Origin of the sequence: Flavobacterium piscisymbiosum, assembly GCF_020905295.1 — a bacterium.
GTDB lineage: Bacteria > Bacteroidota > Bacteroidia > Flavobacteriales > Flavobacteriaceae > Flavobacterium > Flavobacterium piscisymbiosum.
This window is the reverse complement of record NZ_JAJJMM010000001.1, coordinates 5,420,515-5,478,185: the sequence shown is the minus strand read 5'-3', so window position 1 is coordinate 5,478,185 and position 57,671 is coordinate 5,420,515. Positions and strand designations below refer to the sequence as shown.

The following is a 57,671-nucleotide window of genomic DNA, read 5'->3' as shown; positions in this document are numbered from 1 at the left end:
AGCCCAACCAGCTCACGGCAAAAAGGTAGTGGGGTATTATGCGCAATGGTCTATCTATGCCCGGGATTTTAATATCCCCAAGATCGACGGAAGTAAATTGACGCATTTGAATTATTCTTTTTATGGGACAACTTATGATCCGGCCCATCCTGAGAACACCAAATTATTATGTTTGGACAGCTATGCCGATTTTGAGCATATTGAAGGCGGAATCCCTTGGGATGCTCCAGTAAAAGGAAACTTTTATGACTTGAAAAAGTTGAAAGAAAAGTACCCGCATTTAAAAGTTTTAATCTCTGTAGGAGGATGGACAAAAGGTCAGGATCTTTCTCCAATTGCAGCAAGTCCTGTTGCAAGAGCCGCTTTGGCAGCAGACATGGCAAAATTCATTACCACTTATCCTTTTATTGATGGCTTCGACATCGACTGGGAATATCCTCTTTCCGGCGGAACAGATGGTACTGAAGTAATCAACGGAGCACCAATTCCTCCGCAAAAGTACAGCCCGGACGACAACAAAAACTTAGTTTATTTATTGAAAGCAATGCGTCAGGCAATGCCAAATAAATTAGTGACAATTGCGGCTGGAAACAATGTTCGAAATGTATCCAAACAATACTTAGGGCCAAACAACAGATCGCAATACGGAATGACAGAAGACATTTCGACTTATTGTGATTATATCACCTATTTTGGATATGATTTTGGAGGAAACTGGTACGATAAAACGTGCTACAATGCTCCTTTATACGGAAGTGGAAACGCAAATGATCCGCTATATGGTGCAGCACAATCAGAATCTCTGGATGAATTAACCAATCAATATTTGAATGTAGTTGGTTTTCCTGCCAATAAATTAATCATGGGATTGCCTTTCTACGGAAAGAAATTTGATCATGTGGCCAATAACGGAACCAATCCTAATTTACCGGGATTATTCGTTTCAGCACCAAGAGATATCGTTCCTGGTTGCACGAATCCGCAAAACCCTATCGGAACCTGGGACGGAGCAGCAGCCTGCGAACGTTCAGGAAGCATCGAAATTTGTGATCTGGTAGGAAATCCGGTTACGAATTCACATGCTTATTTAGATCCAAATACCATGTTGGTTACTCCAAGTGCAGCTTCGGCAGGATGGGTACGTTATTTTGATAATACAACAAAAGTTCCTTATTTATACAATGCTACTTTAAAACAGTTTATCTCGTATGAAGATAAACAATCAATGGATTTAAAAGTGCAATATATTAAATCGAAAAATCTTGCCGGAGGTATGGTTTGGGAATTGTCTCAGGATACAAGAGGTTCAATTCCAAACTCATTATTAACTCAGGTTGATACCTCATTCGGGAGCGTAGTTCCGGGAACAGTAAGTATTGCAGGTTCTGTAAAAAACGGATCGGCTTTGGTTCCGGATGTTACTGTTGAATTACGTAATGCAAGCAATGTAGTATTGCAAACGGTAGTTTCTACAGGTGGCAATTTTACATTCAATAACTTAACTTCAGGACAAAATTATACACTAACAGCTTTAAAAGCGTCTTATACATTTGTTCCGGTTACTTTAAACAACGTTACAGTAAATCAAACTGCTGTAGTGATCAACGGAACACAACCTACTTATACCGTTGGCGGAACAGTTCTTAACGGAACAACTCCGGTTTCTGGCGTAACAGTTTCGGCTACTTCAGGAACAATAGTTTTAACTGCAGTTTCGAATGCAAGCGGAGTTTACAGCGTTGCGGGTTTAACAGCGGGACTTAATTTTACAGTTACAGCTGCAAAATCAGGATTCTCATACACACCAGCTTCTACAGTTTATAATGCAATTGATGCAAACAAAACTTTGAATTTTATTCAGGGAGCACCAATTGTTAATTATACCGTAAGCGGAACTGTTGTAAACAATACCACTCCGGTTTCGGGCGTAACAGTTACAGCCACTTCTACAACCGGAAATTTCACAGCAGTTACAAATACAAGTGGTGCTTATTCGCTTAGTTTGCCTTCTGGAGGAAATTATACCGTAACAGCAGCTTTAACAGGGCAAACGTTTACACCGGCTTCAACAGTTTACACCAATTTAGTGGCCAATAAAACACTAAACTATGCTCAGGATGTTATTGTAACTCCTTCAGGTAAAATTAGCGGAACGGTTAAAAACGGAGCAAATTTTGTTTCTGGTGCCAAAGTAGAAATACTTTTACCATGGACAGATAATACACATCCCTGGAAAAGTGTTATCGCCACCACAGATGCTCAGGGAAAATATAGTTTTGACAATGCAGTTGTAGCAGGATATACCACAATTACAAGTTTAAAATTAAACACTTGGGAAAACGGAGAAGTAGTTTACCTACCTAATAATCTGGCCAATTTTGCCGTTCCTGCAAACCCAACAGTTTACAACTTCAGTACAGGTTCTACTGCAAGAGCAGCACTTGTAAGTACTAACTTAATTAGCGGAACTGTTAAAAATGGGACAACTCCTGTTGCAGGAGCTAAAGTAGAATTAGTAGTGCCCTGGACAGATAATACGCATAACTGGAAAAGTGTCCTTGCAACAACAGATGCATCAGGAAATTATACTTTTGATAATACAGTTACAGCAGGTTATACACAAGTTTTAAGTTTAAAACTGAATGGTTGGGAGAACAATAATACCGCATATTTCCCTAATAATCTGGTAAATTTTGCGATGCCAACAACGCCTCAGGTTTACAACTTCAATACCAATACAGTTACAATTACGCCACCTCAGGTAACTATTACAAGTCCGTCATTGGCAACTGTAGCCATTGCTCCGGGAACTGCAATTCAGCTTAAAGCAACTGCAAGTGTAGATGCTACTTTAACTATTTCGTCAGTAGTATTCAATATCAACGGACAAAATATTACAGCAACACTTTCAGGAACAGAATATGTGGCAAACTGGACACCGGTTGCAGCAGATTTCAACAAAAATTATACGTTGAAAGCAACAGTAACCTCTTCAAGTGGTACAACAGCCGAAAACACTAAAGCATTCTCTTTACAATGTTCAGGATCAACTTGTCCTAATTCATTGCCTGTAATTACTTGGAATTCACCATCGGGTACTGTAAACCAAAGTTCTTTTCAGGTTGTACCAATTTCAGTTACAGCTGTAGATAGTGACGGATCGGTTTCAGGTGTTACTATTACAATAAATGGAGGTACATTCAACATGACAGCAGGTACAAATAATACCTATACGTATAATTTTACACCATCTGCTTATCAGGATTATCCGGTTGTAATCAAAGCAACAGATAATAAAGCTGCTGTAACTACATTAAACAATACAATAAAAATTGCTCCGGTGAGCACGAATAGATTTATCCCACTTCCATCCAAAATTATTTTAGGATACGCACATTCGTGGGAAAATGCTGGTGCTCCGTTTTTATACTTCTCTCAAATGGTGGGAAGTAAATTTAATGTAGTCGATTATTCTTTTGTAGAAACCGTTAATCGCGATGGTTATACACCAGTGTTAACTACAAATGACACCCGATATTTGACAAATGGTGTTTTCAATAAACAATTGTTGAAAAACGATATAAAATCCCTAAGAGATAGCGGCGTTCCTGTTATTGTCTCTATTGGAGGTCAAAATGGTCATGTTGTTTTAGACAATGTAACTCAAAAGAATATTTTTGTTAATGGTCTAAAGGCCATTATCGATGAGTATCAATTTGATGGAGTCGATATTGATTTTGAAGGCGGATCGATGAATTTTAATGCAGGAGGTTTAAGAGATATTTCGTATGCGGGTATTTCTGCTTATCCTAGATTAAAAAACGTAGTAGATGCTTTCAAAGAATTAAAAGCGTACTATGGTCCTGGATTTCTATTAACTGCAGCTCCGGAAACCCAATACGTACAAGGAGGATATTCTACCTACACAGATACTTTTGGTTCTTTCTTGCCAATCATTCAAAACTTACGTAATGAATTAGATTTGTTAGCGGTACAATTGTATAATACAGGAGGAGAAAACGGATTAGATGGTCAATATTATGGTTCTGCTAAGAAAGCAAACATGGTAACAGCCCTAACCGATATGGTCATAAAAGGGTATAATATTGGTACGACAGGAATGCGTTTTGATGGTTTACCGGCCTCAAAAGTTCTTATTGCATTACCAGCTTGTCCAAGTGCAGCAGGCAGCGGTTATTTAACGCCTGCAGAAGGAATTAATGCTATGGATTATTTAAGAAACGGAACCACGTTTTCAGGAAGAACATACACTATGCAGCCAGGCGGACCTTATCCTTCTTTGCGAGGTTTAATGACCTGGTCTGTAAATTGGGACGCATCTTCTTGTGGTAATTCATCTGAATTATCTAAAGCCTATGCCGCGTATTTTGCATCGCAGTCAACAGCAAAAAAACTGTCAGTAGATACCATCGAAGCAAATAACACAACCGTGGCTTATTTCAAAAACGATGCATTATCAGTTACAAATGAAACCCAGGATATCGCTCAGGTAGAGGTTTTCAATACCATTGGACAATTATTGGTGAGTCATAAAAACATTCAGAATAATAAAGAAATACTGCTTCAAAATTACAGTTTCTCAACAAAACAAATATTTGTAGTGATCGTAACAGACAGAGCAGGACACAAAAAATCACTGAAAGTAATGAACTTTTTAAATTAATTAAATGAATGAAAATTTAGAAATAAAAAAATTAGGACGGTTAAAATTGAGTTTGGTTATTTATTTTTTAATCTAGTTTTTATTTCGAATAAATGCATCAAATTTAGGTGATTTGTTATTTGGTTTTCACCCGGAGGCGAGCATTATGAACCTGGCAATTATATTGTCAGGTTTTTTTATGCTTTAAAGTGAAGTAAAATTAATAGTGATTTTTTTTAGGAGCTATTTCCTGCTATTCACTTGTATCTTTTATTTTTTTAAAGGAAAAAAATAAAAGGATACCGCTTCTATCAGGGCTAGGGCATTTGTTTTAATAAGAAATTATATTTTCAAATTATGTATTAGAGTATCATTTTTAACACAAAGTAACCCCAGTATTGTCATCCTGACGAAGGAAGGATCACATTAGAAATTCCGCATAGAAATTCGCCAATCTTTGTCGATCAACTAGTGTGATCCTTCTTTCGTCAGGATTGACAAAAATGAGAATAAAAATCCGCATAATCCGTGTTTTCGCATAGCGAATCCGTGTCATCCGCGTGCCATTAAAAGCAAAGTAACCCCAATATTGTCATCCTGACGAAGGAAGGATCACACTAGAAACTCCGCGTAGAAATTCGCCAATCTTTATCGATCAACTAGTGTGATCCTTCCTGCGTCAGGATGACAAAAATGAGAATAAAAAATCCGCATAATCCGCGTTTTCGCATAGCGAATCTGTGTCATCCGTGAGCCATTAAAAGCAAAAGCAACTCCGCTGATTTTTATTTTTTAACTCAAAAAAGTTAAAGATTGCTCACGATTACTACACAGGTTCCAAAACCTATCACAGCAATAATTATTGGAATTAACAATAGTCTTAAGTAAAGTTTTTTATTGTCTTTGGCGAAAATTAAACCAAAAAAGCCAATTAAAAACATCATTACCAGAATGAAACCAAAAAACATTAAACCTTCCATATTTTAAAAAGTTGTATTAAACATTTAATTTTTCTCTTATTTTTTCAATTTTATTATCCCTGTAAAATAAATTCATAGTTTCAAACGGAATAATTTTCATTTTATCACTGACAATATGCACACATGATTTTTTAACTGCCCTAACATCAAAATCATGAGCATCCATAAAATTCATAATAAGAATACGGAATAAATTATTGTAATTCAGTGTGTCAGATTGTACTCTTGGTAAACAGCACATCAGTTCACTAAATTCACCTTCGGCACAATCTACAGATATTCCCGTACTAAATAAATTGAGCATATGTGTTTTTAGTTTTTCGTCGTGCTCAAAAACTATAGTATTTTTTGAGTTATTCAGCAAATCTTCAGGATTGATCAAATGTGTCATAGGAAATACTTCTCCGTCAATTTTTAGCGCATACGCCATGCACAAAGCATCTGGATTACAGGGAACCGGAATTAAATCTTGTGGAGTAAAAACAGGATATTGTTCATAGATTTTTCTACGCACTTCGGTCAATGTTATTCTTCCTGAAATATCATCATAATTGTCATTTCGTCCTGCAACTTGTGTAGGCTGAAAAGTAACGCCGCGCACACATTTTTGTTGTAATGCATACTCGATTATCTGACCAATTTCATCATCGTTTTCTCCTTTTTGAAGTGTGATTACTAATGTGGTTGAAATATTAAATTGATTCAAATGTTCGATTGCTTTTTTGCGAACTTCTGTTAAATCCTCACCTCTTAATTTTTCCAAGACTTCAGGTTTAAAACTATCAAACTGAAGATAGATTTCGAAATCAGGCATATAAGTAGCCAGTTTTTCTACAAAATTGATGTCTTTTGCAATACGAATACCATTTGTATTTAGCATTAAATGTTTAATAGGCTTGCTTTTGGCAATATCTAAAATTTTAAAAAATTCCGGATGCACAGTTGGTTCTCCTCCCGAAATCTGAACCACATCCGGTTCTCCTTCGTTTGCCACAACCGTATCAAACATTTTTTCGATTTCCTCTAAAGTTCGATGCCTGCCATAATTAGGAGCCGAACTTGCATAACAAGTAGGGCAGGCGAGATTGCATCGGTCTGTAACTTCTACAATTGTTAAACAAGAATGTTGTTCATGATCGGTACATAATCCACAATCATAAGGACATCCGTAATGCACTTTTGTATTGAATTTTAATGGCATTTCAGATTGCTTGTTGTAATTACGAAGCTGCTTATAATAGTTGACATCATCAGCAATCATAGATTTCATTTCGCCATGCGTTTTACAATGTTTCAGCATCCAGACTTTGTCATCCTGAAATACAATTTTAGTATCTACAAGAGCCAGACAATGGTGGCACAAACTTTTGGTATAATCGTAAAATATATAATCGCGCGTTTTCATCAAATTAATTTTATATGGTAAATTAAAATTTTAATTGTTTTTAAAGGCAAATATTCGGCAAAGAAACTTCCAGTAATATCCAAAAATAAATATAGAACTCCATTGAATACTGCTTAAATGAAGAAATAAAGGTTCGTAAGGTTTTATGAATTCGACTAAAAATCGAAAGAGGAAATATAAAACCATAAAAAGCTTAAATCGGTCACCATTAATCAGGTTTTTAGTTTTTATCTTTTCAAAAAAAATAAAAAGCAAAATCATAAATACCATTTCGTATAAAGCAATCGGATGTCTTTTTAATCCGTCACCTAAATTCATTCCAGTAAAAAATGTCGTTTCGTTACCAAAGGTAGGTTCAGCAATTCCCATTGAAAAACAGCCAATTCGGCCAATAAATAATGCCACGATAATTGGGATTACATATAAATCTCCCGAAGCAATTTTTACACCAATGCATTTTTTAATTAATTCAACACCCAATAATCCTCCTAAAAATCCTCCGGCCACAGTTTTATTTTGATATAAACTTAAAAAAGTCTGATGAGCAATTTGTGATGGATTTTCGAGTAAAGCAATTACTCTTGAACCTATTAAGGCTCCAATCATGGCACCAATCATAATGATCAAACGATTCGTGTCTGATATGGGATCCTGAATTCTTTTTTTTAGAAAATAATAGATTCTGATGCCAACAAAAAAAGCCAAAGTTTCAAATATAAAATGCCAGTAAAATGTTTTTTCAAAGATTTCAAATTGAAAGGGGAATGTCATTTTTAGTCAGAATTTTTAGCGAATATAGGCAAATCTAATCAAAAATGTTTAAGATTAATTTTTTACTTTTGAAACCCAATTGTATCTTAAAAATTCCATGCAAAAATCAATTAACCTTATTCTTTTATTTCTGATTTTCAATGTTTCTTTTGCTCAAAGCAAATACGAAACCCCTGAAGTAGACCCAATTCAAATTCAAAAAACATATACAGAGTGGTCTGCGTACCAAAGCAAAAATATCATACTTTCGAGAGATTTTATAGCATTAGATTCAAATTCAAAAGAAATTTCAAAAGAATCCTTCCTAAATCAATTGGCAAACGAAAACTTCATCCCAATCCGATTAAAATCAGAAGATTCAAAATATTATTATCAGCTATTCCAAATTCAGCCCAATTCAGATACCAGTATAAAAGCCACCATCAATCAAATTGGTTTCGATGCCCACAAAAATTTCGAAATGGAAGGAACTCCCTTTCCAAAATTCTCTTTCAAAGATTTAAACGGGAATCTGATAACAAATGAATCCATGAAAGGGAAAATAATTGTCATAAAATGCTGGTACATTCACTGTACGCCCTGCATCAAAGAATTTCCTCAGGTAAATAAACTAGCAGACGAATACAAAGACCGAAAAGATATCCTGTTTATAAGTCTCGCCGAAGATTCACCGGAAAAATTAAAGGCTTTTTTAACGAAACGACCTTTAAAATATTCGGTAGTTCCAAACCTGAAAGTATATATGAATGAAGCTCTGCAGCTCAATTCATTCCCAACACATTTTATTCTGAACAAAGACGGTATGATCGCAAAAGTACTGCCTAATTTTGAGAGTTTAGAAGTGGCTTTGGAGAAAGAAAGTAAATTGTAGTTGGGGTTAAACCATATAAGTGATATAAGGTATTATAAGTTTAGTGAAATTTGCACGCAAAGTCACAAAGACGCAAAGTTTTTCATCTTTTTTAGGTTAGTAAGTTTTTGTTTAAATGAACTTATATAACTTATATGGTGAAATTTTTTGAGAAAGAAAGCAATAATTATTTCTTGTTTAACTTTATTACCTCTTTATCAAAGTCAGACAAATACTCCCTGTCCTGAATAATTCTATATTTATTAAATTCCATTTCAGCTTTGATTTTAGCTTCTAAGTGAGAAATTTTGCCCTTATCATTTAGAATTGGATAACTTGAAAGTTGTAGAAAGTTGTTCAGGAAAACACTCCAGTCTTCCATTTGCATAATTATTTGTCTTTTTGCATAATTCTCAGCCAAATCTAAATAAGCAGAAACAATTCGGTTAAGCTCTTGAAGATGTGCGTCGTTTAAATAATTTTTAGCAACACTTACATCACTTTTCTGAATTTTTCCGTCGGGAGCATCTTTCCATGTCGAAAGTCCCATGTAAATTTTAGTAGCGTCAGCTTCTGTATAAATAATTTCAGCAGCAGTTTTTCCGGTTATAGCCCAATGTAGTTTATTTTGTACCGTTGCAAAAAATGTTTTAGTTTCGGCACTTTCTTTTTCATAATTTGCTGAAAGAGAATATATGTCAGTTATTTTTTGATAAAATCGTCTTTCAGAGGAACGAATTTCTCTAATACGCTCCAGTAATCCTTCAAAATAATCTTTACCAAAAGCTTTTCCATTTTTAAGCATTTCATCATTTAGAACAAATCCTTTGATGATGAATTCCTTTAGTGTTTTAGTTGCCCAAATTCTAAATTGTGTAGCTTGGCTAGAATTTACTCTGTAACCAACCGCAATAATTGCATCGAGATTATAAAATAAAGTATTATAATTTTTGCCATCCAAAGCAGTTGCTCGAATTTTTCGAGTAACTGAATCTTTGTCTAATTCTTTAGATTGAAATATTTTTCCTAAATGATATGTTATCGTATGTGATTCAATTCCAAACAACTGAGCCATTGCCTTTTGTGAGAGCCAAAAACTTTCGTCAAGATAAGTTACTTCAACTTCTATATTAGATTGAGAAGTTTGATATAATAAAATAGGAGCCTGCATAATTTTAATAAAAAGTGAAGATAAGCAAAATTGTAATTTTAAACCATTTAAGTTATATAAGAAAATATAAGTTTAACTTATTTATATAAAAGCGAATAAAGTATAGCAGTTTTGATAGCGTGAAGTCTATAAATATAGTTTAAATGTACTTATATAAATTATATGGTAGAAAAAACAACCTCTACAATAAAAAAAACTTAGAACCTTAGCACCTTTGCAACTTAGAACCTTTTTCGTACTTTTGCACCAAATTAATTAAAAAGACATTCATGTTAACAGTCAATAATTTATCAGTTCAATTTGGCAAACGAATTTTGTTTGACGAAGTAAATACCACATTCACACACGGAAATATTTATGGAGTTATTGGAGCCAATGGTGCTGGAAAATCTACTTTTCTAAAAATCATTTCGGGCGATATCGATCCAACTTCTGGCCACATTCATTTAGAACCGGGAAAACGTATGTCGGTTTTAAACCAAAATCACAACATGTTCGACGAGCATACGGTTTTGGAAACTGTTTTGATGGGAAATAAAGTTTTGTACGCTGTTAAAAAAGAAATGGATGAACTTTATTTAGATTACAACGATAAAAACGCAGACAGAATTGGAGAACTTCAGGTTCAGTTCGAAGAAATGAACGGTTGGAACGCAGATTCTGATGCCGCATCGATGTTGTCTAACTTAGGAATCAACGAAGAGCATCATTATACTTTAATGGGAGATCTTGAGGGAAAAATTAAAGTTCGTGTGCTTTTGGCGCAAGCACTTTTTGGAAATCCTGATTTGCTTATTATGGATGAGCCTACCAACGATTTGGATTTTGAAACCATCTCTTGGTTAGAAAATTTCTTAGCCAATTATGAAAATACAGTAATCGTAGTATCTCACGACCGTCACTTTTTAGATTCGGTTTGTACACATATTTCTGATATCGATTTTGGAAAAATCAATCATTATTCAGGAAACTATACTTTCTGGTACGAGTCTAGCCAATTAGCGGCAAAACAACGTGCACAGCAAAACAAAAAAGCCGAAGAAAAGAAACAGGAATTAGAAGAATTTATTCGTCGTTTTAGTGCGAACGTTGCCAAATCGAAACAAGCAACTTCTCGTAAAAAAATGATTTCTAAACTGAATATTTCAGATATCAAACCTTCAAGCCGTCGTTATCCGGCGATTATTTTTGATCAGGATCGTGAAGCTGGAGATCAGATATTGAATGTAGAAAATTTAGAAGCTTCTGTAGATGGAGATCTTTTGTTTAAAGGTGTAGATTTGAATATGGCAAAAGGCGATAAAATCGTTCTTTTTTCAAAAGATTCACGTGCTACAACAGCATTCTATGAAATTTTGAACAATCAGCAAAAAGCAGATGCAGGAACTTTCGATTGGGGAATTACAACCAATCAGGCTTATTTACCGGCAGAAAATCATTCATTCTTTGAAAACGATTTGACATTGGTAGACTGGTTACGTCAATACGCAAAAACAGAAGAAGAGCGCGATGAGGTATTTATTAGAGGATTCTTAGGGAAAATGATTTTCTCTGGAGAAGAAGCTTTAAAAACAAGCCGCGTATTATCAGGAGGAGAAAAAGTACGTTGTATGCTTTCGAGAATGATGATGGAAAGAGCGAATATCCTAATGCTTGATGAGCCAACGAATCACTTAGATCTAGAGTCGATTACAGCTTTCAACAACTCGCTAAAAAACTTCAAAGGATCTGTAATTTTTACTACACATGACCACGAGTTTGCACAAACAGTTGGTAATAGAGTAGTGGAGCTTACGCCAAACGGAGCAATCGACCGTTATATGACATTTGATGAATACCTTGATGACGAAAAAGTTCAGGAATTAAGAACAAAAATGTACGCGAAATAAAACATAGTTTTATATAAAAAAGAAATCCCGATCAGTAAAATGATCGGGATTTTTTTATGTTTATTTCTTACCACCAAAAAGTTTAGCGAATATAAAGATGATTATCGCAACAATAAAGATGACGATAAAAATCCCGAATCCCATTCCGGCTTTAAAAATGTCTCCAATAACTTCGCAACTTGTAAATGAAAATAGTATTACGAATACCATTAACAAACGTGTAATGTTCTTTTGCATGATTTTGCTGTTTTTAGTGTTTTAAAAAGAATTTTGTATTCTAATTATCGTTAGATTAAAATTACTTCAAACAACAAAAAAACGTGTTATATAATTTTGCGGGAAAGTTCTATGATTTGGAGATTAGATATAGTTATAGTCTTTTTTTGTTAGATCACGTACCTATTAATAGTTTATTATTTTTTGATGTATACTGTTGTTTTTTTATCGCCACTTTTCTCAATAATTTGGTTTTCTACACCTGTCCTTAAATCTCTGCTGGCTGTTGCAGATGACAAATCACTAAAATATTTCATATAATCTTTTCTAGTGAATTCTTCTTTTACGTTTTCTATAAATAATTCTAACCGTTCAGTTTCATTTAATTTTTTTGTAGAATTTTCAAGCAACGACGAAAGCGAAGTGTCTATTATTTGTAGCATATAGGAAATAAAATGAGTTGATTTTCCTTCTTTGTCACAAACCGATAAAATCTTATAATATTCTTCCTGATTTTTTGAAATTAACGTCTCGAAAGGCAGGAATTCAAATAATTTATATTCGCTCATCAAAATCAGGGTTTGCCATAGTCTTCCCATTCTTCCATTTCCGTCCATAAAAGGATGAATGAATTCCATTTCGTAATGAAATACACAACTTTTTATTAAGGAGATTTCAGATTTATCTTTTAAATATTCGAATAAATCCTTCATCAAAAAAGGAACGTTTTGATCGGGCGGTGCAATATGTTCTACTTTTGCGCCTTTTACAATTCCAACTCCTTTTTTTCTGTAAGTTCCAGGATCTTCAATTAGATTTTTCATTAACAATTTATGAGCTTTCAAAAAATCTTTTTCCGACTGGTATTTTAAGGAACTTAAGTTATCATATACCTCTAAAGCATTTAAGACTTCAATGATATCTTTTTGAGGTCCCACAACTCTCTTGTTTTCAAGAATTGCAGTAATTTGTTCCTCAGACAATGTGTTTCCTTCAATACTTAACGAAGAATGAATTGTCTTTATCTTATTTTGTTTTCTTAATGTTGGGTTTTGCTTAACTAAATATTTTGCGTTTACTTCTCCGATTTTCTCAGAGACAGAAACGATTAATTTTAATATTTCGGGAGTTATTTCGTATGGAGGTTTCATTTTGATACTATCATTTGATACTATCAAAAGTAGTAATTATTAATCATTGAAGTTAATTTTATTTCAAATACTATCATTTGAACAACAAAAAAATAGGTCTAATTGATTCAAAAAATATCAAGATATTCAAAAAAGAGCCGTAGGCTCGACCCATATTGTAGGGCTGGATTTTAATCCGGTCAAAAAGAATGATAACCATTATACAAAAAATTAATCCCGAAGCCTCGTTACGTTGCTACAATATAAATCATTCCTACGAAATTTTAAAATTACAAAATCAGATTGATCTTTTTTTTGCAAATGTTTTTTGATAATGAAAATTACTATCCCTTGTAGAGAAAAGCTTCAACGGAGCGTCATGTTTATAGCTAATTAATGCGTTCGATTGGCAAAAGCTCCAGCGGAGCGATATCTTTTTTGATTGCGAGCATATGCCACCCGCTGCGGCGGGTTCTTATGAAACGTTATATAAATTGCTATAAATATAACGTCCCTCTGGGACTGGCATTTTTAATGTAAATAGTGTAACGGAATATTACGATAACATTTCAATCAACTGAATTTTATTCCCGCAAGTATCATCCAAAATGACAATTTTCACATTTCCCATTTCAGTTGGTTTCATGCTAAATTCTACGCCAAGATGTACAAGACGTTCAAATTCTTCCTGGAGATTATCTACATTAAATTGCGTGTACGGAATTCCGGCTTCAAATAATGCTTTTTGATATGTTTTTGCTGGTTCAAAATGATTGGGTGATGGTTCTAATAAAACTTCAACGCCATCTGGTTCGTCTTTAGAAACTACCGTTAACCATCTGTTACCTTCGCCTAAAGGCACATCATGTTTTTTTTATAAAACCCAATTTTGTAGTATAAAATTGTAATGCCTTTTCCTGGTCTTGGACTGGGATTCCTATTACTTTTACTTTCATGATTTTAAGTTAAAAGATATAAATTATAAATGCTATTATCATTATTAAAGCTACGAGACAACCAGTAGAACTCTTTGTATTAGTGAAATTTGAATTTCTTCTTAATTTAGTGATCTCATTATTAAATTCTTTTTGCCAAGAATCTGGTATCTCAAAAATGATTTCCTTTTTAATTATTGGAGGAATGTTATTTTCTTTTTGAGGATTTTGGATAATTGAAACAATAGCATCTAGTTCTAAAGGAATAATTGATAATTTCTCAGCCTGTGAACCAATCAGATTTTGAAGTAAATGAACAGCTTTTTCATATTCTTTAGGAACATTTACAAATAGAATTCTTTCTTCAAATGCTATAACATGTTCTAAATATTCTTTAATGAGTTTAGTAACGTGATGAATTTCTTTCAGATCTCCGGTTTCTCCAGGTCTCCCCCAACTTTTAGTTAGGCTGTCTAGCAATCCGACAGCAGGAGTTGAAATTTTTGTTAGCTCAACTAGTCTTTCTTGAATCCAATTGAATGCTTGGTCGGCATCAATATTTTCTAATGGTTTTAAATACAATCCCTTTTTTAAATCCTTAAGTTTTCTAAAAAGAGGATCATTTAAAAATCTCATGAGTTCAGCTGTTAATCTAAATTCCCATCCGTCAGGTTTGTCAATTATAATTCGTTTGATGATTGGGGAGTAATTGTTAAAATCTATAAGGGTAGAATTTTGTTCTTCGTATAATATCAGGTCAGTGCTATTTCCTAAAGAAGAAGCGATATATCCTTCATGTTTTTCTCTCCAAGCGAATAAAATGTTGGCAGAATATTTATGTTCGTCCGTGTCAATTAGTTTATGACAATTTCTACATAACCAGATTGAATTGGTAATTTCTGCTCTTGCAAGATCTGTCATTTTATGGATATATCTTTTAGAGCCAATCCTTGCTCCGTAGATGTGGGCTGCTTCTCCTATTTTTGTTGATTTCTCAGGATTAGAATTTGGACCAATAGTAAGCACTCTGCAATCAGGATTTGAACATTTATAAGCTGCTCTTTTTGCTAATGTATCAATAGTGTTTTTGCTAAAATCAGGATTTATCATTCTTTTTTATGTGTTATTTACTCTAATAAAGTAATATGTTCTTATAAGATCGATAAAACTATAAGCTTTAGGAGTGTAAAGAATCTCAGGTCGGTATATCTGATCAGTTCTATTTAACTATGATTATTTTAAGTGGATAAGTTTATTTAATAATTAAACTATCTACTGTGCTTCTATGATAGCCTTCTTTTGGAAAAATAAAAAATCTAACAGAATATATTCCTTCTTGTAATTTTATCTTGTCATTATTAAAAGAGTATGTGTAACTAGGATTTTCATTTCCAATAGCAATATTTTCACTAAAATAAAACTCCATTGGAACAATCCCAATAGAATTATTAATAAATAATGGTTCTGGTATATAATTTTTAAAGTAGTTGAAATTGTTAGTACAAGTAATCTTTAAATTAAGATCTAGGTATTGAAGGATAGATTGCGTTTTTTCAATAATATTTTCATCTTGTTTAGTTATAAGTAAAAAAGAATAATCAATTTCTTTATCTTCGCCAGATTTATTTACTACTTGAGTTTTTACAGAATGAAACGTATCTATAGATTTTATATCAATTGTTAGATCTAAATAATCTTTTTTTTTCTTTTCTAAATCTTCGAAGTACTGATTTGTAGATAAGCGTAATTGATAAATGGCAATTATAAAACCAATTCCAGTGACAATTATTCCTGCATATTGACTTATTAAAGATTTAGTACTATCTGACCAGCATGTGAAAAAAAGTAAAAAACCTATTAATAATATAAAGAGCAAAAAACTAATGATTAAAAATTTGATTTTTTTCATTTTATTGAATTATAGGATGAATTTCAAATAACGACTTATTTTATATCAGTCGTTTTTAATAAATTCTACATTGATTGTGAATATTATATATTTATTCTCTAATTAGCTAAAGTATAAATTTTATTTCAATATTGGAATATGGGAATTGTTTGTAAGTATAATTTCCAACTAGTAATCAATAAAAAAATATTTCCCCACTCAACACCCCAACAAATAAATTCTGATTTCGTATATTTGCCCAACCAAACATTACACTTAATTATGAGCCAAAAAGTATTACTTAATTCAAAAGAAGTTACTATCATACTCCATCGTTTGGCTTGTCAGTTAATCGAAAAACACCTTGATTTCTCGGATACTATTTTAGTTGGGATTCAGCCAAGAGGCGTTTTTTTAGCTGAACGTTTAAAACAAATATTAGAAAACGAATATCAGGTTCCGGAGATTTCTTTGGGCTATCTGGACATCACTTTTTTTAGAGATGATTTTCGTCGTACTGATAAACCGCTGGAAGCCAATAAAACACAAATAAATTTTATAGTCGAAAACAAGAAAGTCATTTTTATCGATGATGTATTGTTTACCGGACGAAGCATTCGTTCTGCCTTGACCGCAATTCAGTCTTTTGGGAGACCTTCAGAAATCGAATTATTAGTGTTAATCGACAGACGTTTTAGCCGTAATTTACCTATTCAGCCCGATTATCGTGGTCGTCAGGTTGATGCTATAAATGACGAAAAAGTAAAAGTAAGCTGGAAAGAAAATGAAGGCGAGGACGCTGTTTATCTGATAACGAATTAAAAGTTTAATCGGTAATTTGTTTAATCGTTTAATCGGAAAGAAACGATTACCGGTATAGCAAATAAACGCTTAAACAAATGAACAAACCAACAAATAAACGATTAAACAAAAAAATATGACAGAGAATGAAGCGTTTATTTATGAATCAATTTTTAATCAGGTCAGAATGGGATTTCTTTCTCTCGATGAGATTCAGGAGAACATTATAGAAGAAATTGAAGACAACGAATTTGCAGATGAAATCTCAGAAGAGTGGGCTTTTGATAAAATAAGAGAAGAATACCAAAAGTTACTGTCAGAAAGTAAACAATGGGAAAGTCCAACAGATACTGAAAGGCTAATAAATGCGTTTGATGAATTGTGTGACGAGAATATTTTGGCACTTCATAATGCAGGTTACACCACAACAGATGGTGAATATGAAGTGGTTGAAGTTGAAAGAGAATTGCAGGAAAACGAAATAGAGTCTGATGGTTATTGTTTTTATCACGAACAAGATTTAGCAAGAGCAATCGCTGTTGAAAATCCAAGTTTGTTTATCGCTTTTCAGAAAGTAGATAATTCTGATGATGCAACGACGATAGAAGTAGGAAAAAGAGTTGCCGAAGTTTTAATAAACAACGATTTTAAAATAAAATGGGATGGCTCTGCAAGAACTAAAATTGAAATTCCGGGTTTCAGATGGCAAAAGATTTTTGATGAAGACGCAAGAGATCTCCAGGATTACAGTGAAGTGGTAGACAGAATGGTTCAATAGAGTTGCTGCTCCTTAAATAAGCATTGAAGAACTGAATATTTTCAGAAATTCATGAATTTGACAAATAAATATTAAAGAAATAAAAATGAAAGAATTAAGCGTAAATCATTTATTAGGAATAAAATACATCAACGAGAATGATATTAACCTGATTTTTGAAACTGCCGATCATTTTAAAGAAGTCATTAACAGACCTATTAAAAAAGTTCCTTCATTACGAGATATTACCATTGCCAATATTTTCTTCGAAAATAGTACCAGAACAAAACTTTCGTTCGAGTTGGCTCAAAAACGATTATCTGCTGATGTTATCAGTTTTTCGGCAGCTCAGTCTTCGGTTAAAAAAGGAGAAACCCTGATCGATACTGTAAATAATATCCTTTCCATGAAAGTAGACATGGTTGTAATGCGCCACTCCAATCCCGGAGCGGCTTATTTTTTATCCAAAAATGTCAAAGCCAGTATCGTAAATGCTGGAGACGGTGCACACGAACATCCTACGCAGGCTTTGCTTGATAGTTATTCGATCAGAGAAAAACTGGGAGATGTAGCCGGTAAAAAAGTAGTTATTGTAGGTGATATTCTGCATTCGAGAGTAGCCTTATCCAATATATATGCTTTGCAAATGCAAGGTGCCGAAGTAAAAGTTTGCGGACCAAAAACATTAATCCCAAGATATATCGAATCACTGGGAGTTACAGTCGAACCAAATTTGCGTAAAGCCTTAGAATGGTGTGACGTTGCCAATATGCTTCGTGTACAAAACGAACGTATGGATGTGAATTTCTTCCCTTCAACACGTGAATACGCACAACAATACGGAGTAGACAAACCTTTATTAGATTCTCTGGGAAAAGAAATCGTGATCATGCACCCCGGACCAATCAACAGAGGAGTAGAGATTACCTCTGAAGTTGCAGACTCTGATCATTCTGTAATTCTGAATCAGGTAGAAAACGGTGTAGCGATTAGAATGGCAGTGATTTATTTATTGGCGTCTAAGATTCAATAGGTTTAGTTTAATTTTGTTTCAATACGTATGTCATCCTGAGCGAAGTCGAAGGATAAGCGCAAAGGGCTTCGACTTTGCTCAGCCTGACAACCTGAACCTGAAACTTGGAACAAAATTTTCACCACAAAGCTTTGTTGAAGCAGCTTTGCGAACTTTGTGTTTTCCTGACGCATTATTGGTTAAAAATCTTAGCGAACTTTGCGGTAAAATCTCATTTCTACATGAAACAAAAAATAAAAACTAAAAAATTTGTACCTTAGCTCTCACAATAGCGCCTATAAATAAGAAGATGAAAGTAGATCAAAAAGGACATACCGTTACAATTAAAAATACACAGGGAGATTTTAATGCTTTTCTGGAAAAAGTAACGCAGCAATTTAAAACCTTTGAAAAACAAAATATTATAATCGATTTATCAGCAGATTCAGGTTTGACTGAAAAAGAAGTGAAGCTTTTTTTACCACTTGCAAAACAGCAAAAAAAAGCTAAAAAGTCGTTTGTAATTGTAGTTGCTGATCTTGACTTTAATGCCGTTTCAGATAAACTAACCGTAGTGCCTTCTCTTTTAGAAGCACACGATATTATCGAAATGGAAGAAATCGAAAGAGACTTAGGATTTTAGATTTTAGTCCCGAGGCTTCGGGATCAGATTTTAGATTTTTTAATGCCTGAATCTAGGCTTTTGATTTTTAGATTGCAGATTAATTCTAATTTTTTTAATCTAAAATCTACAGTCTAAAATCTAAAATCGAAAAGAATCTAAAATCAACAATCTAAAATTTAAAATGAAATTAACCATACTTGGCTGTTATGCCGCAACTCCCAGAACACTTACCAACCCGACTTCGCAGGTTTTAGAAATTAAGAACAAATTGTTTTTAATTGATTGTGGCGAAGGAACTCAGGTACAATTGCGTAAAAACAAGATTAAATTCTCTAAGATTAATCACATTTTTATTTCGCATTTGCACGGAGATCATCTTTACGGATTAATTGGTACTATTTCGACTTTTTCACTTTTGGGCAGAACAACTGATCTGCACATTTACGGACCAAAAGGAATTAAAGAATTAATTCTTCTTCAATTGAAACTGACAGAATCCTGGACGACTTATAGTTTGTTTTTTCATGAATTAGAGTCAAAAGAAAGTGAAGTTATTTTTGAAGATACAAAGGTTATCGTAAAAACCATTCCGCTGAAACATCGCGTTTACACGAACGGATTTTTGTTTCAGGAAAAACCCGGAGACAGAAAACTGAATGTTGAGGCTGTTCAGCAATATGATATTCATACCGCTTATTATCAAAAAATAAAGGGCGGGGGAGATGTGACACTCGATGACGGAACAGTAATTGAAAATGAGAAATTATCTTTCGATCCTATTCCCGCGATGAGTTATGCTTTTTGTTCCGATACCGTTTATCATGAAGCAATAATTCCGATTATAAAAGATGTTGATGTGTTGTATCACGAATCTACTTTTTTAGAATCAGAAGCTCCTTTGGCACTGAAAACATTGCATTCAACAGCCAAAGAAGCAGCGAAAATTGCCCTTAAAGCCAATGCAAAACATTTGGTTTTAGGTCATTATTCTACACGATATGATGGCATTGAACGTTTTAAAGAAGAAGCTGCAGAAATTTTCCCAAACGTACTTTTAGGCGATGACGGGAGAAGTTTTGAATTCTAAGATTATGAGGTGCTAAGTTGCTAAGGTTCTAAGTAAATGTGATTGAAGTTTTGATTTAAAATCTATCCCGAGACTTCGGGACAGAAATCTAAAATAATAAATAAGTATTCTTAGTTTTTAGGCCATCCAAAAAAATCTAAAATCTAAAATCAGAAATCTAAAATATATTTCCATGAATGATTTAAGCAATTATAGAAAATCTTACGAAAAGAGTGAATTATTAGAAACCAATATTCCCGAAGATCCCATTAATCTTTTTAACAGATGGTTTCATGAAGTCGAAGATTTCGGCGGAAGCGGAGAAGTGAATGCTATGACAGTTTCTACGATTGGATTAGATGGTTTTCCGAAATCGAGAGTGGTTTTATTAAAGAAATTCACGGAGGAAGGTTTCATTTTTTATACCAATTATAAATCTGAAAAAGGAAAAGCAATTGAGGCAAATCCTCATGTTTGTTTGTCTTTCTTTTGGCAGGAAATGGAACGTCAGGTTATTATAAAAGGAATTGCACAAAAAACTTCTGAGAATATATCTGATGGTTATTTTGATTCCCGTCCTGAAGGAAGTAAGTTGGGCGCGATTGTTTCACATCAGAGTGAAGTGATTCCGTCGAGAACTTTTTTAGAAGAAAATTTAAAGAAACTGGAAGCAGAATTTGAAGGAAAATCAATTCCAAGACCTGAAAATTGGGGCGGATATTTAGTAACTCCTTTAGAGGTTGAATTTTGGCAGGGAAGACCTAATAGACTACATGACAGAATACGTTACCAAAGCCAATCTGATTATTCCTGGAAGATTGAGCGATTATCTTCTTAGTTTGTAAGAATTTTATATTTAATAAATAAATAAATATGTATTTCATCGATTATTTTTGCAGTTTGCCGATAAATTGAATACGTTTGAATAAGAAAAACGAGACAATTTATTTTTAAAATATATTTTAAGGAATTTGCCCCAACATTTACTTTAATTTTAACTGCTATTGATTATGAAAAAGATGATGTGTGCCATGATGTTCGTTGTAATTTCTATTGCAATGAACTCATGCTCTGCAGATAGTGCCGAGGGAACAGACAATAGTACTACAACCGAAACTCTGATTACGAACTACGCGTATAACGATTCAGAGATCGAAACCATGAAACTTATCAACGATTACAGGGTAAGTATTGGTTTAAATGCATTAGAAAAAATAAATCATATTTCGTTTAAATGTGAAGAGCATAATAATTATATGATTGCCAACAATGTTGTGGATCATAATGATTTTACTTCGCGTTCGAACAATATTATTAGCGTTTTAGGAGCTAAAAAAGTAGGTGAGAATGTTGCTTACAATTACAAAACTTCTGAAGCAGCAGTAAGAGCGTGGCTTGACAGCCCCGGACATAAAGAAAATATCGTAGGCGATTTTACTCATTTTGGTTTATCAGTAACAACTGATGCGAAAACAGGAAAAAAATACTATACGAATATCTTCGCTAAAATTTAAATATTATTGGACTGGTTGGTTTTTAGTAGTCGTTGCAAATCTTTGATTTGCGACGACTTTTTTTAAAGATAAACAACTGGAAAAATCCCAAATAAAAAAATCCAAATTTCAATACAAATAGACGTATTGGAATTTGGATTTTTTATTCCGAGGCTTCGGGCTTAGAATTTAATTTTTATAATCCCATAATAATAAATTCGCTTCTTCTGTTCATTTGATGTTCTTCTTCAGAACAGTTAACCCCATCAGAACATCCATTTACCATTTGTGTTTCACCATATCCTTTTCCGGTTAATCGGTTTTTGGCAACACCGTTTTTAACCAGCCAGTCAATGGTCGATTTGGCCCTGCGGTTGGATAAGGCTTCGTTGTACTGATGTGTAGCCCTGCTATCAGTATGAGAACGGATATCGAGTTTCATCGTTGGGTTGTTGTTCAGTACATCCAGGATTTTCTCCAGATCCAAAGCCGCTTCGGTTCTGATATTGGATTTATCCAGATCGAAATAAATCATTTTTATGCCAAAACATTTTCCAAGGTCATCGCCAATGGTGACTTTACAGGTTGATTTTTCCAGTGCGATCGGAAGGCTTGTTTTTCCTGTTAGTTTTCCAATGGTTACACTGACTTCCCTTGTGGTGTATTCTTCTTTTTCAGCTCTTACATTATAGGTTTTTCCACATTCAACGGCAAAAGTATAATAGCCGTTTGCGTCTGATACAGTACTATTTTTAATAGTTGTTCCTTCATATAAAGTCACTTTTGTTCCCGGTAAAACGGCATTTGTATTCAGATCGGTAATGATACCTTCGAGTGTCTGAACGCATTGTAATTTTCGGGTTTCCAGAAATTTATAAATATCATCAGATCCCTGTCCGCCATCTTTATTGGAACTGAAATAGCCACGTCTGGAAACCGGATCAATGATATAGGCAAAATCATCTTTAGGGGAATTGATATCCGCACCCACATTCTGAATATTGCTGATGGTTCCGTTATCTTCTATATTGCCCACAAATACATCGAGTCCGCCTAGTCCGGGATGTCCGTCTGAGGCAAAGTAGATTTCGTTTTCGTTTGTCACAAACGGAAAGGTTTCCTTGCCTTCGGTGTTAATCGTATTACCAAGGTTTTGTGGCGGGCCATAACTTTCTCCGTTAATACTTACTTTATAAATATCAGATTGTCCAATGGTCCCCGGCATATCTGAAGCAAAATACAAAGTTTTCTCATCCGGACTCAGCGCAGGATGTCCCACACTATAGTTGTCGCTGTTAAAAGGAAGTTCTGTGATGTTTCCCCATTTTCCGTTATTGTCCAGTGTGGCTTTGTATATTTTGATTAATGTAATTTTGTTGTCATCTTTTCCTTTTTTGCCGTTTGCATAATTGTTTCGGGTAAAATAAACCGTTTTTCCGTCTTTGGTGAAAACCGGAGAAGATTCATGAAATTTGGTATTGATGGAAGTTTTGAATTTATTGACTTTGGCACTGCTTCCCGTTGCCGGATCTACATCGGCAAAATACAAATTGGTAAAATATTCATTTGTCCATTTGTGTTTGCGTTGCGAGAAGTTTCCGGTATCACGTGCCGATGCGAAATAAATTTTGTTGTCGTATACAAAAGATCCGTAATCTGAATACTTGGAGTTAATTCCTGCATCTTCAATTGTATAACGTCCTGAATTGGCTTTGATCTCATCGAGATAATTGACATCTTCCTTGTACAATTTTCCCCTGTTGTCATTTTTAAATTTAGCATTGAACTCACCAAGGATTTTATTGGCCTTATCTATTTGTCCAGTTGATTTTAAGGATTGTGCATACCTGTAATAATATTCAGGTTCAACAGCAGTATTCATGGCAAATAATTCGCCATACCATTTAGCAGCGCCATCAAAATCAGAATTGAAGTAATAGGAATTACCCAGTTTCCTGAACATATCCTCAGATTTGTATCCTTTTTCGGCTACGCGTTCATAGGTTTTAATGGCATCGATATAGGCATAATTGTCGTATTTTTTATCTCCGGCAGCAACCTTGGAATCCTGGGCATAACTCTCGGAAGAAAAACAGATTATTATTAAGCAGAGAAGTATATAATTTTTCATAGTGATTATTTTTAGAAGAAACGTGGGGTTGTCATTTTACCGTTGTTTTTAAAGAACTCATAACGCAGGAATATTTCATGTGATCCTGAATTATAATTGTTCAGGTTGGTGGTCTCACGATCATAACCGTATCCTAAATAAAGTCCGTCAGTGATCTGGAAACCTACCATGGCACTTAGTGAGGCGCTCCATCTATAGGCGACACCCACCACAAATTTTTCCATGAACATAAAGTTGGCCGATACATCTACCTGAAGCGGTGCCCCTTCGACCATTTTACCCAGAACAGCAGGTTTGAATTTGATGTATTCAAGCTTATCAAGATCAAATACATAACCTGCCATTAAATAATAATTAATTTTATCCTTAAAAATGGCTATGTCATTATCATCGTAACGGTTGGTTTCGATAAAATTAGGAACAGATAGTCCGATATAAGCCTTATCAGAATGCCAGTAAACACCGGCTCCCACGTTGGGCGAAAACTTATTATCAAGATCCTGAAACTGCGGATCTCCCTGACTCTCCGGATTTAATTTGTTTATATCCAGATTGAACAAATTGGCCGTTCCCTTGATCCCGAAAGACAATTTGAAATCGGGTGAAGTTTGTATCGTATAGGAAAGATCAACTGAAAGATTATTCTCATTAGTTGGTCCTATTTTATCATTAACCAGTGAAACTCCAACTCCTAAATTGCTGTTGCTGATGGGAGTGTTAACAGAAAAACTGCTGGTTTCAGGAGCTCCGTCGAGTCCGACCCATTGGGTGCGGTACAGTCCGAAAATACTTAAAGCGCCTCGTGATCCTGCATAGGCCGGATTTATTGCGATCGTATTATACATGTATTGCGTATATTGGGCATCTTGCTGTGCATAACCGGCAACTCCCACAAACATTATGACGAAGAAATATAATTTTGCTCTCATAGTAGATATTATTATATTATTATTACTATCGATTTTATTTAGATAAATATAAATACCCATCTTTCTTATTATTTTGAAGTACATTATTTCCATCTAACGATTTGTAATTAATAATGTAGAAATAAGTTCCGGTTGGTAATCCGTCAGATTGCTTAACGGTGGTTCTTCCTCTTGATATTCCATCAAATGCGTTGGTTGTATTATTATAGTTATCAGTTTCAAAAACTAATATTCCCCAACGATTGTAGATCTCTACATTATTTTCAGGATAACAAGTTGTATCATCAATACTATCAATTCTGAAAACGTCATTTATTCCGTCTCCATTAGGAGAGAAGGCATTGTGTACCACAACGTTTCCGCAGGCCAATACTTTACAATCATCATTAATTTCCATATTCAGTAAAATGCTTCTAGGGCAATTTTGATCTGTTATTTTATATTCAAATGTGTAATTGCCAAGGGCTAAACCAAGTGCATTAAAAGTATTTCCTTGTATCGTATTACTATTATTAGCATCTATCCAAACTCCGGTCAAAGGTGTGTTTTCAGGTAATAGAGAAAGTAAATCAATAAGAGTCGAATCATCATTACAAGCCTGGCTTGAGATGTTTACAATACCATTTGGTACAACCGTTATGGTTACAGTAGCAGTATCACAATTATCGGCACTAAGTTTATCACAAATTTGATAGTTATAAGTATAAGTTCCCGCCGGAGTTAAACTGGATACTGTTACATTTCCTAAAGCATCAAAAGTGATGTTTGGATCTGTTTTAGCATTATTATTTGAATTCAATAATGTAAAGTTTACCAGTTCTAATGATGCACGTGTGAGACCTTTAAAGTCATTGATCAAAACATTACCAACTAACCCGAAAGTGTTACAGCCTATGTTAGTGTACACATCATCATTGGCGACAACCGGAGTAGGAGGAGCAGGATCGACAATAGTAATCGTAACAGTTGCAGTATCACAGTTTGTAGTCTGATCAGCCTCACAAATTTGATATACCAATGTCAAAGTACCGCTTGGCGCATTTGCTAAAACATCTACAGATCCATCTGCGTTTAGTTTTAAAAATTCATTTAGAGTAACGGTCGTAATAATAACATCAGATGCTTTTACAACTACACCTTCAAGAGTATCATTAGGCAATACATTTAAAACATTTGGCGTGATATGATTAACTCCCGCAATTGGTCCTGCCGAATCATCATTGGCAACAATATCAGAGAAAACTTTACAATTCACTCCAAAATCAGCATCCAAATGAACCAAATCTTCAGGTGTTATTGTCACAATATAGCCGCTAGCACCACTTGTAGTACTGCAAACTGTATGTAATTGTGATTTTCCGGTTTTATTAGTTACTTTTTTATCATTGATAGAAGGAAGAACTTTTACCATACCAGAAGCTCCCAAATTCGCAGCAACAGCATCAAGATTAGCATCTTTTACCAGTTTTATAGTGTAATCTCCGTAAGGATTTGCAGTAGCAGGTAGGTCTCTCCAGAATCCTTCAATACCTATAATTACTTCTTGATGATATCCGTTAGGGCCATCAATAATAACATTAGCATTCAAAGCATTTCCAAAACCACCGGCATTTAATTCTCCCACATTTGATGGTCCTGCATAACTTCCGTCACCATTAAGGTCAATCCATTCCCATTGGCTGTAATCAATTGCTCCGTTTCCGTCAGGAATATTTTTAGTTACAATGCCATCATTATTAGCATCATACCATTCATCCTGAACTCCGTTACCATTAGTGTCATACCAAACATAATCTCCTAAAACCGGTAGTGTCGATTTTCCGTATTCAAAATTATGTTCCTGAATTTTACAATCTTCAAGTGTAGTAAAGAACAAACTTGAATCTATAGGATATAATTGGTGTGCACTATTCAAGTTGGCATCCTGAACCTGAACCAAATAACTTCCGGCAACCATGCCTGAGAAATTATATAAACCATCGGCACCTGTTATGCGCAATAAAATAGGACCTGTCGTAGTACCTTGCGGAACCAAAGTAACAGGCACATTTGCAATTGGTGTGTTTGTGTCTTTATTTATAATTTGTCCGGATATTTTAACCGTATAAGTTGGCTGAGAAATGACAACCGTTGCAGTTGCAGAACAAGTTTCGCTACCGCTATTTACAGATGATGTTGCTGTAAGCGTGTAAGTTCCTGCCGGTAAATTAGTATTACCAACAACCTCATTATTTTCATTTCTAATAACAACAGTCGATCCCGGAGTATTCGTAACCAAGATTAAACCATCTTTTCCTCCAAGACAAGTTACATTCGAAGCAACTCCCGAAACCGAAACTTTATTTTCGACAGTAAAAGTTTGTTTCAATTCGGTTTTATTACCTGCACAATCTGTCAAAGTATAGGTTCTGGTTAAGATATAAGCATTTCCGTCGCAACCACTTCCACCATTATTAGAATCACTTACAGTAATATCTACAGTACTACTGCAATTATCAGCAGCATCTTTGATATCACCAGGATTTCCAGCCGGAATATCAGCAATCGTTTGTAAATTAGCCACATCAGCAGGAGCTGTTCCAGTAGGAGCAGTTGTATCTATCACTGTTATAATCTGAGTATAAGTAGCTGTATTTTTGCCACAATCGCTAGTGGTCCATGTACGTGTTAAAGTATAATTAGTAGAACAACCGTTTACAATATCACTTTTAATTTCAGTAAAAACGATAGGTAAATTACCATTGCAATTATCCGTAGCCTCAACATTTGCAGGTTCAGGAACAGCGTCGCAAGAAACAGTAATATCTGTTGGAAGTTCTCCAATAAATGTTGGTTTTGTAGTATCCTGAATAGTGATCACTTGCGTGAAAGTATCAGAAGTATTTCCGCAATCGTCCTTCACTGTCCATGTATTGGTATACGTTCCCGCATTCGAGCAATCTGCCGAAGCCACAAACGCACCGCTTACTTTTACAATATCCGAAACATCGCTGTCGCATAAATCCGATGCTATTGGGAATAACGCTTGCGCGGAAGTTAAAGCCGCCGCATCACTGCATTCAGTAGTTTTATTTAAAGAAGAAACAACAGTTGACCATGTTGGAGCAGAAGTATCCTGAATTGTGATCACTTGCGTGAAAGTATCAGAGGTATTTCCGCAATCGTCTTTTAGTGTCCAGGTATTGGTGTACGTTCCCGCATTCGAACAATCCGCCGAAGCCACAAACGTACCGCTAACCTTAACAATATCCGAAACATCTCTGTCGCATAAATCTGAAGCGATTGGGAATAACGCTTGCGCGGAAGTTAAAGCAGCCGCATTACTACATTCGATAGTTTTATTTAAAGAAGCCAAAGCAGTTGACCAACTTGGAGCCGAAGTATCTTCAATAGTAATCACTTGCGTGAAAGTATCAGAAGTATTTCCGCAATCGTCCTTCACTGTCCATGTATTGGTATACGTTCCCGCATTCGAGCAATCTGCCGAAGCTACAAACGCACCGCTTACTTTTACAATATCCGAAACATCGCTGTCGCATAAATCTGAAGCGATTGGGAATAACGCTTGCGCGGAAGTTAAAGCAGCCGCATCACTACATTCGATAGTTTTATTTAAAGAAGCCAAAGCAGTTGACCAGGTTGGAGCCGAAGTATCCTGAATTGTGATCACTTGCGTGAAAGAGTCAGAAGTATTTCCGCAATCGTCTTTTACTGTCCAGGTATTGGTATAACTTCCAGCATTCGAACAATCCGCCGAAGCTACAAACGCACCGCTTACTTTTACAATATCCGAAACATCGCTATCACATAAATCCGAAGCTATTGGGAATAACGCTTGCGCGGAAGTCAAAGCAGCTGCGTCACTGCATTCAATAGTTTTATTTAAAGAAGAAACAACAGTTGACCATGTTGGAGCAGTAATGTCCTGCACATTAATAACTTGACTAACAGGAAGAGAAATATTTCCGCAAGCATCTACTGCAGTCCATGTTCTTGTAGTGATATATGAACCCTCACAAGTACCCTGAGTAACCACATCATCATAAGTTAATGAAGAAATAGTACCATTATTATCCGTGGCAGTTGCAGTTGCAAAAACCGGTAAAGCAGGACAATTAATTGTGGAAGCCAAAGGCAACGGATCTATAATTGGTTTAACAGCATCGCCATCAGTAATAGTTACTGATTTAGAGATGGTACAAAGATTAGCATCTTTAATAGTCACTGTATAAGTTCCCGCAACAAGCCCAGTTGCAGTTGCAGAGGTTTGAACAGGAGTTGTATCCCAAGAATAAGTATATCCTAAAGTTCCACCGGAAACAGTCACAGAAGCAGATCCGTTATTACCGCCACCACAACCAACATTAATTTGACTTGTTGTAGCGCTTAAAGCCGCACTTGGTTGTCCGATAATAACTGAATTAGTTTGAGTTGAACAATTATCAGTAACAGTCAAAGTATAAGTTCCCGCCGGAAGATTCGAAACAGAAGCCGTAGTTCCCACCGAAACGTTTGAAGCGTTTTTCCAATTATAAGTAACAGTTCCAACATTATTGGTTACCGCACCCGCAGTTACAGATCCAGTGCTAAACCCAAAACAAGTAACATCTGTTTTTGAAGATGCCGCAAGGGCTAAAGCCGCAGTAGGTTGTCCGATAATAACTGAATTGGTTTGAGTCGAACAATTATCAGTAACAGTTAAAGTATAAGTTCCCGCCGGAAGGTTCGAAACAGAAGCCGTAGTTCCCACCGAAACATTCAAAGCATTTTTCCAATTATAAGTAACCGTTCCAACATTATTGGTTACTGTACCAGCAGTTACAGATCCTGTACTAAACCCAAAACAAGTAACATCAGTTTTAGAAGAAGCTGCAAGCGCTAAAGCTGCACTTGGTTGTGATATTGTAACCGTATTAGTTTGAGTTGAACAATTATCAGTAACAGTCAAAGTATAAGTTCCTGCCGGAAGATTCGAAACAGAAGCCGTAGTTCCCACCGAAACGTTTAAAGCATTTTTCCAAACATAATTTACAGTTCCAACAGAATTAGTAACTAAACCCGCAGTTACAGATCCAGTGCTAAACCCAAAACAAGTAACATCAGTTTTAGAAGAAGCTGCAAGGGCTAAAGCTGCACTTGGTTGTCCGATAATAACTGAATTAGTTTGAGTCGAACAATTATCAGTAACAGTTAAAGTATAAGTTCCCGCCGGAAGGTTCGAAACAGAAGCCGTAGTTCCCACCGAAACATTCAAAGCATTTTTCCAATTATAAGTAACCGTTCCAACATTATTGGTTACTGTACCAGCAGTTACAGATCCTGTACTAAACCCAAAACAAGTAACATCAGTTTTAGAAGAAGCTGCAAGCGCTAAAGCTGCACTTGGTTGTGATATTGTAACCGTATTAGTTTGAGTTGAACAATTATCAGTAACAGTCAAAGTATAAGTTCCTGCCGGAAGATTCGAAACAGAAGCCGTAGTTCCCACCGAAACGTTTAAAGCATTTTTCCAAACATAATTTACAGTTCCAACAGAATTAGTAACTAAACCCGCAGTTACAGATCCAGTGCTAAACCCAAAACAAGTAACATCTGTTTTTGAAGATGCCGCAAGGGCTAAAGCCGCAGTAGGTTGTCCGATAATAACTGAATTGGTTTGAGTCGAACAATTATCAGTAACAGTTAAAGTATAAGTTCCCGCCGGAAGGTTCGAAACAGAAGCCGTAGTTCCCACCGAAACATTCAAAGCATTTTTCCAATTATAAGTAACCGTTCCAACATTATTGGTTACTGTACCAGCAGTTACAGATCCTGTACTAAACCCAAAACAAGTAACATCAGTTTTAGAAGAAGCTGCAAGCGCTAAAGCTGCACTTGGTTGTGATATTGTAACCGTATTAGTTTGAGTTGAACAATTATCAGTAACAGTCAAAGTATAAGTTCCTGCCGGAAGATTCGAAACAGAAGCCGTAGTTCCCACCGAAACGTTTAAAGCATTTTTCCAAACATAATTTACAGTTCCAACAGAATTAGTAACTAAACCCGCAGTTACAGATCCAGTGCTAAACCCAAAACAAGTAACATCTGTTTTTGAAGATGCCGCAAGGGCTAAAGCCGCAGTAGGTTGTCCGATAATAACTGAATTGGTTTGAGTCGAACAATTATCAGTAACAGTTAAAGTATAAGTTCCCGCCGGAAGGTTCGAAACAGAAGCCGTAGTTCCCACCGAAACATTCAAAGCATTTTTCCAATTATAAGTAACCGTTCCAACATTATTGGTTACTGTACCAGCAGTTACAGATCCTGTACTAAACCCAAAACAAGTAACATCAGTTTTAGAAGAAGCTGCAAGCGCTAAAGCTGCACTTGGTTGTGATATTGTAACCGTATTAGTTTGAGTTGAACAATTATCAGTAACAGTCAAAGTATAAGTTCCTGCCGGAAGATTCGAAACAGAAGCCGTAGTTCCCACCGAAACGTTTAAAGCATTTTTCCAAACATAATTTACAGTTCCAACAGAATTAGTAACTAAACCCGCAGTTACAGATCCGGTACTAAACCCAAAACAAGTAACATCTGTTTTTGAAGATGCCGCAAGGGCTAAAGCTGCAGTAGGTTGTCCGATAATAACTGAATTGGTTTGAGTCGAACAATTATCAGTAACAGTCAAAGTATAAGTTCCTGCCGGAAGATTCGTAACAGAAGCCGTATTTCCTACCGAAACGTTTAAAGCATTTTTCCAAACATAATTTACAGTTCCAACAGAATTAGTAACTAAACCAGCAGTTACAGATCCAGTGCTAAACCCAAAACAAGTAACATCAGTTTTAGAAGAAGCTGCAAGGGCTAAAGCCGCACTTGGTTGTCCGATAATAACAGAGTTTGTTTGAGTTGAACAATTATCAGTAACAGTCAAAGTATAAGTTCCTGCCGGAAGATTCGAAACAGAAGCTGTAGTTCCTACTGAAACATTCAAAGCATTTTTCCAAACATAATTTACAGTTCCAACAGAATTAGTAACTAAACCCGCAGTTACAGATCCGGTACTAAAACCAAAACAACTAACATCAGTTTTAGAAGAAGCTGCAAGCGCTAAAGCCGCACCTGGTTGTGATATTGTAACCGTATTAGTTTGAGTCGAACAATTATCAGTAACAGTTAAAGTATAAGTTCCTGCCGGAAGATTCGTAACAGAAGCCGTATTTCCTACCGAAACGTTTAAAGCATTTTTCCAAACATAATTTACAGTTCCAACATTATTGGTTACTGTACCAGCAGTTACAGATCCAGTGCTAAACCCAAAACAAGTAACATCCGTTTTAGAAGAAGCTGTAAGGGCTAAAGCTGCACTTGGTTGTGATATTGTAACCGTATTAGTTTGAGTCGAACAATTATCAGTAACAGTCAAAGTATAAGTTCCCGCCGGAAGATTCGAAACAGAAGCCGTAGTTCCAACTGAAACATTCAAAGCATTTTTCCAAACATAATTTACAGTTCCAACAGAATTAGTAACTAAACCCGCAGTTACAGATCCGGTACTAAACCCAAAACAAGTAACATCTGTTTTTGAAGATGCCGCAAGCGCTAAAGCTGCAGTAGGTTGTCCGATAATAACCGAGTTTGTTTGAGTCGAACAATTATCAGTAACAGTCAAAGTATAAGTTCCCGCCGGAAGATTCGAAACAGAAGCTGTAGTTCCTACTGAAACATTCGAAGCATTTTTCCAAACATAATTTACAGTTCCAACAGAATTAGTAACTAAACCAGCAGTTACAGATCCGGTACTAAAACCAAAACAACTAACATCAGTTTTTGAAGATGCCGCAAGGGCTAAAGCCGCAGTAGGTTGTCCGATAATAACTGAATTGGTTTGAGTCGAACAATTATCAGTAACAGTCAAAGTATAAGTTCCTGCCGGAAGATTCGTAACAGAAGCCGTAGTTCCTACCGAAACGTTTAAAGCATTTTTCCAAACATAATTTACAGTTCCAACATTATTGGTTACTGTACCAGCAGTTACAGATCCTGTACTAAACCCAAAACAAGTAACATCTGTTTTTGAAGATGCCGCAAGGGCTAAAGCCGCACTTGGTTGTGATATTGTAACTGAATTAGTTTGAGTCGAACAGTTATCAGTAACAGTCAAAGTATAAGTTCCCGCCGGAAGATTCGAAACTGAAGCCGTAGTTCCAACAGATACATTCAAAGCATTTTTCCAAACATAATTTACAGTTCCAACATTATTGGTTACTGTACCAGCAGTTACAGATCCTGTACTAAACCCAAAACAAGTAACATCAGTTTTAGAAGAAGCTGCAAGGGCTAAAGCTGCACTTGGTTGTCCGATAATAACTGAATTAGTTTGAGTCGAACAATTATCAGTAACAGTCAAAGTATAAGTTCCCGCCGGAAGATTCGAAACCGAAGCTGTAGCCCCCACCGAAACGTTTGAAGCGTTTTTCCAATTATAAGTAACCGTTCCAACAGAATTAGTAACTAAACCCGCAGTTACAGATCCGGTACTAAACCCAAAACAAGTAACATCAGTTTTAGAAGAAGGCGCAAGCGTTAAAGCTGCAGTAGGTTGTCCGATAATAACCGAGTTTGTTTGAGTTGAACAATTATCAGTAACAGTCAAAGTATAAGTTCCCGCCGGAAGATTCGAAACAGAAGCCGTAGTTCCCACCGAAACATTCGAAGCATTTTTCCACGAATAAGTAACAGTTCCAATTGAATTGCTTATTGCGCCGGCATTCACACTTCCTGTACTTTTTCCATAACAGATAACATCCGTTTTAGAAGAAGCCGCAAGTGCTAAAGCTGCAGTTGGTTGCGTAATAACTACTCCGTTAATATTGGCAGAACAACCATTGGCATCCACTACTTTTATATTGTAGGTTCCGGCAATTAGAGCTTGTAAAGTATTTGGAGTTGTTTCTCCATTAATATAATAAGTAAACGGTGCAGTTCCGTTGGTAACATTTACCTGAATTTTACCATCGTTTCCGCCAAAACAGGTCACATTCGTTTTTGGCCCTAATGCGACAGTGTAAAATGGAGGCAAAGTAATATTAGAGGTTACAAAATCCCGATTGGCATACCACCATGTATTGATGGTATTTAAATTCCCGTACTGAGGACTACCATTATTATTACTATTGAAATTATTCCAGGTATGGCAATTACCGGGAGGAACGTTATTAGGAGTACAACCGGTAAGGTTTATTTTGCTGCTAAAAACACCTCCTGTATAAGTAATGTTACTATCATCCCAGTAAAGTTTTAGAACATATCCTGATGGAGCAGCCGGCCTTACAGTTGTACAAGAAAAACCATTTTGATTTTCTTCTATATCATACATCGGAAAATGAAATGCAGCCTGTCCAAAAGAGACTACGATAGGTATCGACGTACCCTGCGCTATAGTATTTCCCAATCCGTCTTTTCCATTCCAGGGAACACTAACAGCATATGGTGGAGCTCCGGAACCTGTTACACTTTGAGTAGTTAGTACATCTTTTGTACCTGGAGTATAAATTCCGTCACCATTATTAAAATCAAGAAGTATATCAATTGTTCCGCTTTTAAAAACACTAATATTAATATTACTTTCTCCAATACCACAATTGGTAATTCCGTTTATTTGTATGTTTCCGTTATACGTTCCGTTTTTCCAGACGTTAATATCAGGATCATTAAGAAAGACCTCATACTTCGGACTCATTTTAGTTGCGTTAGCTGCATTCCATACACTTTTTTGATCATTAGCTGTATTTCCTGTGCTTCCTGCTCCAGTATTATTAAACGCCACATTAAAGTACCAAGGTCTAAAACCTGCACCATTAAAATTAATTTTATTTACAAAACCATTTTGTGTAATAGCTCCCGTTGTAGAGCCGTTATCTGGCGCAAAAACAAAGAAAGCGCCATTGAAGTCAGTACTAACATCATCCATTGCAAGAGCCCAACGTTTAGAATAAAGACGTCCTGAAATAGAATTTTTAGTAGAATTATTAGCAACTGTAATGTCATAATAATTATAATAAAGTTCTGTATAACTATTATTATTGGTTTCAAATTCAATATAATAATCACCGGCAGGTAAACCAGTTGGATCAAAGACAATAGGAACATAACCAGTTGTAGTAATACCATTAATTCCATTTGGTCCGTTTTGAGCTCTTGAAAGTTTTTGAGCTTCTGTACCAGTTATATTTGATGATGAAGTAGTTAAATTATAACTTCCAAATACAACATTGCCGTTAGGATCTAAAATTCTAAATTTAGAATCAACCTCTGAATTGCTATTATCAGGAGCAGATCTTCTGGCTTTACTAAAACCCAGATATACTTTTTCACTATTGGGGTTTTGAATCCTAATGTATAAACGTTGTTCATTAGTAGAACCGTATCTGGCAAAATTACCATACTCATTGTTGTTGATACAAAGAGAAGCTCGATGATTAACATCCGGTGTGGTTTGTTTTGTACCTTCTCCGCCATAAACATTCATGAACAAAGAACTTAATATAAAACTTAGAAGGATTTTTATTCTGATTTTAAAAGTAAAGTTTTCCATATTAAAAATTTAATATTGATGTGATGGTTATGCTAAGAGAAAAAACGAACTGCAACTACATTTTGTAGTAAGAAAACATAAGCGGCTCTCGAATTCATTGCGTTTTTTAAATCGAAATAAGATTTATTAAAACCAATTCCTTTTGTTTTTTTAGGAGGGATGTAGGTGTAAAGAATGACCTGACTTTTACTTTCCGGGCAAGAGCCCGAAGTTGCAATCACCTTAGTGCCATTCCATTGGTCGAGTTTGTTACTGTCAGTTAAGTTGAGTTTTACATAAAATTCTACAGACTCTCCCGCAGCAAGTGTAATGGTCTTATTAAGTGCCGAATTGTTTTTATGCTGCAGTTTATTGCTCATTAAAACATTATTTTGCGAAGAACTTCCGTCCGGGTTTTCGACAAAGCCTGAAAAGTTGTCTGCAGATAATTGATAAGTGTCTGTAGTAGTACCGGTGTTTTTAATTTGAAGTAAAAATGAAGTTTCAAAACCATTGTACTTTTGCTCCTTATCTCCTTCAATTGTTATTTCTGAATTGCATGAACCCGATTGTGCAAATGCAATAGCTGTAATGAAACAAAACAGTAGAGTAAAAATGTTTTTCTGAAAAATGTTTTTTTTGAAAGAAAAAATAAACTTACAATTGTGAACAAATTTCGCTGCTTTTTCAAGAGTAGTTTTAGTTATCATATGCTTAGGTTTTTTGTTTTTGGTGTTTGTCAAGTTTTAACAGAATCAAAGTTATATAGAGGTCTTAATTTTGATTTTTTTTGTCCGTAACTAACCTAAAAACTCGTTGAAGTGTATTTTTTTTGTTAAATAATGCTCTAAAAAGCATTTTTTTTTGTCATTTCTAACAAATAAAAAAGTAGTCTTTTTTTGGTTTTTTGACTAAAAACGTAAATTTTAAAAACTTTTAAATGATTAATAATCAGATATTTAGTTAATTTTTTATAAATATGCTTCAATCGACCAACTGTTTGGTTTAATAGATGAAGAGCACTTTTTTATAAATATGATGTTATCGTAGCGTTATGTTTTTAGATCGTATAACAAACTTTAATTCTTGTTAAAATTTGCTTTTAATGTTAACAGAAATAAAAAAAGTAAGAGGTTTAATATTTCTTTTGTAAATTAGAAGTTCAATAAAATTATTAACCTCCTAAGAGGTTTTAAACCTTCCGCCTATGAAAAATTTAATTTTAATACGCCATGCAAAATCAAGCTGGGAAGCTCCTTTAAAAGATTTCGACAGACCTCTAATGAAAAAAGGAATCCTGGATGCTCATGAAGTATCGGCAAATATTTCAAATTTTCTTCCTAAAACCTATATAATATGGAGTAGTACTGCGGCACGGGCTTCAGAAACGGCACTGATTTTTGCCCAAAATATTTCGTATCCTATTGAAAGTATCGTTTATAAAGACGATCTTTATACTTTTGATGAAAAACAGCTCGAAAACGTTATCAAATCATGTGATAATAGTTTCGAAAGCGTTATTCTTTTTGGACATAACGAGGCTATTACAAATTTTGTTAATAAATTTGGGGATGTTTTTATCGAAAATGTTCCTACTTCAGGCTTTGTCTCTTTACAGTTTGATGCAGAAAGTTGGAACTCAATTAATAAAGGTAAAACCCATAAAACAATTTTCCCCAAAGATTTAAAATAATAATAAAGTGTACGAACAGAAATATATCGATAGAGAAAAAAGTTGGTTAGCGTTTAATGCGAGAGTGCTTCAGGAAGCCGCAGATAATACGGTTCCGCTTTTAGACAGGCTGCGTTTTGTTGGAATTTTTTCGAACAATTTAGATGAATTTTTCAGGGTTCGTTATGCCGCAATTCGTAGATTAAGCCTTTCCGGAATTTCTGGAGAAAAATATTTAGGCGGAGTGTCTGCACATCAGTTAATTAAAGATATTACCGAAATTGTAATTCAGCAACAATCTGAAAGTTTACGTATATTAGGTAATATCGAAACAGAACTGGAAGCCGAAAATATTTTAATTATTAATGAAGATGAAATAACACCGGATCAGGCATGTTTTTTAAAAGACTTTTTTGATCAAAGATTGAGTCCTGAATTAGTAACCATTATTTTAAATGATTTAGCAGAATTCCCAATTCTTAAAGATACATTGGGGTATTTGGCTGTTCGTTTAGAAATGAATACAAACGATGAGGTTCGTTATGCTGTTATCGAAATCCCGAAAACAATCAACAGATTTGTTGTATTGCCTTCTCACGATGATAAACATTACGTTATTCTTATCGATGATGTAATTAGATACAACCTAAAAAACATCTTTAATATTTTTGATTATAAAAGTGTTTCTGCACACATGATCAAAATTACCCGTGACGCTCAGTTAGATATCGATAGCGATTTGAGTAAAAGTATGCTCGAAAAAATTGCAACATCGGTAAAAGACAGAAGAATAGGGGAGCCTGTTCGTTTTATTTATGATAATTTAATCGAAGAAGATACGCTGCATTTCTTTTTAGATAAAATGAAAATTGTAGAAACAGATAGTATTATTCCCGGAGGAAGATATCATAATCGTCGTGATTATATGAGTTTCCCTAATTTAGGAAGATACGATTTACTTTATAAACCCAATGAACCATTGCCAATTCCTGGACTAAGTTTGGGAGGAAGTATGCTCGAAAAAATAAGCAAAAAAGATTATCTGTTACATGCTCCATATCAGTCATTTTCGTATTTAACCAAGTTTTTGCGTGAAGCAGCTTTAGACCCAAAAGTAACCAGCATAAAAATTACATTGTATCGTTTGGCTAAAAATTCGCAAATAATCAGTTCATTGATAAATGCTGCAAAAAATGGTAAAAAAGTAACGGTACAAATCGAACTTCAGGCACGTTTTGATGAAGCTTCGAATATTTCGTATGCAGAGCAAATGCAAACCGAAGGAATCGAACTTATTTTTGGAATTAAAGGCCTTAAAGTACACAGCAAAATTTGTGTAATCGAAAGAACTGAAGAAGGTAAATCACGTCGTTACGGATTTATCTCTACAGGAAATTTCAACGAGTCAACAGCTAAAATTTATACAGATGTTACCCTTTTTACCTGTCATCAGGGAATTTTGAAAGACATCTCTAAAATATTCGAATTTTTCGATATCAATTACAGAGTGCACAGATACAAACATTTAATTGTATCGCCACATTATACAAGAACGAAATTTATTAAGCTAATAGATCGCGAAATTCTGCACGCTTTAGCCGGTAGAAAAACGCATATTAAGTTAAAAATGAATAGTTTATCTGATTTTAAAATGATCGATAAATTATACGAAGCCAGTAATGCCGGAGTAAAAATCCAGCTTCAGGTAAGAGGTATTTGCTCACTAATTCCTGGAATTCCCGGAATGAGCGAAAACATAGAAGCCATAAGTATTGTCGATAATTACCTGGAACATTCAAGGGTTTATATTTTCGGGAATGCCGGTTTGACCGAAGTTTATATTTCATCAGCAGATTTTATGACCCGTAATCTTGACGGAAGAGTCGAAGTAACCTGTCCGATTTATGATCTTGAAATAAAGAAAGAATTAATAGATAATTTTAATATTGCATGGAAAGGGAATGTCAAAGTAAGATACCATTCCTATAAATTAGATAATAAATACAAACCTCGAAATCATCATGCCCCTTTTAGAGCGCAACTTGAAACCTATAAATATTATCAAAACAAAGTATCAGCGTTAGAGCAAGTTCCTCAAAAAATAAATTAATAATAAAAGAATAATTTTCAAATCATAAGTGAGCATGATTAATATAAAAAAATATGCAGCAATAGATATTGGTTCAAACGCCATGAGGCTTCTAATATCAAATGTTGTAGAACAAGATGGCAAAGAACCACAATTTAATAAAAGTTCGCTTGTTCGTGTGCCAATTCGTTTGGGACAAGATGCCTTTACCGTTGGAGAAATTTCAGAAGAAAATATAGATCGAATGGTGGATGCCATGAAAGCATTCAATCTTTTGATGAAAGTACATAAAGTAGAACGTTATATGGCATTTGCTACTTCGGCAATGCGTGAAGCATATAATGCCAAAGAAGTTGTGGCTATAATTAAGAAAAAAGCCGACATAAAAATCGAAATTATTGATGGTAAAAAAGAAGCGGCAATTATTGCTTCAACTGATTTACATCATTTATTAAAAAATGACGAAACCTATCTTTTTGTAGATGTGGGCGGTGGAAGTACGGAGTTTACTTTGTTTTCTGACGGAAAATTAATCAATTCGAGATCTTTTAAAGCTGGAACTGTTCGTTTATTGAATAATATGGTACATGATGTGGTTTGGGATGAAATCGAAAAATGGATTAAAACCAATACGGCAGATTACGATGAGGTGACTTTAATTGGTTCCGGAGGAAACATTAACAAGTTGTTTAAAATGTCAGGAAAACAGCAGGAAAAACCACTTTCGTACATTTACATCAATTCGCAATATGCATTTTTGAATTCATTGACTTACGAACAAAGAATTGCAGAATTAGGATTGAATTCAGATCGTGCCGACGTAATTATCCATGCTACCAGAATTTACCTGAACGCCATGAAATGGAGTGGCGCACGCCAAATCTACGTTCCAAAAATTGGACTTTCAGACGGAATCGTAAAAGCAATGTATTACGGTAAGATTTAGTATTAGATCTTTAGGTAAAAAAATATTTTTGCCACGAATTCCATAAATTTACACGAATTATATTTTTCAATAGGAATAAAAAATTAGTGTAAATTTGTGGAATTCGTGGCAACTTTTTTCAGCATATTCCAAGCTGTAAACATAACTCAAAAACATATAAATAAATGAATAAAACAAGACTCGAAGCTTTCAGTGATGGTGTATTAGCAATTATTATCACTATTATGATTTTAGAAATTAAAGTTCCTGAAGGACATGAATTTGCCGATTTAAAAAGACTTATTCCTAAGTTTCTAAGTTATATTTTGAGTTTTATTTATGTTGGAATCTATTGGAACAATCACCATTATTTAATTCATGGAATGACCAAAATAAACGGAAAAATCCTTTGGGCAAATTTGCATTTATTATTTTGGTTATCTCTAATTCCCGTTGCAACAGGCTGGATGGGAGAACATAATTTTGCCAAAGCTTCCATGACTTTGTACGGAGTCGTATTGTTTTTATCTGCAATTGCGTATTTTATTTTACAGCGAATTATAATTGTAAACGAAGGCGAAAATTCAGTATTGGCAAAAGCGATTGGCAGGGATTTAAAAGGGTATACATCAGCTATTTTATATGTCGTAGGAATAGTCTTTTCGTTTTATAACGAATGGGTTTCAGGTGCTGCGTATTTTGCTGTAGCCATGTTATGGCTTATCCCTGATAAAAGAATTGAAAAAGTCTTTGCTTCTAAAAATTAATCTATTCAGAATTTATAATGAAATCAGTTTTTCAATCTATTCAGGTTTTACCTCAAAATGAATTAGAGATGCTCGATGATTTAATTACTTTTCGAAAACTCAAAAAAGGAGAACTTTTATTGCAAGAAAATCAGGTTAGTAATGAAATTGTTTTTATCAATAAAGGGATTTTACGTTCGTATTTTTTCAATCATCAGGGCGATGAAATCACGAATTGTTTTGCTTTCGAAAACGAATTTATGGCTTCATTCTCTAGTTTTATAACGCAAAATGTAGCTGAAGAAAATATTCAGGCAATAGCCGATACAGAGTTGCAAGTCATAAGCCGTGAAAGTTTAGAAAAGCTTTATGCCTTAGGCATTCATTGGCAGGAAATAGGACGTAAGTTAACTGAAATGGAATATGTAACACTTCAAAAACGAATGATTTCTTTTCAGAAATTATCCGGAACCCAACGTTATGAAGAACTTTATAAGAACCATAAAAAATACCTGCAGCTCATTCCATTGCAATATTTAGCGTCCTATTTAGGCGTTACACCAAGACATTTAAGCCGTATTCGAAAAGCGATTTTATAGGACATTTGTCTGGTTATCGAGAGATATCTCATCATTATTTTTGCTGAAAACAATATATAATGATGAGAAAAAATATTTTAGTAATTGGCGGAACCGGCTTAGTAGGTAAAGTCATATTACGAATTCTTGAAGCAAGAAATCCTGACTTTAACCTGTTTGCAGGAAGTCGTCAGTCAGGAAAAACGAACAAAGATTTAATTGTTGATGTTACCAATCCAAAAACGTTTGAATGTATTCTACAGAATAAAATCGACCTGATTGTATTGTGTACAAAAGATAGCAATAATGAAATTTTGCAGTTTGCCATACAAAACAAATTAGACTATATCGATATTACAAAGCCAACACCAGATCTTACTATTGCGTATGATTTAGCCAGGGCAAATAACCAGAAAATAAATAGCCGAATTGTTTTTAGTTCGGGCTGGATGGGCGGTATCGTCGGTAGTCTCGTTGATTTTATGGAGCCTGACAGGCATAAAATTCAGGAAACGAATATTTTTATCTATTATTCTGTAAAAGATTTGGCAGGAAAAAGTTCAGCCAATTTTTTAGCCGAAAACGTATGCAAACCCTTTATTGTTTATAAAAATAACCAGCCACAACATGTAAAGCATTTTTTAAATTCCGAAAAATTTAATTTCTCTTTCGGAATTGGGAAACGTCAGGTTTATAATCTTGATGTTCCGGATTTGTTTATTTTAAATCAGATAGAAAAAATACCAACTGTTTCGGTTAAGATGACCTACAATTCTAAGTTTGTAACCAGTTTGATGGGTTGTTTTCAATCGCTTAAGATTTTTAATATCATGTTTTTAAAAGAAAGACAACTACTTTTTGGTTCAAGCGGAAATGGCGATCAAACCATTTTTGAAGTAATTATAAAAACACAGCAGAAGACAAAAAGAATTAGCTTGCAAAGTATTAAAGGTCAAGCTGAATTAACGGCTTTTTCGACAGTTTTGCATATCGAAAAAATGTTGAGTGAAACTTTATCGGGCGGAATTTACTTTAGTCATCAAATACATTCGTCGAAAGAAGTTTATGAGGCTTTAAATACTTACAGTACCATTAATCTTAAAATAAACGAATAGAACATGAAAAAAATACTGATCATAAACGGACATCCAAATCCGTCAAGTTTTAATTTCGGCATAGCCGAATCTTATCTAAAAGGGGTAATCGCTTCCGGTGCGGAAGTCGAGATTATAACAATTGCTTCATTAAATTTTAATCCAAACCTGCAATTTGGTTATCAAAAACGAACAGAATTAGAACCGGATTTGCTGGAATCGTGGGAAAAAATCAGAAAGGCAGACCACTTGGTTTGGATTCATCCGGTTTGGTGGGGAGGTTTACCGGCAATTACAAAAGGATTTATCGATCGTTTGTTTTTACCCGGAATGGCATATCAATATCGCGAAAACTCAGTTTGGTGGGATAAATTGCTAACAGGAAAAACGGCACACATTATCACCACATTAGATCAGCCAGGCTGGTATTACAGATTGTTTTATGGAAGACCAAGCGTGAATCAATTAAAGAAATCTACTTTAGAATTCTGCGGCATAAAACCTGTAAAAGTAACTTACATCGGAATCATAAAAACAGCAACAGATTTTCAAAGAGAAAAATGGCTGCAAAAAGTATATGATTTAGGATTGAAGAATAAATAAATAAGTTTGCCACGAATTACGCCAATTAACACTAATTTTTCATTTAAAAAATGTTTAAATTTAATTCGTGTAGATTCGTGCAATTCGTGGCAAAAAATAATATCAATAAGGCAGCACTTTTTCACCTTTTACTTCTTCTAATAATTCGGCCATAGCCAAATAAAAAGCACTACTTCCGCAAATAATACCAATTGCTCCTGCAAAAGTGGCTATTGATTCAATTTCTGTCCATTTTTCTATGGCTAAAAGAAAGAATAAAACAGTTAAGGAAAGAAAAATAAATTGCTGAACCTTACTGCCGCCCCAGGTTCCATACCACATAAAAGCAGTAAATATTCCCCAAAGAGCGAGATACCATCCTAAAAAAGATTCCGGAGTAGGTCCTGCAACTGTAATGTCGCTACTTGGCAGCATCCAGATAGCAACTAAAGTAATCCAGAAAAATCCATAAGACGTAAAGGCAGTAGCAGCAAAAACATTCCCTCGCTTAAACGCAATAATTCCGGCAATTACCTGAGCGATTCCTCCATAAAAAATTCCCATTGATATGATTACAGCACTTACAGGAAAAAATCCCATATTGTGAATGTTTAATAAAATTGTGGTCATTCCAAAACCCAGAAGACCTAGCGGTGCAGAGTTTGCTAGTTGTTTTTCCAATTTTTTAAGGTTTAATAAAATTATTAATACATCAAAAATATAGAAAAAATACTACAAAAATATAGTTGAACGAAAAAAAATATCCTCAATTGTGTTTGAAGGACTTCTAAAAATTATGAAGTTAAATCTAACCCAAATGTAGATCTTAAAAGTTCAAGATTTGGATTAATTTCGACTAAACGATTGTATCGGTCCTGATCGTTTAAACTTCTCTTGATTTCGATAGTTTCATTTACATTCACTTCAATCGTAATATCGTGATTGTGCAAATGTCCTTTTAAATGTCCTAAAAGACCATGAATCTGGCCTTCAAAATCTAATTTAGAACCTTCGTTGGGTAACTCAAAAGTAATAACTGTTCCGTTTAGTTTAGGATCGTTAATCAATAGTAACGATTGCATGATTTTGTGTCCTTTGTCACCCAAACGTTGCGCATATTTATTCCATTGCACTAACATTTCAGTCTCCGTAAATTCTTCCGTAGGCATTACAGAAGTTGGCTTTACGTAGGACATACTGGCTGCTTCCAGCTCTTTTTTCTTGCGAATACTCGATAGAGAAAAAGCAGAAATTTTAGGTTCGTTGCTAACTTCAGGTTTTGGAGTTTCAACTTTCGGCGCTTCGACAGTATTGTTTACAGCAACATTGTCGTTTTGATTGACATTACTATTTTGATTGGTATTGTTTTCTACCCCAGTATTTGAAACTTGGGTTTTTGCAGTTGGAATTTCAGTAATAGAATATCCACTATTTCTGTAATAAGTAGGGGGAATTATGAATTGCTCAACTTTTTTTTTTCTCCATCAAAGCTGATAGAGGCCAATTGCATTAAACATAATTCAACCAAAAGGCGTTGGTTCTGACTCAATTTATATTTTAAATCGCAGTCATTTGCAATATCAATTCCTTTTAATAAAAATTCCTGCGAACATTTTTGAGCTTGCACACCATACATTTGTTGTGCTTGTTCACCTACTTCCAGCAAAGCGATTGTAGCAGGAGTTTTACTTACCAGTAAATCCCTGAAATGCGAAGCCAGACCGGCAATAAAATGATGTCCGTCAAAACCTTTTGCAAGAATATCATTGTAAGCCAGTAAAAGATCCGGAATTTTATTTTCTAAAAGTAAATCGGTAATGCTAATGTAAGTTTCGTAATCTAAAACGTTAAGGTTTTCGGTTACAGCCTGACGTGTTAAGTTCGTTCCGCAGTACGAAACTACACGGTCAAAAATAGATAAAGCGTCACGCATTGCGCCATCCGCTTTTTGAGCAATAATGTGCAAAGCATCGTCTTCAAAATTGATTCCCTGACTTTTCGCAACTTCAGCCAAATGTTCTTTAGCATCTTTTACCGTAATTCTCTTGAAATCAAATATCTGACAACGAGATAAAATGGTTGGAATAATTTTGTGTTTCTCTGTTGTTGCTAATATAAAAATAGCATGTTTTGGCGGCTCTTCTAATGTTTTAAGGAAAGCATTAAAAGCTGCCGAAGACAACATATGAACCTCGTCAATAATATAAACTTTATATTGTCCGGTTTGTGGCGGGATTCGAACCTGATCGATCAGGCTACGAATATCATCAACAGAGTTGTTGGAAGCCGCATCTAACTCAAAAACGTTAAAAGCGAAATCTTCGTTAGGATCATCATATCCGGGCTGATTTATTTTTCGAGCCAAAATACGTGCGCAAGTAGTTTTACCAACTCCACGTGGTCCTGTAAATAAAAGGGCAGAAGCAAGGTGATTGCTGTCTATGGCATTCAACAAAGTGTTGGTAATAGCTTTTTGTCCCACAACATCCTTAAACGTCTGTGGGCGATACTTACGAGCCGATACTACAAATTGTTCCATATTCTTTTTATTCGATAGCAAATATAGGCTGAAATTTACCAAATCACAAATCTGAAAATCATAAATATTTAAGGGAATTTTGATTGTTTTGAATGTGAGTCAATAAGGAATTTGAATTTTTATTTTTTAATATAATAGTGATGAAATAGAACGCTGATAAAACGAATTCACTAAAGCGAAAACGCGGATTTTGACGGATTTTTTTTCTTAACACTTGTCTTCCTGAGCGTCCCGAAACTTCGGGATAAGGATCGCAATCATTATCGACAATCAATCTAATAACCTTGATAAAAAAAGAGATTTTAATTTTGTAATAAAAAATGTGTTATTTTTAATCCGATACAATTTTACTTTTTCTAAAAACTAATCTTTAAAACTAATTAAAATGAACCTGTCAAAATTTTATTTCGTTCTACTTTTCGCTTTTATTTCGAGTTCTATTTATGCTCAAAAGCAAGATGAAAAAGCGGTTGCCATTATCAATAAGGAACTTGAAGCAATTGGGGGAAAAGAATTTATAAAAAGTATCAATACGCTTTACACAAATTCGGTTACTCAAATGGAGGGACGGACTGCAAATTGGGTGGTAAAAGAAATGAAACCCAATGTTGGCAGTTTTGAAATAGTGTATGGATAAAGGGTCGTTTTTAAATCGTGGTACGATGGAAAATTAGGTTATAATTTAAGCAATGGCGAAAAAACGCTGGCAGATCAGGAGAATTTTAAAGACAAATTATTTAAGAAAAATATATTCAACGAATTAGATTACCTGGATTCTACTTTGTACAAATTAGAATATGTAGGAACAGAGGATTTTGAATCAGCAAAATGTGACAAGATAAAAGCTACCTGCATAAATGGAAAAACAGTGTTTCTGTATTTTGATAATAAAACTGCCTTTTTAATCAAATCCGAAACTTTAAATGGTGAAAAAGATTCGTTTTCAACGGTCGTTTACGGAGATTTTAAAACATTTGGTAAACTCACTTACTTTACAACGATGAGATTTGGAGTTGATCCCGATTCTCAAACGGCAAAAATTGAAGAACTTTTTTATAATGAAAAAGTAAGTGAAAACGATTTTAAATAAATATAGATGAAAAAGTTATTACTATTCACAATTGCATTTTACACTTTTAATCTTCAAGCCCAAACAGCGCAAGATACACTTGATATCAAGCGTGTTGCTTTGGCTTATATTGAAGCACAACATACTCCAAACCCAAAATTGATGGAAAGTGCTTTGCATCCTCGCTTGGTAAAAAGATCAGTTTTTAGAAGCAAGGCTGCCCAAAAAGATTATATATCAGAATACTTTACAGAAAATATGGTGATTCTGGCAGAAACTTATAATGCAAAAGGTGATAAGTTCCCGAAAAATCCAAGAAAGGAAATTAAGCTTTTGGATATTTCGGCGAGAACAGCATCTGTAAAACTATTAGCCGATGCCTGGATAGATTATATGCATATTGTAAAAACCAATGGAGAATGGAAAATTATAAATGTGCTCTGGCAATATAATGATGTAACGCAACATGAGTAAACTTTAAATAAAAATCTCATTTACTATTTACCATTTTACTCAAAATAATATATGCAACAATTTAATTTTAGAAATAATACTTTAAATCTTAAAGTCAAAAAATCGCCATTGGCAGTTAGAATTGTAATGTTTTTTTTTGCGTTTGCCTTTTTTATTTTTCCTTTGGTTGGAACTATTGTAAGTGTTTTGACCGGAGGCGGATTGCAAATTGGCTATTTTATAGGGATTGGAATATTTGGGTTGATGGGTTTTTATCTTCTTAGAGTTTCACTTTGGAATACATATGGCGAAGAGACTATAGAAATTTTGAATGGTAAAGTTATTTATGAAGCCAGTTATGGTTGGTTTAAGGATGGAAAAAAGGAGACTGCAATATCAGTTCCAAAGTATTCTTTTAAATCAGTTGGATATGAAGAGGATAATCAAGCAGTATTGAAAATTACGGATGGAGAATCTGAAGTAGAATCTGTTGTAAAAATGTCAATGGAACAATTAGAATCATTGTTGTTTATTTTAAATAAATAGAATTATGAGAATAAAAGTTTTAGTCATTCTTTAAAGACGATAGTAATTCCAAGTACTTTTTTTATTCCCCAATATTAAGAAATGGTAATAATATAAAAAATGTAAGATTATTTTGTAATATATAACTGATTTATTCGTTAACTTTAAATGTTTAATCAATTAAAAAAAAATATCTATTATGAAAATTAAATCTATTTTATTAGGAATGGGTCTTGCTGTTTCTTTAGTGGCTTGTGGTCCAAAAGATGCAGATATTCAAAAAGACATTGATGCACAAATTAGCGCTCTTCCGGGGGTTGAAGTTTCTGTAGAAAAAGGTGTTGCTACTATTTCAGGTACTTGTAACGATGAAACAATAAAACAAAGCGCTGAAAGTATTGTAAAAGGAGTAAAAGGGGTTAAAACAGTAGTAAACAATTGCGAAATTCCAGCTCCGGAACCTGTAGCTACAACTGCTCCGGTAGAAATTAATGCTGATGGTGTATTGACTACTTCGGTAAATGATGTGGTAAAAACTTATAGTGGTGTAACTGCTACTGTAAAAGATGGTGTTGTAACTCTTACAGGAGATATCAAAAAAGATCAATTACCAAATTTGATCAAAAGCGTACAGGAACTAAAACCTAAAAAGGTAGAGAATAAGTTAACTATTAAATAAGAAAGTCATGAGTGTAAAAGATAAATACAAAGAGTTAACAGATTTGGCTACAAATTTAGGAATAGCAAATTTGCAGGTAAGAGAACAAGACAATGTATTGTATGTTGACGGTACAGCAAAATCAGCAGAAGACAAAGAAAAAATTTGGAGTGCTTACGGAAAAATAGATCCTGATTTCAGATCAGCTGATGCAGTTATTAATATTGTTGTTGCCGAAGGAACAACTACTGAATATACAGTAAAAGGTGGAGATTCATTATCTAAAATTGGAAAAGCGCACGGGGTTTCCTGGGAAGCAATTTTTGAAGCCAACAGAGATATAATTAAAAATCCTGACCTAATTCAGCCAGGTTGGAAACTAAAAATACCAACAGCGTAATTTAGTTTTGTGTTGTTATTGAAAGTCCGTCTTATGATGGACTTTTTTTATGTTTTGAATTGAAATGGCACACGGATGACACGGATTTTTTTATTTAGTCATTCGTGAGGAATTATAAGTCTGAATAAAATTAAAATTAAAATTTACTACGTTGTTTAAGTATTACCAAAAATTGGTAACTTTGAATTAATTTATAAAATGCTATGGGACGAAATACTTCAATATCACTAGGAAATCATTTTGAAAACTTCATTGAAAATAGTCTTTCTAAGGGAAGATTTAAAAACGCGAGTGAAGTAGTTAGAGCCGGATTACGCCTTTTAGAAGAGGAAGAAAGTAAAATAATTATTTTGAAGAAGGCAGTTCAGGATGGAATTGACAGCGGACGCGCCGAAAACTTCGATGCCAAAAAACATCTTGAAAGTTTAAAAGCAAAGAGAAAAAATGGCTAAATATTATCTAACTAATAAAGCGGTTGACGATTTAGCTACTATTTGGGATTATACTTATGATGAATGGTCAGAAAATCAGGCGGATAAATATTATCTTTTACTTTTAAATTCATGTCAGGATATAGCCGACAATCCTAGTCTCGGCAAAAAATACGATAACGTAACAGAAAAATTGTTGGGTTTTAAATCGAATCAGCACATAATTTTTTATCAGATTATTTCAAATAAAGAAGTTGAAATCATTAGAATTCTTCATGGAAGAATGGATTTGAAAAGTAAGTTTTAAAGTTTTTCGGGGCTAGACAATCATTTTCATAAGGGGACTTAAGATTATACATTACGTTTGTCATCCTGAGCGAAGTCGAAGGCACACCAATTGAAACGTGGGCTTCGACTTCGCTCAGCCTGACACATGATCAAAACATAAAGTAATTCAGCAAATGAGATTGCTTTGTTCCTCGCATGACAAAAATCCGTGTAAATCCGCGTTTTTGCGAGCAAATCCGCGTCATCTGTGTGTTGTGGCAAAGATTACAGAATTACTTTGTCGATTTACGAGTGTGATCCTACGTACCAGAATGACAAAATACACTAAAATCTTCTTATAAATCCTAAAGCCCTAGCCCTGATGGAAGCGGCATCCTTTTTCTTGCTTCTTTAGCAAGAAAAAGATATAGCGGACAGCAGGAAATAGCTCCTAAAAAATATATTATTCATCACTATCACTTAAAGGTTGCTTTAAAATAGAAGTTCTTAAGCGGTCTTCGTTTTCATCTCCCCATTTTCCTAAAGCAGAAATTATAGGTATGAGTGTTTTTCCAAAATCGGTTAGGCTGTATTCGACTGTGGGAGGCATTTGTGCGTAGATAATTTTTGATACTAATTCGTGCTGTTCGAGTTCTTTTAGCTGGATATTTAAAACTCTTCTGGAAGCATCAGGAATTTTTCGCTGCAGTTCGCTTGGGCGCTGAAAACCTTCGTTGATGAACCATAACAAGCGGATCTTCCATTTGCCATAAAGCACTTCTCCAATCAGATCCAAGCCACAATTTAAGTTCAAAGGGATTTTTCTTTCATACATAAATACAAATTTAACCCAATGTTCTAAACTGCACAATAGGGGAAAAATTTATCCCTATGCAATTCGGTTTTCCGTAATTGTGGGAACCGGTCGTACTGCCGAAATTTGCCTTTATAAAATCAAAACAAATGGAAACACAATTAAATTTTAATAATGAGTTATCAGGCAAAATTGCTTTGGTAACCGGCGGTACAAAAGGAACGGGAAAAGCAATTGCAGAACGATTGCTGAATGCTGGAGCAAGGGTTATTATTACGGCAAGAAACAAACCTGAGATGGAGAATAAAGAGCTGCATTTTATTTCGGCAGATTTGAGTACTTCAAACGGTTCGGCAAAAGTAATTGACGAAATAAAAGCAAAGTTTGGCCAACTGGATATTCTGATTAATAATCTTGGAAGTTCAGAAACTCCCGGTGGTGGTTTTGGAGCTTTGATGGATGAAGATTGGGAACAAACTTTTCAGGCGAATTTATTTGCTCCGGTACGATTAGACAGAGGTTTTTTGCCCGGAATGATTCAGCAAAAGTCTGGTGTAATTATTCATATTGCTTCGATTCAGGGAAAATTGCCTTTGTACGATTCGACTTTGCCTTATGCGGCCGCAAAAGCGGGATTGATTAATTACAGTAAAAGTTTATCGAATGAAGTCGCACCAAAAGGTGTTCGCGTACTTACGGTTTCTCCGGGCTGGATCATGACAACATCGGCAAAAAGAATGATGGAAAGAATTGCCCAAAGTTCGAATGGTACAATCGAAGAAGCGACTGAAAGTGTGATGAATGCCTTGGGCGGAATTCCTTTTGGCCGTCCTGCACAACCTGAAGAAGTAGCAGAGCTGGTTGGTTTTCTGGTTTCGCCAAGAGCAAATTATCTAACCGGAACCGAGTTTGTAATTGATGGCGGAACGATTCCTACGATTTAGATGATAACAATTATAAAAAAGCAATTTTGCACAGAAATTGATTGTTTGTAAGTTGATTATTTATGTCGCTGAGTTTAAGCAACCTTAAACTCAGCGACCTATTATTTACCTTCCTCTAATGCTTAAATCAAATAAAAATTTTGCCGTTTCCTGATCTGAGTCGGCTGAGAAGCCTGCTACATAAACGCCTTTTTTGCCTGATGTTGATTTAATTCCGTATACAACTGCCTCATCGCCCGGGTCTGATTCCCCTTCGTATCGATACACATGTACAATTTCAAATTTTTCAGGATTTTTTTTAATCAGGTCCGAGTTTAGATTAAAATCACAAGTAAATCCTTTTTCATGTAATTGATCCAGAGCTTTTGAAACAGTTGCGTAGTGATACATTCTAATCATGATAATTGAATTTTAAAATTATGGATTTTAAAGATAACCAATTTAAAATTAAATCATTATGATAATAGGCCAAAAATCTAAAATTTAAAATGATTATTGTTAGTAGATAAAACGCTACTTTTGCACCGCAGACCGCCTTATCGTCGTCCTGATTTATCGGGAGGGAGGAAAGTCCGGACACCACAGAGAAGCATAGCGGGTAACACCCGTCGGTGTTAGAAATAACGCAAGGACAAGTGCAACAGAAAGTATGTACAGGTAATGCTGTAGTGAAACCAGGTAAACTCTATGCGGTGAAATACCAAGTATATCAGCATTTAAGGGCTTCTCGTCCGTTGTTGAAGGGTAGGTAGCTTGAGTCATGTAGTAATACATGATCTAGATAAATGATAAGGCCTTGATTTATCAGGGACAGAATCCGGCTTATAGGTCTGCATTTTTTATATATTTGTGAAACGCTCTAATCTTTTTTCGCGAATATAATTCTCTAAAAAATATTCTTAGAATTTAATCGCTTTGCGTAATGACACGCTGATGGCATGGATTCGCTTTCGCGAAAGCACGGATTTAAATGCATTTTTATTCTCATTTTTGTCATCCTGAGCGAAGTCGAAGGAACGCAAGCAGCTCCGTAATATATTGGAATTTGGAATTTAAAAAATTGGAATTTATGACAAGAATCGGAATTTTAGGACTCGGTGGAGTAGGTGGTTATTTTGGCGGACTTTTAGCGAAAGCATATTACAAATCTGATGAAATCGAAGTGATTTTTATCGCTCGTGGTGAAACCCAAAAATCAATTGCTGAAAGTGGATTGAAGATCATTACTGATGATTCAGAAACTGTGGTTTATCCAAAATTGGTTTCGAATAATCCGGCTGAAATTGGCGTTTTAGATTATCTAATTTGTGCTACTAAAACCTATGATATCGAGGAAAGTTTGCTTTCATTACAGCAATGTATTTCTAAGGAAACTGTAATTCTTCCGCTGTATAATGGAGTTGATGCACCCGAACGTATTCAGAAGATATTTCCTGAAAATGATATTTTACAGGGTTGTGTTTATATTATTTCGATGATTTTTTCGCCTGGAACAATCAGGAAAATTGGCTTTTATGAAAAGTTGTTTTTTGGATCTAAAACGGCTTCGGTTTCAAAATTGAATGAATTACAAAACATCTTTCAAAAAGCTAAAATCGAAAGCTATCTGGTAGAGAATATTGAAGAAACGGTTTGGGAGAAATTCATATTTATTTCGGCTCTGGCTTCTGTCACTTCTTATTTGAACTTGAATATTGGACAGATTTTAAGCAATCCTGATGCTAAAGCTGTTTATGTCGAATTGCTTAAAGAAATTGAATTGGTAGCCAAAGCCAAAGGTTTACAACTACCAGATGATATTGTAAACCAGACTATTATAAAACTAGAAAAATCGCCTAAAGAAGCGACTTCATCTATGCACAGGGATTACTTGGCAGGTAATAAAATAGAAGCAACTTCGCTGACAAAATTTGTGGTCGAAGAAGGTTTGAAATATGGCGTAAAAACTCCGCTGTACGAAAAAATAAGTACCGTTTTATTGTCTTAAAAAAGTTTAAGCTTCGTCTTTTGTGGCGCGCACTAAACTAATTCCTGACATAAAAAACACTATACCTAGTATACCGTAAATAATTAATGATTTAATGTCTCGCGTTTCGCCTGACGTACCTGCAAATATAACAGCAGTATAAATCAAACCAACGATTCCGAGGATGGTTAATAATCCTCCGAAAAATCTTTTTAGGTTCATGATGTTTGGTTTTTAAATGTTTTATTACAAATGTATTACGTACGTTGTTTAAATAGTTATACAATTGGTTCTAAAACTTATATCATTTACAGTATATTTATTTCGTGCTGAAATTTTTACCACATATTTATTTGTAAGAAAATATTTTAATTTTTGATTTGTTTGTATTGTTTTAATCTTATTTTTGATCCAACAATTTAAAAAACAAACATGAAGAAAAATTATCTGTTTTTACTTTTGGCTGTTCTTTGTATTAATGCTGTTCAGGCGCAGGATGATGCCGCGGTTTCAGTAGTTAAAAATCAATTTAAAGTTAACTTGCTATTTCCCGCATTTGTTTATGAGCATGGTTTTGATGCTAAAAACACACTGTATTCTGAGGTAACTTTAGGAGTTGGTTATCGTTATAGCAGTTATTATGGAACAAGCTGGTATGTTTTTCCTACGATCAACGAACAGTTCCGTCATTACTATAATCTGGAAAAACGAGCTGCAAAAGGAAAAAGAACCGCTCGTAATTCAGGGAACTTTTTAGCAAGCATCTGCTTATTACAACTTTGAATCATTAAATACCAACGAAAAATATGGTAATTACGATCCATCGTTTACTCTGGCGGCACTTTGGGGTTTTCAACGTACTTACAAAGGGAGATTCAATCTTGAGGTGCATTTAGGACCGGGAGTAAATTTTGACAAATATGATACTGAATTTGTCCCTGTTACTAATTTTACCTTAGGTTGGGTTATCGGGAAATAATCAAAAGAGATATAGTAGAAAACCTTGAGAGATCAAGGTTTTTCGATTTTAAATTCTAACCCAATATTTCGAGTGCTTTCTATTTTTATTTTTGGATCTGAATTAAAATATTTTCTAAGTCTGCTGATAAAAACATCCATACTTCGTCCTGAAAAATAATCGTCTTTTTTCCAGACAGACATTAAAATTTGGTCTCTTTTTAATAACTGGTTATGGTTCAGGTATAAATATTCAATAAGAGAAGCTTCCATTTCTGTGAGCTGCTGCACGTGATTTTTATTATTGAGGGTTAATCTTTCATTATCAAAAACATAAGAACCAATTTCAATGATATTATCTCCGTTCAGACTTCGTTTTTGTTCGATTCTCTTTAGAATGTTATTCAAACGCAAAATGAGTTCGTCGACTTCAAAAGGTTTTATGATGTAATCGTCAGCACCTAGTTTTAATCCAATGATTTTGTCTTCTTTTAACTTTCTAGCAGTTAAAAAAATAAATGGAATTTCGGGGTTAATTGTAATTATTTTTTCGGCCAGTGAAAACCCGTCCAATTTTGGCATCATGACATCAAAAATGCAAATATCAAAAGCCTGGTTTTTAAAATAGTCTAAAGCTATTTCTCCATTTTGTGCCCAGATCACTTCAAATTGATGCAATTCTAAATATTTTTTTAGAATTCCGGCAAAATCAAAATCGTCTTCGGCTAAAAGTAATCTTTTCAAAATAAGGTAATTAAACTTTTAATAATATAGTAAACTGAGTTCCTTTTCCTAAATCACTCACCATGCTCACAGAGCCCTGATGCGCTTTTATAATTTGATCAACATAATACAATCCTAAACCTAAACCTTTTGTATTATGAAGATTTCCTTGTTCTACGCGATAGAATTTTTCGAATAAAAGTGATTGTTTGTTTTTCGAAATACCAATTCCATCATCTTCAATACTAATCGAAAATTGATTTTGGTTGAGATTTGTTTTTATTGTAATAGTATTAGAACCATATTTTACGGCATTTTCCAGAACATTTAAAAGTGCTGTAGTCAAGTAAAATTTATCCAGAATAAGGTTTGTGTTCTGAGTTTGAAAATTGGTTTTAATGTCGATTTTAGGATACGTAATCTTGAAATCATTGATTATGGTTAATAGAAAATCCTCTGTTTCTATTTTTTCTTTTTGCAGGTCGATTCCGTTTTCAGCCAAAGAATTTGCCATAACCTGATCGATCAAATTTTGTAAACGATTGTTCTGGCGTGAAATCGTGTCGACAATTGCATTAAAATTTTCGTCATTATCTCTAATGTCTTTTCTTTCTAATATTTTCGTCGAAATACCCAAAGTGGTCAAAGGCGTTTTGAGTTCGTGCGTGATATTATTGATAAAATCGGTTTTGATTTCGTTTACTTTTTTTTGCTTGATTAATGCTTTTATAGCAATAACAAAAAGCGTTATAAGGGTTACTATAGAAAGTAAAGACAGAATTAAAATGAACGTCATTCGTCTTAAAATAATCATTTCCCAATCGATTACAGACACATACATCGAATCTTCTGTCAATAACTTGTAATCCCTATTTTCGAAAGTGCCGCTAGAAGTTCCAACGTAATTTCGAACTAAAAAAGCTTTATTTAAAGATAATAGATTTCCGTATAATTTGTTTCGAATAAAAGGTTTCTCGGAGAAAATAGTATCGATTTTTTTGGCGTTTTGGTACAGTACAAATTTGTTTAGTACAATTGCAAAATCTATTTTTAGGTTGGGCAAATCTCTCTTAAACTTACGCTGAATCTTTTGAGTTAAAACATCATTGTATTCGTTTTCGAGAATATACTTTTTAACCTCAATTTTGGTGTTTTTTCCCTGAATATAATTTTCTGATAATTGTTTGTAAAGAGCTTCTTTTTTAGAAACAATTACCGAATCAATATCCCCATAATTATTAGAGATTTGAGCAATTTCATTCTTGATTTCGGTATGAAATTGCGCCACTTTATAATCGTAAGTAGTTTTTACCAAATAGCATTGTACCGCTGATAAAACGATCAGAGCAACGACAGAAAAGGCTATTAGTAAATTGATTCTTTGTTTCATTAGTTGTTTTTGTTATGGCTCGCGGATGACACGGGTTAAACTTGTTTACACGGATTTATATTTTATGTATCATATCAAACAGACTTTGCAGATTTATAAAAAATAAATCCGTGTAAATCCGTTCCATCCGTAAAATCCGTGGGTTATTCCCAATTCAAAAATAATGTTTTTGAGAGACAATCAGCACATTAACTCCGCATTAACCTTCAATTAACCTACGGAACCTTTTTTTAGAAGCACTTTTGCAGGATTGCAACTTAAATCCAACCAAAAATGAACCTTTATTTGCCCTTGAAAATTTTCCTGATTTTGTTTTTCTTCCTGCTTTCTTTATTTGGATATGCGCAAAATAAAACGCCAAAAGACAGTATTTCGAATAAACTTAATGAAGTTGTTGTGACTCAGAACAAAAAAACTTTCACTAATACAAACGGAAATATAAAAGTGGATGTCGCTAATTCTATCTACAATTCGATCCCGAATACGGTTGATTTATTAGCGAAATTACCAACGGTTCAGGTAAGTTCAGATAAAGAAAGTATCTCGGTTGTTGGCCGCGGAAATCCTTTAATCTACATCGACAATCAAAAAGTAGGAATGAACGATTTGAATGCTTTGGCTGTGGCCGATATTAAAACGATCGAAATCATCCAGAATCCATCTTCTAAATATGAAGCCGAAGGTCGTTCTGTAATTCTAATTACGCGAAAATTTAACAAAAAAGACGGTTTTAGGACAGAGATTTCTGAGGTTGCTTCTTTTAAGAAAAAGTACAGCAATTATCTTGGTTTTAATACCAGTTTCAAAAAGAATAAAATCGAATGGAAAGCTAATTTTAATTATAATAAATTACAACCCTGGGAAAATCATAGCATTGATTATCAAATTCCTGATGCTGAAATTGCTTCTAAATATGATGTAACTGCTTATTCTAAAAAGCGTCAATTTGTTTTTGGAGGAAGTTTGTTTTACAAAATAAACGAAGATGATTATTTTTCGTTGAGTATAAATAGTAAGCTTCAAAAAGATCTTTTTCCTATCAATACAATTACTGATAATAAAAACAAAGAGGTAATAAATAATGTTGTGACATATAGTGATAATGAAAATAAAAAGAATTTTGTAAACTCATTCTTGAATTATTCCAAAAAGATAAAGTCTATAGATACGCAGGTTTTTACAGGTTTTCAATACTCTAATTTCGATCAGGGAATGTGGAGTCAGGTCGAAAATAATTATAATAATACGCAGTTTGAGTTGGCACAACTTCGGGATCAAAAATTTAAGGTCAATGTTTTTTCTGGTAAAATTGATGTTGAGAAAAAGTTTAAAAACGAGATGAAATTTGAAATAGGTGGATTGTATGCTTCCGCAGATTCAAAATCAGATTTGGATATAGTGTATTATGAGAATAGTGAAAATGAAATAAGTCATTATGATTTTAAAGAGCAAAATCTGGCAGGTTACAGTCAGCTTTCCGGAAAGATTAAAAAAGTCGATTTCTCGGTTGGTTTTAGAGTAGAAAACACCAATGTAAACGGAAAGTTTAAAACCGATTTAGTGCCTTTGATCCATAAAA

The 57,671-nt window shown here is 34.5% G+C and carries 50 protein-coding genes and 1 other RNA gene (2 of these 51 only partly in view); 30 read left to right on the top strand and 21 right to left on the bottom strand.

What is annotated here, in order from left to right; genetic code table 11:
* Nucleotides 1–4,684, top strand: partial view of a T9SS-translocated chitinase ChiA gene (gene chiA / locus LNP81_RS23070; RefSeq protein WP_230039624.1) — the 3' portion only. It extends 53 nt beyond the left edge of the window; only the last 4,684 of its 4,737 coding nucleotides appear in the window; the start codon falls outside the window, past its left edge; the stop codon is at nt 4,682–4,684.
* 975 nt (nt 4,685–5,659) lie between these two features.
* On the opposite strand, the gene LNP81_RS23065 is transcribed toward chiA, so the two are convergent.
* Complete coding sequence (locus tag LNP81_RS23065; protein ID WP_230039623.1) at nt 5,660–7,048, bottom strand: radical SAM protein; 1,389 nt, start codon at nt 7,046–7,048, stop codon at nt 5,660–5,662.
* 30 nt (nt 7,049–7,078) lie between these two features.
* Entirely contained in the window at nt 7,079–7,819 is a 741-nt protein-coding gene (locus LNP81_RS23060) for a prolipoprotein diacylglyceryl transferase (protein WP_230039622.1), read from the bottom strand.
* 97 nt (nt 7,820–7,916) lie between these two features.
* On the opposite strand from LNP81_RS23060, the gene LNP81_RS23055 reads away from it, so the two are divergent.
* Nucleotides 7,917–8,690, top strand: coding sequence for a TlpA family protein disulfide reductase (locus LNP81_RS23055; RefSeq protein WP_230039621.1), 774 nt, complete (start codon nt 7,917–7,919; stop codon nt 8,688–8,690).
* A 166-nt stretch (nt 8,691–8,856) separates the two neighbouring features.
* On the opposite strand, the gene LNP81_RS23050 is transcribed toward LNP81_RS23055, so the two are convergent.
* Nucleotides 8,857–9,840, bottom strand: a complete 984-nt coding sequence (locus LNP81_RS23050) for a virulence RhuM family protein (RefSeq protein ID WP_230039620.1) — start codon at nt 9,838–9,840, stop codon at nt 8,857–8,859.
* A gap of 269 nt (nt 9,841–10,109) precedes the next feature.
* On the opposite strand from LNP81_RS23050, the gene LNP81_RS23045 reads away from it, so the two are divergent.
* Nucleotides 10,110–11,729, top strand: coding sequence for an ABC-F family ATP-binding cassette domain-containing protein (locus LNP81_RS23045; RefSeq protein ID WP_072964944.1), 1,620 nt, complete (start codon nt 10,110–10,112; stop codon nt 11,727–11,729).
* Between the two features lie 60 nt (nt 11,730–11,789).
* Here the strand turns inward: LNP81_RS23045 and LNP81_RS23040 are convergent, their stop codons facing one another.
* From LNP81_RS23040 to LNP81_RS23020, 6 genes are all read right to left on the bottom strand, one after another.
* Nucleotides 11,790–11,966 (bottom strand): hypothetical protein, encoded by a 177-nt coding sequence (locus LNP81_RS23040; RefSeq protein ID WP_173969674.1) that lies wholly within the window; start codon nt 11,964–11,966, stop codon nt 11,790–11,792.
* A gap of 176 nt (nt 11,967–12,142) precedes the next feature.
* The gene (locus LNP81_RS23035) at nt 12,143–13,096 is read right to left on the bottom strand and encodes a Fic family protein (protein WP_230039619.1); all 954 of its coding nucleotides are present in this window, start codon (nt 13,094–13,096) and stop codon (nt 12,143–12,145) included.
* A 535-nt stretch (nt 13,097–13,631) separates the two neighbouring features.
* The gene (locus tag LNP81_RS23030) at nt 13,632–13,937 is read right to left on the bottom strand and encodes a VOC family protein (RefSeq protein ID WP_230039618.1); all 306 of its coding nucleotides are present in this window, start codon (nt 13,935–13,937) and stop codon (nt 13,632–13,634) included.
* 1 nt (nt 13,938) lies between these two features.
* The gene (locus LNP81_RS27485) at nt 13,939–14,031 is read right to left on the bottom strand and encodes a VOC family protein (RefSeq protein ID WP_346432746.1); all 93 of its coding nucleotides are present in this window, start codon (nt 14,029–14,031) and stop codon (nt 13,939–13,941) included.
* Between the two features lie 9 nt (nt 14,032–14,040).
* The gene (locus LNP81_RS23025) at nt 14,041–15,120 is read right to left on the bottom strand and encodes a hypothetical protein (RefSeq protein WP_230039617.1); all 1,080 of its coding nucleotides are present in this window, start codon (nt 15,118–15,120) and stop codon (nt 14,041–14,043) included.
* A gap of 142 nt (nt 15,121–15,262) precedes the next feature.
* The gene (locus LNP81_RS23020; protein ID WP_230039616.1) at nt 15,263–15,919 is read right to left on the bottom strand and encodes a hypothetical protein; all 657 of its coding nucleotides are present in this window, start codon (nt 15,917–15,919) and stop codon (nt 15,263–15,265) included.
* Between the two features lie 261 nt (nt 15,920–16,180).
* Between LNP81_RS23020 and pyrR the strand changes: the two genes are divergently transcribed.
* From pyrR to LNP81_RS22985, 7 genes are all read left to right on the top strand, one after another.
* Nucleotides 16,181–16,720: a bifunctional pyr operon transcriptional regulator/uracil phosphoribosyltransferase PyrR gene (gene pyrR, locus LNP81_RS23015; RefSeq protein ID WP_078005278.1), complete on the top strand. Its 540-nt coding sequence runs from the start codon at nt 16,181–16,183 to the stop codon at nt 16,718–16,720.
* 115 nt (nt 16,721–16,835) lie between these two features.
* The gene (locus LNP81_RS23010; RefSeq protein ID WP_230039615.1) at nt 16,836–17,477 is read left to right on the top strand and encodes a DUF6891 domain-containing protein; all 642 of its coding nucleotides are present in this window, start codon (nt 16,836–16,838) and stop codon (nt 17,475–17,477) included.
* 85 nt (nt 17,478–17,562) lie between these two features.
* Nucleotides 17,563–18,489, top strand: a complete 927-nt coding sequence (locus LNP81_RS23005; protein WP_029273654.1) for an aspartate carbamoyltransferase catalytic subunit — start codon at nt 17,563–17,565, stop codon at nt 18,487–18,489.
* Between the two features lie 289 nt (nt 18,490–18,778).
* Entirely contained in the window at nt 18,779–19,111 is a 333-nt protein-coding gene (locus LNP81_RS23000) for a ribonuclease Z (protein ID WP_230039614.1), read from the top strand.
* 163 nt (nt 19,112–19,274) lie between these two features.
* Nucleotides 19,275–20,180: a ribonuclease Z gene (locus LNP81_RS22995; RefSeq protein ID WP_230039613.1), complete on the top strand. Its 906-nt coding sequence runs from the start codon at nt 19,275–19,277 to the stop codon at nt 20,178–20,180.
* A gap of 172 nt (nt 20,181–20,352) precedes the next feature.
* Nucleotides 20,353–20,997, top strand: coding sequence for a pyridoxamine 5'-phosphate oxidase (gene pdxH / locus LNP81_RS22990; protein WP_230039612.1), 645 nt, complete (start codon nt 20,353–20,355; stop codon nt 20,995–20,997).
* Between the two features lie 172 nt (nt 20,998–21,169).
* Nucleotides 21,170–21,673, top strand: coding sequence for a CAP domain-containing protein (locus LNP81_RS22985; RefSeq protein WP_230039611.1), 504 nt, complete (start codon nt 21,170–21,172; stop codon nt 21,671–21,673).
* Between the two features lie 175 nt (nt 21,674–21,848).
* Here the strand turns inward: LNP81_RS22985 and LNP81_RS22980 are convergent, their stop codons facing one another.
* The 4 genes from LNP81_RS22980 to LNP81_RS22965 are packed head-to-tail and all read right to left on the bottom strand — an operon-like array spanning nt 21,849 to nt 35,980.
* The gene (locus tag LNP81_RS22980) at nt 21,849–23,783 is read right to left on the bottom strand and encodes an OmpA family protein (protein ID WP_230039610.1); all 1,935 of its coding nucleotides are present in this window, start codon (nt 23,781–23,783) and stop codon (nt 21,849–21,851) included.
* An 11-nt stretch (nt 23,784–23,794) separates the two neighbouring features.
* The gene (locus tag LNP81_RS22975) at nt 23,795–24,712 is read right to left on the bottom strand and encodes a PorP/SprF family type IX secretion system membrane protein (protein ID WP_230039609.1); all 918 of its coding nucleotides are present in this window, start codon (nt 24,710–24,712) and stop codon (nt 23,795–23,797) included.
* A 34-nt stretch (nt 24,713–24,746) separates the two neighbouring features.
* Nucleotides 24,747–35,291, bottom strand: a complete 10,545-nt coding sequence (locus LNP81_RS22970; protein ID WP_230039608.1) for a T9SS type B sorting domain-containing protein — start codon at nt 35,289–35,291, stop codon at nt 24,747–24,749.
* Between the two features lie 32 nt (nt 35,292–35,323).
* A complete protein-coding gene (locus tag LNP81_RS22965; protein ID WP_230039607.1) occupies nt 35,324–35,980 on the bottom strand; it encodes a COG1470 family protein in 657 nt (218 codons plus the stop codon).
* A 497-nt stretch (nt 35,981–36,477) separates the two neighbouring features.
* Here LNP81_RS22965 and LNP81_RS22960 point away from each other — a divergent pair, with 497 nt between their 5' ends.
* The 7 genes from LNP81_RS22960 to LNP81_RS22930 all read left to right on the top strand — a co-directional run bounded on the left by LNP81_RS22960 (nt 36,478) and on the right by LNP81_RS22930 (nt 42,977).
* Nucleotides 36,478–36,963, top strand: a complete 486-nt coding sequence (locus LNP81_RS22960; protein WP_230039606.1) for a SixA phosphatase family protein — start codon at nt 36,478–36,480, stop codon at nt 36,961–36,963.
* A gap of 7 nt (nt 36,964–36,970) precedes the next feature.
* Nucleotides 36,971–39,052, top strand: coding sequence for a polyphosphate kinase 1 (ppk1, locus tag LNP81_RS22955; protein WP_230039605.1), 2,082 nt, complete (start codon nt 36,971–36,973; stop codon nt 39,050–39,052).
* Between the two features lie 34 nt (nt 39,053–39,086).
* The gene (locus tag LNP81_RS22950; RefSeq protein WP_230039604.1) at nt 39,087–39,977 is read left to right on the top strand and encodes a Ppx/GppA phosphatase family protein; all 891 of its coding nucleotides are present in this window, start codon (nt 39,087–39,089) and stop codon (nt 39,975–39,977) included.
* Nucleotides 39,978–40,141: 164 nt separating this feature from the next.
* The gene (locus LNP81_RS22945) at nt 40,142–40,723 is read left to right on the top strand and encodes a TMEM175 family protein (RefSeq protein ID WP_230039603.1); all 582 of its coding nucleotides are present in this window, start codon (nt 40,142–40,144) and stop codon (nt 40,721–40,723) included.
* A 17-nt stretch (nt 40,724–40,740) separates the two neighbouring features.
* Nucleotides 40,741–41,301 (top strand): Crp/Fnr family transcriptional regulator, encoded by a 561-nt coding sequence (locus tag LNP81_RS22940; RefSeq protein WP_230039602.1) that lies wholly within the window; start codon nt 40,741–40,743, stop codon nt 41,299–41,301.
* A 59-nt stretch (nt 41,302–41,360) separates the two neighbouring features.
* On the top strand, nt 41,361–42,395 hold the full coding sequence (locus LNP81_RS22935) for a saccharopine dehydrogenase family protein (protein ID WP_230039601.1): 1,035 nt from the start codon (nt 41,361–41,363) through the stop codon (nt 42,393–42,395).
* A 3-nt stretch (nt 42,396–42,398) separates the two neighbouring features.
* Nucleotides 42,399–42,977: an NAD(P)H-dependent oxidoreductase gene (locus LNP81_RS22930; protein WP_230039600.1), complete on the top strand. Its 579-nt coding sequence runs from the start codon at nt 42,399–42,401 to the stop codon at nt 42,975–42,977.
* A 102-nt stretch (nt 42,978–43,079) separates the two neighbouring features.
* Here LNP81_RS22930 and LNP81_RS22925 read toward each other — a convergent pair whose 3' ends face one another.
* The 3 genes from LNP81_RS22925 to dnaX form a co-directional block, all read right to left on the bottom strand.
* Nucleotides 43,080–43,637 (bottom strand): acetate uptake transporter, encoded by a 558-nt coding sequence (locus LNP81_RS22925; protein WP_230039599.1) that lies wholly within the window; start codon nt 43,635–43,637, stop codon nt 43,080–43,082.
* 113 nt (nt 43,638–43,750) lie between these two features.
* Nucleotides 43,751–44,152 carry a hypothetical protein gene (locus LNP81_RS22920; protein ID WP_065449429.1) on the bottom strand — a complete coding sequence of 134 codons (402 nt, stop codon included), beginning with the start codon at nt 44,150–44,152 and terminating at the stop codon, nt 43,751–43,753.
* Nucleotides 44,153–44,409: 257 nt separating this feature from the next.
* Nucleotides 44,410–45,495, bottom strand: a complete 1,086-nt coding sequence (gene dnaX / locus LNP81_RS22915; protein ID WP_065449430.1) for a DNA polymerase III subunit gamma/tau — start codon at nt 45,493–45,495, stop codon at nt 44,410–44,412.
* 385 nt (nt 45,496–45,880) lie between these two features.
* Between dnaX and LNP81_RS22910 the strand changes: the two genes are divergently transcribed.
* From LNP81_RS22910 to LNP81_RS22875, 8 genes are all read left to right on the top strand, one after another.
* Nucleotides 45,881–46,132 (top strand): hypothetical protein, encoded by a 252-nt coding sequence (locus LNP81_RS22910; RefSeq protein WP_230039598.1) that lies wholly within the window; start codon nt 45,881–45,883, stop codon nt 46,130–46,132.
* 144 nt (nt 46,133–46,276) lie between these two features.
* Nucleotides 46,277–46,585 (top strand): hypothetical protein, encoded by a 309-nt coding sequence (locus tag LNP81_RS22905; RefSeq protein WP_230039597.1) that lies wholly within the window; start codon nt 46,277–46,279, stop codon nt 46,583–46,585.
* Between the two features lie 6 nt (nt 46,586–46,591).
* Nucleotides 46,592–47,038 carry a nuclear transport factor 2 family protein gene (locus tag LNP81_RS22900; RefSeq protein ID WP_230039596.1) on the top strand — a complete coding sequence of 149 codons (447 nt, stop codon included), beginning with the start codon at nt 46,592–46,594 and terminating at the stop codon, nt 47,036–47,038.
* A gap of 51 nt (nt 47,039–47,089) precedes the next feature.
* Nucleotides 47,090–47,563 (top strand): hypothetical protein, encoded by a 474-nt coding sequence (locus LNP81_RS22895; protein WP_230039595.1) that lies wholly within the window; start codon nt 47,090–47,092, stop codon nt 47,561–47,563.
* Nucleotides 47,564–47,741: 178 nt separating this feature from the next.
* Complete coding sequence (locus LNP81_RS22890; RefSeq protein ID WP_230039594.1) at nt 47,742–48,221, top strand: BON domain-containing protein; 480 nt, start codon at nt 47,742–47,744, stop codon at nt 48,219–48,221.
* A 7-nt stretch (nt 48,222–48,228) separates the two neighbouring features.
* A complete protein-coding gene (locus LNP81_RS22885; protein ID WP_230039593.1) occupies nt 48,229–48,600 on the top strand; it encodes a LysM peptidoglycan-binding domain-containing protein in 372 nt (123 codons plus the stop codon).
* Between the two features lie 203 nt (nt 48,601–48,803).
* Nucleotides 48,804–49,052 carry a type II toxin-antitoxin system ParD family antitoxin gene (locus LNP81_RS22880; RefSeq protein WP_230039592.1) on the top strand — a complete coding sequence of 83 codons (249 nt, stop codon included), beginning with the start codon at nt 48,804–48,806 and terminating at the stop codon, nt 49,050–49,052.
* The gene (locus tag LNP81_RS22875) at nt 49,045–49,338 is read left to right on the top strand and encodes a type II toxin-antitoxin system RelE/ParE family toxin (protein WP_230039591.1); all 294 of its coding nucleotides are present in this window, start codon (nt 49,045–49,047) and stop codon (nt 49,336–49,338) included. Before LNP81_RS22880 ends, LNP81_RS22875 begins: the two co-directional genes overlap by 8 nt.
* A gap of 423 nt (nt 49,339–49,761) precedes the next feature.
* On the opposite strand, the gene LNP81_RS22870 is transcribed toward LNP81_RS22875, so the two are convergent.
* Complete coding sequence (locus LNP81_RS22870) at nt 49,762–50,133, bottom strand: winged helix-turn-helix transcriptional regulator (RefSeq protein ID WP_230039590.1); 372 nt, start codon at nt 50,131–50,133, stop codon at nt 49,762–49,764.
* A 128-nt stretch (nt 50,134–50,261) separates the two neighbouring features.
* Here LNP81_RS22870 and LNP81_RS22865 point away from each other — a divergent pair, with 128 nt between their 5' ends.
* Complete coding sequence (locus LNP81_RS22865) at nt 50,262–51,056, top strand: SDR family oxidoreductase (RefSeq protein WP_230039589.1); 795 nt, start codon at nt 50,262–50,264, stop codon at nt 51,054–51,056.
* A gap of 105 nt (nt 51,057–51,161) precedes the next feature.
* On the opposite strand, the gene LNP81_RS22860 is transcribed toward LNP81_RS22865, so the two are convergent.
* Nucleotides 51,162–51,455 carry an SH3 domain-containing protein gene (locus LNP81_RS22860; RefSeq protein WP_230039588.1) on the bottom strand — a complete coding sequence of 98 codons (294 nt, stop codon included), beginning with the start codon at nt 51,453–51,455 and terminating at the stop codon, nt 51,162–51,164.
* Nucleotides 51,456–51,579: 124 nt separating this feature from the next.
* Here LNP81_RS22860 and rnpB point away from each other — a divergent pair.
* Together rnpB and LNP81_RS22850 are read left to right on the top strand one after the other, a co-directional pair.
* Nucleotides 51,580–51,897, top strand: an RNA gene (rnpB, locus tag LNP81_RS22855) — RNase P RNA component class A.
* A 228-nt stretch (nt 51,898–52,125) separates the two neighbouring features.
* Nucleotides 52,126–53,043, top strand: coding sequence for a ketopantoate reductase family protein (locus tag LNP81_RS22850; RefSeq protein WP_230039587.1), 918 nt, complete (start codon nt 52,126–52,128; stop codon nt 53,041–53,043).
* Nucleotides 53,044–53,049: 6 nt separating this feature from the next.
* Here the strand turns inward: LNP81_RS22850 and LNP81_RS22845 are convergent, their stop codons facing one another.
* On the bottom strand, nt 53,050–53,244 hold the full coding sequence (locus tag LNP81_RS22845; protein WP_055096600.1) for a hypothetical protein: 195 nt from the start codon (nt 53,242–53,244) through the stop codon (nt 53,050–53,052).
* 210 nt (nt 53,245–53,454) lie between these two features.
* Here LNP81_RS22845 and LNP81_RS22840 point away from each other — a divergent pair, with 210 nt between their 5' ends.
* Nucleotides 53,455–53,805, top strand: coding sequence for a hypothetical protein (locus tag LNP81_RS22840; RefSeq protein ID WP_230039586.1), 351 nt, complete (start codon nt 53,455–53,457; stop codon nt 53,803–53,805).
* Nucleotides 53,806–54,033: 228 nt separating this feature from the next.
* Here LNP81_RS22840 and LNP81_RS22835 read toward each other — a convergent pair whose 3' ends face one another.
* Nucleotides 54,034–54,723 carry a response regulator transcription factor gene (locus LNP81_RS22835; protein ID WP_230039585.1) on the bottom strand — a complete coding sequence of 230 codons (690 nt, stop codon included), beginning with the start codon at nt 54,721–54,723 and terminating at the stop codon, nt 54,034–54,036.
* Between the two features lie 10 nt (nt 54,724–54,733).
* Entirely contained in the window at nt 54,734–56,092 is a 1,359-nt protein-coding gene (locus tag LNP81_RS22830; RefSeq protein WP_230039584.1) for a sensor histidine kinase, read from the bottom strand.
* A 273-nt stretch (nt 56,093–56,365) separates the two neighbouring features.
* Here LNP81_RS22830 and LNP81_RS22825 point away from each other — a divergent pair, with 273 nt between their 5' ends.
* Nucleotides 56,366–57,671, top strand: the 5' portion of a protein-coding gene (locus LNP81_RS22825) for an outer membrane beta-barrel family protein (protein ID WP_230039583.1). 785 nt of this gene lie beyond the right edge of the window; the window shows 1,306 of its 2,091 coding nt (coding positions 1–1,306); the start codon lies at nt 56,366–56,368; the stop codon falls past the right edge of the window.

Excerpts from the sequence above, each read along its gene's own strand:
- LNP81_RS22900 (WP_230039596.1), top strand. The coding sequence starts at position 46,592 with ATGAAAAAGTTATTACTATTCACAATTGCATTTTACACTTTTAATCTT.
- LNP81_RS22920 (WP_065449429.1), bottom strand. The coding sequence starts at position 44,152 with ATGTCCTACGTAAAGCCAACTTCTGTAATGCCTACGGAAGAATTTACG.
- pdxH (WP_230039612.1), top strand. The coding sequence starts at position 20,353 with ATGAATGATTTAAGCAATTATAGAAAATCTTACGAAAAGAGTGAATTA.
- LNP81_RS22895 (WP_230039595.1), top strand. The coding sequence starts at position 47,090 with ATGCAACAATTTAATTTTAGAAATAATACTTTAAATCTTAAAGTCAAA.
- LNP81_RS22850 (WP_230039587.1), top strand. The coding sequence starts at position 52,126 with ATGACAAGAATCGGAATTTTAGGACTCGGTGGAGTAGGTGGTTATTTT.
- LNP81_RS22930 (WP_230039600.1), top strand. The coding sequence starts at position 42,399 with ATGAAAAAAATACTGATCATAAACGGACATCCAAATCCGTCAAGTTTT.
- LNP81_RS23020 (WP_230039616.1), bottom strand. The coding sequence starts at position 15,919 with ATGAAAAAAATCAAATTTTTAATCATTAGTTTTTTGCTCTTTATATTA.
- LNP81_RS22885 (WP_230039593.1), top strand. The coding sequence starts at position 48,229 with ATGAGTGTAAAAGATAAATACAAAGAGTTAACAGATTTGGCTACAAAT.
- LNP81_RS23000 (WP_230039614.1), top strand. The coding sequence starts at position 18,779 with ATGAAAGTAGATCAAAAAGGACATACCGTTACAATTAAAAATACACAG.
- LNP81_RS22860 (WP_230039588.1), bottom strand. The coding sequence starts at position 51,455 with ATGATTAGAATGTATCACTACGCAACTGTTTCAAAAGCTCTGGATCAA.
- LNP81_RS22965 (WP_230039607.1), bottom strand. The coding sequence starts at position 35,980 with ATGATAACTAAAACTACTCTTGAAAAAGCAGCGAAATTTGTTCACAAT.
- LNP81_RS22845 (WP_055096600.1), bottom strand. The coding sequence starts at position 53,244 with ATGAACCTAAAAAGATTTTTCGGAGGATTATTAACCATCCTCGGAATC.
- LNP81_RS22950 (WP_230039604.1), top strand. The coding sequence starts at position 39,087 with ATGATTAATATAAAAAAATATGCAGCAATAGATATTGGTTCAAACGCC.
- LNP81_RS22975 (WP_230039609.1), bottom strand. The coding sequence starts at position 24,712 with ATGAGAGCAAAATTATATTTCTTCGTCATAATGTTTGTGGGAGTTGCC.
- LNP81_RS22935 (WP_230039601.1), top strand. The coding sequence starts at position 41,361 with ATGATGAGAAAAAATATTTTAGTAATTGGCGGAACCGGCTTAGTAGGT.
- LNP81_RS23040 (WP_173969674.1), bottom strand. The coding sequence starts at position 11,966 with ATGCAAAAGAACATTACACGTTTGTTAATGGTATTCGTAATACTATTT.
- LNP81_RS22980 (WP_230039610.1), bottom strand. The coding sequence starts at position 23,783 with ATGAAAAATTATATACTTCTCTGCTTAATAATAATCTGTTTTTCTTCC.
- LNP81_RS22865 (WP_230039589.1), top strand. The coding sequence starts at position 50,262 with ATGGAAACACAATTAAATTTTAATAATGAGTTATCAGGCAAAATTGCT.
- LNP81_RS22960 (WP_230039606.1), top strand. The coding sequence starts at position 36,478 with ATGAAAAATTTAATTTTAATACGCCATGCAAAATCAAGCTGGGAAGCT.
- LNP81_RS23010 (WP_230039615.1), top strand. The coding sequence starts at position 16,836 with ATGACAGAGAATGAAGCGTTTATTTATGAATCAATTTTTAATCAGGTC.
- LNP81_RS22970 (WP_230039608.1), bottom strand. The coding sequence starts at position 35,291 with ATGGAAAACTTTACTTTTAAAATCAGAATAAAAATCCTTCTAAGTTTT.
- LNP81_RS23065 (WP_230039623.1), bottom strand. The coding sequence starts at position 7,048 with ATGAAAACGCGCGATTATATATTTTACGATTATACCAAAAGTTTGTGC.
- LNP81_RS23005 (WP_029273654.1), top strand. The coding sequence starts at position 17,563 with ATGAAAGAATTAAGCGTAAATCATTTATTAGGAATAAAATACATCAAC.
- LNP81_RS22890 (WP_230039594.1), top strand. The coding sequence starts at position 47,742 with ATGAAAATTAAATCTATTTTATTAGGAATGGGTCTTGCTGTTTCTTTA.
- LNP81_RS27485 (WP_346432746.1), bottom strand. The coding sequence starts at position 14,031 with ATGAAAGTAAAAGTAATAGGAATCCCAGTCCAAGACCAGGAAAAGGCA.
- LNP81_RS22875 (WP_230039591.1), top strand. The coding sequence starts at position 49,045 with ATGGCTAAATATTATCTAACTAATAAAGCGGTTGACGATTTAGCTACT.
- LNP81_RS22840 (WP_230039586.1), top strand. The coding sequence starts at position 53,455 with ATGAAGAAAAATTATCTGTTTTTACTTTTGGCTGTTCTTTGTATTAAT.
- LNP81_RS23045 (WP_072964944.1), top strand. The coding sequence starts at position 10,110 with ATGTTAACAGTCAATAATTTATCAGTTCAATTTGGCAAACGAATTTTG.
- LNP81_RS22995 (WP_230039613.1), top strand. The coding sequence starts at position 19,275 with ATGAAATTAACCATACTTGGCTGTTATGCCGCAACTCCCAGAACACTT.
- LNP81_RS22940 (WP_230039602.1), top strand. The coding sequence starts at position 40,741 with ATGAAATCAGTTTTTCAATCTATTCAGGTTTTACCTCAAAATGAATTA.
- LNP81_RS23050 (WP_230039620.1), bottom strand. The coding sequence starts at position 9,840 with ATGCAGGCTCCTATTTTATTATATCAAACTTCTCAATCTAATATAGAA.
- LNP81_RS23060 (WP_230039622.1), bottom strand. The coding sequence starts at position 7,819 with ATGACATTCCCCTTTCAATTTGAAATCTTTGAAAAAACATTTTACTGG.
- LNP81_RS22945 (WP_230039603.1), top strand. The coding sequence starts at position 40,142 with ATGAATAAAACAAGACTCGAAGCTTTCAGTGATGGTGTATTAGCAATT.
- LNP81_RS22870 (WP_230039590.1), bottom strand. The coding sequence starts at position 50,133 with ATGTATGAAAGAAAAATCCCTTTGAACTTAAATTGTGGCTTGGATCTG.
- LNP81_RS22880 (WP_230039592.1), top strand. The coding sequence starts at position 48,804 with ATGGGACGAAATACTTCAATATCACTAGGAAATCATTTTGAAAACTTC.
- LNP81_RS23025 (WP_230039617.1), bottom strand. The coding sequence starts at position 15,120 with ATGATAAATCCTGATTTTAGCAAAAACACTATTGATACATTAGCAAAA.
- LNP81_RS22985 (WP_230039611.1), top strand. The coding sequence starts at position 21,170 with ATGAAAAAGATGATGTGTGCCATGATGTTCGTTGTAATTTCTATTGCA.
- LNP81_RS22830 (WP_230039584.1), bottom strand. The coding sequence starts at position 56,092 with ATGAAACAAAGAATCAATTTACTAATAGCCTTTTCTGTCGTTGCTCTG.
- LNP81_RS22910 (WP_230039598.1), top strand. The coding sequence starts at position 45,881 with ATGAACCTGTCAAAATTTTATTTCGTTCTACTTTTCGCTTTTATTTCG.
- LNP81_RS23055 (WP_230039621.1), top strand. The coding sequence starts at position 7,917 with ATGCAAAAATCAATTAACCTTATTCTTTTATTTCTGATTTTCAATGTT.
- LNP81_RS23035 (WP_230039619.1), bottom strand. The coding sequence starts at position 13,096 with ATGAAACCTCCATACGAAATAACTCCCGAAATATTAAAATTAATCGTT.
- pyrR (WP_078005278.1), top strand. The coding sequence starts at position 16,181 with ATGAGCCAAAAAGTATTACTTAATTCAAAAGAAGTTACTATCATACTC.
- dnaX (WP_065449430.1), bottom strand. The coding sequence starts at position 45,495 with ATGGAACAATTTGTAGTATCGGCTCGTAAGTATCGCCCACAGACGTTT.